This is a genomic window from Hyphobacterium sp. SN044, from assembly GCF_021864465.1.
Taxonomy (GTDB): Bacteria; Pseudomonadota; Alphaproteobacteria; order Caulobacterales; family Maricaulaceae; genus Hyphobacterium.
In genome coordinates this window covers 1-55,017 of the sequence record NZ_JAKKUV010000003.1, presented here as the reverse complement: position 1 = coordinate 55,017, position 55,017 = coordinate 1, and the positions used below count along the sequence as shown (strand labels likewise).

The 55,017-nt window shown below is 65.3% G+C and carries 57 protein-coding genes and 2 tRNA genes (1 of these 59 only partly in view); 17 read left to right on the top strand and 42 right to left on the bottom strand.

The window, feature by feature from the left end:
- The 8 genes from L5876_RS05475 to L5876_RS05440 form a co-directional block, all read right to left on the bottom strand.
- Window positions 1-541: the 5' portion of a hypothetical protein gene (locus L5876_RS05475; RefSeq protein ID WP_236955091.1), read on the bottom strand. It extends 44 nt beyond the left edge of the window; the window shows 541 of its 585 coding nt (coding positions 1-541); the start codon lies at window positions 539-541; its stop codon lies off the left edge, out of view.
- Between the two features lie 94 nt (window positions 542-635).
- The gene (locus L5876_RS05470) at window positions 636-1,856 is read right to left on the bottom strand and encodes a phage major capsid protein (protein ID WP_236955090.1); all 1,221 of its coding nucleotides are present in this window, start codon (window positions 1,854-1,856) and stop codon (window positions 636-638) included.
- A gap of 32 nt (window positions 1,857-1,888) precedes the next feature.
- On the bottom strand, window positions 1,889-2,347 hold the full coding sequence (locus L5876_RS05465; RefSeq protein WP_236955089.1) for an HK97 family phage prohead protease: 459 nt from the start codon (window positions 2,345-2,347) through the stop codon (window positions 1,889-1,891).
- 25 nt (window positions 2,348-2,372) lie between these two features.
- Window positions 2,373-2,615: a hypothetical protein gene (locus tag L5876_RS05460; protein ID WP_236955088.1), complete on the bottom strand. Its 243-nt coding sequence runs from the start codon at window positions 2,613-2,615 to the stop codon at window positions 2,373-2,375.
- Window positions 2,612-3,769 (bottom strand): phage portal protein, encoded by a 1,158-nt coding sequence (locus tag L5876_RS05455; protein ID WP_236955087.1) that lies wholly within the window; start codon window positions 3,767-3,769, stop codon window positions 2,612-2,614. Before L5876_RS05455 ends, L5876_RS05460 begins: the two co-directional genes overlap by 4 nt.
- Before the next feature lie 10 nt (window positions 3,770-3,779).
- Complete coding sequence (locus tag L5876_RS05450; RefSeq protein ID WP_370469062.1) at window positions 3,780-5,042, bottom strand: DNA-packaging protein; 1,263 nt, start codon at window positions 5,040-5,042, stop codon at window positions 3,780-3,782.
- The gene (locus L5876_RS05445) at window positions 5,038-5,487 is read right to left on the bottom strand and encodes a hypothetical protein (protein WP_236955085.1); all 450 of its coding nucleotides are present in this window, start codon (window positions 5,485-5,487) and stop codon (window positions 5,038-5,040) included. The genes L5876_RS05450 and L5876_RS05445 overlap by 5 nt, the downstream gene beginning before the upstream one ends.
- Window positions 5,488-5,596: 109 nt before the next feature.
- The gene (locus L5876_RS05440) at window positions 5,597-6,052 is read right to left on the bottom strand and encodes a YcgN family cysteine cluster protein (protein ID WP_236955084.1); all 456 of its coding nucleotides are present in this window, start codon (window positions 6,050-6,052) and stop codon (window positions 5,597-5,599) included.
- A gap of 54 nt (window positions 6,053-6,106) precedes the next feature.
- Between L5876_RS05440 and L5876_RS05435 the strand changes: the two genes are divergently transcribed.
- Window positions 6,107-8,059 carry a transglycosylase domain-containing protein gene (locus L5876_RS05435; protein WP_236955083.1) on the top strand — a complete coding sequence of 651 codons (1,953 nt, stop codon included), beginning with the start codon at window positions 6,107-6,109 and terminating at the stop codon, window positions 8,057-8,059.
- On the opposite strand, the gene L5876_RS05430 is transcribed toward L5876_RS05435, so the two are convergent.
- Window positions 8,008-8,880, bottom strand: coding sequence for an ion transporter (locus L5876_RS05430; RefSeq protein WP_236955082.1), 873 nt, complete (start codon window positions 8,878-8,880; stop codon window positions 8,008-8,010). The two genes, L5876_RS05435 and L5876_RS05430, sit on opposite strands and share 52 nt — an antisense overlap.
- A gap of 151 nt (window positions 8,881-9,031) precedes the next feature.
- Here L5876_RS05430 and L5876_RS05425 point away from each other — a divergent pair, with 151 nt between their 5' ends.
- Window positions 9,032-10,120, top strand: coding sequence for a DUF2336 domain-containing protein (locus tag L5876_RS05425; protein WP_236955081.1), 1,089 nt, complete (start codon window positions 9,032-9,034; stop codon window positions 10,118-10,120).
- On the opposite strand, the gene L5876_RS05420 is transcribed toward L5876_RS05425, so the two are convergent.
- The 3 genes from L5876_RS05420 to L5876_RS05410 form a co-directional block, all read right to left on the bottom strand.
- A complete protein-coding gene (locus L5876_RS05420) occupies window positions 10,117-11,334 on the bottom strand; it encodes a mechanosensitive ion channel family protein (RefSeq protein ID WP_236955080.1) in 1,218 nt (405 codons plus the stop codon). The genes L5876_RS05425 and L5876_RS05420 overlap by 4 nt on opposite strands.
- Window positions 11,331-12,935: a peptide chain release factor 3 gene (locus L5876_RS05415; protein ID WP_236955079.1), complete on the bottom strand. Its 1,605-nt coding sequence runs from the start codon at window positions 12,933-12,935 to the stop codon at window positions 11,331-11,333. The genes L5876_RS05420 and L5876_RS05415 overlap by 4 nt, the downstream gene beginning before the upstream one ends.
- A gap of 63 nt (window positions 12,936-12,998) precedes the next feature.
- Window positions 12,999-13,343 carry a DUF1491 family protein gene (locus L5876_RS05410; RefSeq protein WP_236955078.1) on the bottom strand — a complete coding sequence of 115 codons (345 nt, stop codon included), beginning with the start codon at window positions 13,341-13,343 and terminating at the stop codon, window positions 12,999-13,001.
- A 57-nt stretch (window positions 13,344-13,400) separates the two neighbouring features.
- Here L5876_RS05410 and L5876_RS05405 point away from each other — a divergent pair, with 57 nt between their 5' ends.
- Together L5876_RS05405 and L5876_RS05400 are read left to right on the top strand one after the other, a co-directional pair.
- Window positions 13,401-14,999 (top strand): hypothetical protein, encoded by a 1,599-nt coding sequence (locus L5876_RS05405; RefSeq protein ID WP_236955077.1) that lies wholly within the window; start codon window positions 13,401-13,403, stop codon window positions 14,997-14,999.
- 35 nt (window positions 15,000-15,034) lie between these two features.
- A complete protein-coding gene (locus tag L5876_RS05400) occupies window positions 15,035-15,907 on the top strand; it encodes a hypothetical protein (RefSeq protein ID WP_236955076.1) in 873 nt (290 codons plus the stop codon).
- Here the strand turns inward: L5876_RS05400 and L5876_RS05395 are convergent.
- Window positions 15,887-17,590: a sensor histidine kinase KdpD gene (locus L5876_RS05395; protein WP_236955075.1), complete on the bottom strand. Its 1,704-nt coding sequence runs from the start codon at window positions 17,588-17,590 to the stop codon at window positions 15,887-15,889. The genes L5876_RS05400 and L5876_RS05395 overlap by 21 nt on opposite strands.
- Window positions 17,591-17,801: 211 nt before the next feature.
- Here L5876_RS05395 and L5876_RS05390 point away from each other — a divergent pair, with 211 nt between their 5' ends.
- From L5876_RS05390 to L5876_RS05380, 3 genes are all read left to right on the top strand, one after another.
- Complete coding sequence (locus tag L5876_RS05390; RefSeq protein ID WP_236955074.1) at window positions 17,802-18,830, top strand: hypothetical protein; 1,029 nt, start codon at window positions 17,802-17,804, stop codon at window positions 18,828-18,830.
- A 208-nt stretch (window positions 18,831-19,038) separates the two neighbouring features.
- Entirely contained in the window at window positions 19,039-19,320 is a 282-nt protein-coding gene (locus L5876_RS05385; RefSeq protein WP_236955073.1) for a hypothetical protein, read from the top strand.
- Window positions 19,321-19,377: 57 nt separating this feature from the next.
- Complete coding sequence (locus tag L5876_RS05380; protein ID WP_236955072.1) at window positions 19,378-19,788, top strand: SufE family protein; 411 nt, start codon at window positions 19,378-19,380, stop codon at window positions 19,786-19,788.
- Here the strand turns inward: L5876_RS05380 and L5876_RS05375 are convergent.
- The 13 genes from L5876_RS05375 to L5876_RS05315 form a co-directional block, all read right to left on the bottom strand.
- Window positions 19,764-20,525, bottom strand: coding sequence for a DUF6456 domain-containing protein (locus L5876_RS05375; RefSeq protein WP_236955071.1), 762 nt, complete (start codon window positions 20,523-20,525; stop codon window positions 19,764-19,766). The two genes, L5876_RS05380 and L5876_RS05375, sit on opposite strands and share 25 nt — an antisense overlap.
- The gene (locus tag L5876_RS05370) at window positions 20,513-20,863 is read right to left on the bottom strand and encodes a helix-turn-helix domain-containing protein (RefSeq protein WP_236955070.1); all 351 of its coding nucleotides are present in this window, start codon (window positions 20,861-20,863) and stop codon (window positions 20,513-20,515) included. The genes L5876_RS05375 and L5876_RS05370 overlap by 13 nt, the downstream gene beginning before the upstream one ends.
- A 155-nt stretch (window positions 20,864-21,018) precedes the next feature.
- Entirely contained in the window at window positions 21,019-22,731 is a 1,713-nt protein-coding gene (locus tag L5876_RS05365) for a Na(+)/H(+) antiporter subunit D (RefSeq protein WP_236955069.1), read from the bottom strand.
- Complete coding sequence (locus tag L5876_RS05360; RefSeq protein WP_236955068.1) at window positions 22,724-23,071, bottom strand: hypothetical protein; 348 nt, start codon at window positions 23,069-23,071, stop codon at window positions 22,724-22,726. The genes L5876_RS05365 and L5876_RS05360 overlap by 8 nt, the downstream gene beginning before the upstream one ends.
- On the bottom strand, window positions 23,068-24,528 hold the full coding sequence (locus L5876_RS05355; protein WP_236955067.1) for a proton-conducting transporter membrane subunit: 1,461 nt from the start codon (window positions 24,526-24,528) through the stop codon (window positions 23,068-23,070). Before L5876_RS05355 ends, L5876_RS05360 begins: the two co-directional genes overlap by 4 nt.
- The gene (locus tag L5876_RS05350; RefSeq protein WP_236955066.1) at window positions 24,525-26,054 is read right to left on the bottom strand and encodes a monovalent cation/H+ antiporter subunit D family protein; all 1,530 of its coding nucleotides are present in this window, start codon (window positions 26,052-26,054) and stop codon (window positions 24,525-24,527) included. Before L5876_RS05350 ends, L5876_RS05355 begins: the two co-directional genes overlap by 4 nt.
- Window positions 26,051-26,617, bottom strand: a complete 567-nt coding sequence (locus L5876_RS05345; protein WP_236955065.1) for a cation:proton antiporter subunit C — start codon at window positions 26,615-26,617, stop codon at window positions 26,051-26,053. Before L5876_RS05345 ends, L5876_RS05350 begins: the two co-directional genes overlap by 4 nt.
- Window positions 26,617-27,060, bottom strand: a complete 444-nt coding sequence (locus L5876_RS05340; RefSeq protein WP_236955064.1) for a Na(+)/H(+) antiporter subunit B — start codon at window positions 27,058-27,060, stop codon at window positions 26,617-26,619. Before L5876_RS05340 ends, L5876_RS05345 begins: the two co-directional genes overlap by 1 nt.
- Window positions 27,057-27,623: a DUF4040 domain-containing protein gene (locus L5876_RS05335; RefSeq protein ID WP_039718659.1), complete on the bottom strand. Its 567-nt coding sequence runs from the start codon at window positions 27,621-27,623 to the stop codon at window positions 27,057-27,059. Before L5876_RS05335 ends, L5876_RS05340 begins: the two co-directional genes overlap by 4 nt.
- Entirely contained in the window at window positions 27,623-27,985 is a 363-nt protein-coding gene (mnhG, locus tag L5876_RS05330) for a monovalent cation/H(+) antiporter subunit G (protein ID WP_236955063.1), read from the bottom strand. The genes L5876_RS05335 and mnhG overlap by 1 nt, the downstream gene beginning before the upstream one ends.
- A complete protein-coding gene (locus L5876_RS05325) occupies window positions 27,982-28,299 on the bottom strand; it encodes a monovalent cation/H+ antiporter complex subunit F (RefSeq protein ID WP_236955062.1) in 318 nt (105 codons plus the stop codon). The genes mnhG and L5876_RS05325 overlap by 4 nt, the downstream gene beginning before the upstream one ends.
- Window positions 28,296-28,784 (bottom strand): Na+/H+ antiporter subunit E, encoded by a 489-nt coding sequence (locus tag L5876_RS05320; protein ID WP_236955061.1) that lies wholly within the window; start codon window positions 28,782-28,784, stop codon window positions 28,296-28,298. The genes L5876_RS05325 and L5876_RS05320 overlap by 4 nt, the downstream gene beginning before the upstream one ends.
- Window positions 28,785-28,907: 123 nt before the next feature.
- Entirely contained in the window at window positions 28,908-30,011 is a 1,104-nt protein-coding gene (locus L5876_RS05315) for a DUF2336 domain-containing protein (RefSeq protein WP_236955060.1), read from the bottom strand.
- Between the two features lie 143 nt (window positions 30,012-30,154).
- On the opposite strand from L5876_RS05315, the gene L5876_RS05310 reads away from it, so the two are divergent.
- The 3 genes from L5876_RS05310 to L5876_RS05300 are packed head-to-tail and all read left to right on the top strand — an operon-like array spanning window position 30,155 to window position 34,176.
- Window positions 30,155-31,396 (top strand): MFS transporter, encoded by a 1,242-nt coding sequence (locus L5876_RS05310; protein ID WP_236955059.1) that lies wholly within the window; start codon window positions 30,155-30,157, stop codon window positions 31,394-31,396.
- A gap of 37 nt (window positions 31,397-31,433) precedes the next feature.
- Window positions 31,434-31,841 carry a peptide-methionine (R)-S-oxide reductase MsrB gene (gene msrB, locus L5876_RS05305; RefSeq protein WP_236955058.1) on the top strand — a complete coding sequence of 136 codons (408 nt, stop codon included), beginning with the start codon at window positions 31,434-31,436 and terminating at the stop codon, window positions 31,839-31,841.
- 31 nt (window positions 31,842-31,872) lie between these two features.
- Window positions 31,873-34,176 carry a S9 family peptidase gene (locus tag L5876_RS05300; protein WP_236955057.1) on the top strand — a complete coding sequence of 768 codons (2,304 nt, stop codon included), beginning with the start codon at window positions 31,873-31,875 and terminating at the stop codon, window positions 34,174-34,176.
- Window positions 34,177-34,234: 58 nt separating this feature from the next.
- Here the strand turns inward: L5876_RS05300 and L5876_RS05295 are convergent, their stop codons facing one another.
- The 9 genes from L5876_RS05295 to L5876_RS05255 all read right to left on the bottom strand — a co-directional run bounded on the left by L5876_RS05295 (window position 34,235) and on the right by L5876_RS05255 (window position 41,448).
- Window positions 34,235-34,837 (bottom strand): energy transducer TonB, encoded by a 603-nt coding sequence (locus L5876_RS05295; protein WP_236955056.1) that lies wholly within the window; start codon window positions 34,835-34,837, stop codon window positions 34,235-34,237.
- Between the two features lie 208 nt (window positions 34,838-35,045).
- A complete protein-coding gene (locus L5876_RS05290) occupies window positions 35,046-36,560 on the bottom strand; it encodes a tetratricopeptide repeat protein (RefSeq protein WP_236955055.1) in 1,515 nt (504 codons plus the stop codon).
- Window positions 36,561-36,650: 90 nt separating this feature from the next.
- On the bottom strand, window positions 36,651-37,265 hold the full coding sequence (locus tag L5876_RS05285) for an energy transducer TonB (protein WP_236955054.1): 615 nt from the start codon (window positions 37,263-37,265) through the stop codon (window positions 36,651-36,653).
- A 9-nt stretch (window positions 37,266-37,274) separates the two neighbouring features.
- Window positions 37,275-37,679, bottom strand: coding sequence for a biopolymer transporter ExbD (locus L5876_RS05280; protein ID WP_039718651.1), 405 nt, complete (start codon window positions 37,677-37,679; stop codon window positions 37,275-37,277).
- Between the two features lie 32 nt (window positions 37,680-37,711).
- Window positions 37,712-38,122 carry a biopolymer transporter ExbD gene (locus L5876_RS05275; RefSeq protein ID WP_039718650.1) on the bottom strand — a complete coding sequence of 137 codons (411 nt, stop codon included), beginning with the start codon at window positions 38,120-38,122 and terminating at the stop codon, window positions 37,712-37,714.
- Window positions 38,123-38,126: 4 nt separating this feature from the next.
- A complete protein-coding gene (locus tag L5876_RS05270) occupies window positions 38,127-38,645 on the bottom strand; it encodes a MotA/TolQ/ExbB proton channel family protein (RefSeq protein WP_039718649.1) in 519 nt (172 codons plus the stop codon).
- A gap of 24 nt (window positions 38,646-38,669) precedes the next feature.
- Window positions 38,670-40,052 (bottom strand): MotA/TolQ/ExbB proton channel family protein, encoded by a 1,383-nt coding sequence (locus L5876_RS05265; protein WP_236955053.1) that lies wholly within the window; start codon window positions 40,050-40,052, stop codon window positions 38,670-38,672.
- 25 nt (window positions 40,053-40,077) lie between these two features.
- Complete coding sequence (locus L5876_RS05260; protein ID WP_272906871.1) at window positions 40,078-40,803, bottom strand: DUF3450 domain-containing protein; 726 nt, start codon at window positions 40,801-40,803, stop codon at window positions 40,078-40,080.
- Between the two features lie 570 nt (window positions 40,804-41,373).
- Window positions 41,374-41,448, bottom strand: a tRNA-Gln gene (locus L5876_RS05255).
- A 123-nt stretch (window positions 41,449-41,571) separates the two neighbouring features.
- Here L5876_RS05255 and L5876_RS05250 point away from each other — a divergent pair.
- Together L5876_RS05250 and sppA are read left to right on the top strand one after the other, a co-directional pair.
- Window positions 41,572-41,648 (top strand) — tRNA-Pro (locus tag L5876_RS05250).
- A gap of 143 nt (window positions 41,649-41,791) precedes the next feature.
- Window positions 41,792-43,570 carry a signal peptide peptidase SppA gene (gene sppA / locus L5876_RS05245; RefSeq protein ID WP_236955052.1) on the top strand — a complete coding sequence of 593 codons (1,779 nt, stop codon included), beginning with the start codon at window positions 41,792-41,794 and terminating at the stop codon, window positions 43,568-43,570.
- A gap of 3 nt (window positions 43,571-43,573) precedes the next feature.
- Here sppA and L5876_RS05240 read toward each other — a convergent pair whose 3' ends face one another.
- Entirely contained in the window at window positions 43,574-44,752 is a 1,179-nt protein-coding gene (locus tag L5876_RS05240; RefSeq protein ID WP_236955051.1) for a DUF3667 domain-containing protein, read from the bottom strand.
- 68 nt (window positions 44,753-44,820) lie between these two features.
- Window positions 44,821-46,479 carry a peptide ABC transporter substrate-binding protein gene (locus tag L5876_RS05235; RefSeq protein ID WP_236955050.1) on the bottom strand — a complete coding sequence of 553 codons (1,659 nt, stop codon included), beginning with the start codon at window positions 46,477-46,479 and terminating at the stop codon, window positions 44,821-44,823.
- Window positions 46,480-46,699: 220 nt separating this feature from the next.
- Between L5876_RS05235 and L5876_RS05230 the strand changes: the two genes are divergently transcribed.
- A complete protein-coding gene (locus L5876_RS05230; RefSeq protein ID WP_236955049.1) occupies window positions 46,700-47,218 on the top strand; it encodes a hypothetical protein in 519 nt (172 codons plus the stop codon).
- Between the two features lie 18 nt (window positions 47,219-47,236).
- Window positions 47,237-47,950, top strand: a complete 714-nt coding sequence (locus L5876_RS05225; RefSeq protein ID WP_236955048.1) for a hypothetical protein — start codon at window positions 47,237-47,239, stop codon at window positions 47,948-47,950.
- A 349-nt stretch (window positions 47,951-48,299) separates the two neighbouring features.
- On the opposite strand, the gene L5876_RS05220 is transcribed toward L5876_RS05225, so the two are convergent.
- From L5876_RS05220 to L5876_RS05210, 3 genes are read right to left on the bottom strand one after another with little or no spacing between them, the layout of a single operon-like run.
- Window positions 48,300-49,202, bottom strand: coding sequence for an ABC transporter permease (locus tag L5876_RS05220; protein WP_236955047.1), 903 nt, complete (start codon window positions 49,200-49,202; stop codon window positions 48,300-48,302).
- Window positions 49,202-50,134 carry an ABC transporter permease gene (locus L5876_RS05215; protein WP_236955046.1) on the bottom strand — a complete coding sequence of 311 codons (933 nt, stop codon included), beginning with the start codon at window positions 50,132-50,134 and terminating at the stop codon, window positions 49,202-49,204. Before L5876_RS05215 ends, L5876_RS05220 begins: the two co-directional genes overlap by 1 nt.
- Window positions 50,135-50,185: 51 nt before the next feature.
- Window positions 50,186-50,368, bottom strand: a complete 183-nt coding sequence (locus tag L5876_RS05210; protein WP_236955045.1) for a hypothetical protein — start codon at window positions 50,366-50,368, stop codon at window positions 50,186-50,188.
- Between the two features lie 114 nt (window positions 50,369-50,482).
- Between L5876_RS05210 and L5876_RS05205 the strand changes: the two genes are divergently transcribed.
- Complete coding sequence (locus tag L5876_RS05205) at window positions 50,483-51,406, top strand: hypothetical protein (protein ID WP_236955044.1); 924 nt, start codon at window positions 50,483-50,485, stop codon at window positions 51,404-51,406.
- On the opposite strand, the gene L5876_RS05200 is transcribed toward L5876_RS05205, so the two are convergent.
- Together L5876_RS05200 and pdxH are read right to left on the bottom strand one after the other, a co-directional pair.
- On the bottom strand, window positions 51,403-52,164 hold the full coding sequence (locus L5876_RS05200; protein WP_236955043.1) for a DUF1499 domain-containing protein: 762 nt from the start codon (window positions 52,162-52,164) through the stop codon (window positions 51,403-51,405). The genes L5876_RS05205 and L5876_RS05200 overlap by 4 nt on opposite strands.
- Before the next feature lie 39 nt (window positions 52,165-52,203).
- Window positions 52,204-52,872: a pyridoxamine 5'-phosphate oxidase gene (pdxH, locus tag L5876_RS05195; protein WP_236955042.1), complete on the bottom strand. Its 669-nt coding sequence runs from the start codon at window positions 52,870-52,872 to the stop codon at window positions 52,204-52,206.
- Between the two features lie 96 nt (window positions 52,873-52,968).
- Between pdxH and L5876_RS05190 the strand changes: the two genes are divergently transcribed.
- On the top strand, window positions 52,969-53,469 hold the full coding sequence (locus L5876_RS05190) for a J domain-containing protein (protein ID WP_236955041.1): 501 nt from the start codon (window positions 52,969-52,971) through the stop codon (window positions 53,467-53,469).
- 69 nt (window positions 53,470-53,538) lie between these two features.
- Window positions 53,539-54,630, top strand: a complete 1,092-nt coding sequence (gene aroC, locus L5876_RS05185; RefSeq protein WP_236955040.1) for a chorismate synthase — start codon at window positions 53,539-53,541, stop codon at window positions 54,628-54,630.
- Window positions 54,631-55,017: the final 387 nt, after the last annotated feature.

Below are 55,017 nucleotides of genomic sequence, written 5' to 3'. Positions count from 1 at the left end.
ACATCGGAAGCGGCGAGCTGCCGATGGCTTCGCGCCGCGCATACCCCTCCGCCGTCAGGCGCAGCACCGCATCGCGCAGGGCCGAGGGCACGTCATCGGGGCCGGTGCCATAGCCGGCATCGAAGGTGATGCGGATCCCCGCGACGGCGCGCGGCGGGCGGGGAAAGGTCGAGCGCCCGCGCACCGCGATCCGGCCCGGATCGGCGTCCGTGTCGACGAAATACTGGTCCGCCGGCCATGCCGTCTCGGCGTCCTCCTCGTCGAGGAAGACGATCCCGCTGACCGCGATCAGCGGCGGCATCGGCAGGCGCAGCTGGCCCGGGGGCGCGAACCGCCCCGGCACCGCCCAGTCGTCCAGCACCTCCCGGTATGTGCGCGTGATCAGCGCCCGGCCGGTTTCCGCCTCGACCCGCTCGCGCGCGGCGCGGACAAGTTGTATGATCAGCTCATCCTCGGCGTCGTAACCGGCGCGCAGATAGGCTTTCGCCTGGGCGAGCGTCACCGGCTCGGCCGCCGGCGGCGTGACGAGTTGGAGGGTCATGTCGATCCTCAATCATAAGAATTCACAGATGGAATGAATGCGGTCACCCGGCCGGGCGGAGGGGCGCACCCGGCCGGGCAACCTCCGGCGCGCTTTACGACACGCCGAACTTGAGGAGCTTGATGGCGTCGAAATTCTGCACCCCGCCGCCGACGCGCTTGGTGGTGTAGAAAAGCACGTAGGGCTTGGCCGAATACGGGTCGCGCAGCACCTGGATGCCCTGCCGGTCGACAATCAGATAGCCCTTCTCGAAATCGCCAAACGCGATCGCGAAGGCGTCCGAGCCGATGTCCGGCATGTCCTCGGCCTCGGTGACGGGATAGCCGAGCAGCGTCGCTTCGCCCCCGGCATTGAACGAGGGCTGCCAGATATAATCGCCGTTGGAGTCCTTGAACTTTCGGACTGCGGACACCGTGCGGCGGTTCATCACGAAGCGGCCATGGGCGCGATACGCCGCCTTGGGCGCATAGATCAGATCGATCAGATCGTCGGCCGGATCGGAGGCGGCGAAATCGCCGTCCACGCCCGTCGCCAGATAGCCGATCGTGTCCCAGGCATGGCTCGCCTCGGCCACCATCGTGTAGCTGAGGAAACCCTTCGGCTTGTTCGTGCCATTGCCGGAAATGAAGGCCGCGCCTTCCTGCGCCGCGAACACGTCGCGCACCTCCTCGGCCAGCCACAGATCGAGATCGGTCAGCGCATCGTCGAGCAGCGCGGTGGTCGCCGCCGGCATGGCGTAGAGCTCGGCCACCGGGAAATCGAGCAGGTCCAGCGTCGGCGTGTCGGTCTCCGGACGGCCGGCGGTTTCCGCGACCCAGCCCGTCGCCGCGCCGCCCAGCGACACCGGCTTCTTGAACACGTTCGCCGTCGTCTGGCGCACGCTGGCAATCGCGCGGATCGGCGAGACATCGGCCATCAGCCGGTCGATCAGCGCCTGGGTTTCCGCCGGGGCGACATAGCCGCCATCGGGGTTCGATCCCGCCGACAGCGCCTTGCCCTCGATGCCGGACTGGAGCTGGCCGGTACGCATATATCCCTCCCACGCCGCCTTGCGTTCGCTGGACGGACGCCCGGCTTCAAGGCCCGGCCGCGCCGCGTCGAGCGACAGGCGGTCGAGCCGCGACTTCGCCTCGGTCAGTGCGGTGTCGATCCGTGCCACCTTCTCGGTCAGCAGCGGATCGGCGGAGGACTTCGCCTCGATCTCGTTCAGGCGCCTGTCATTGGCGTCCTTGAAGGCTTCGAAGGCGCACAGCACTTCGCCCAGCGCCGCGCGCGTTTCCGCCGACGGCGCCGCCATCTTGGTTTCTTTGCTCATGGGTTTTCCTGGTTTGTTGAGACGGGGGCCGGTCACGCCGCGACGGCGGCCGGTTCCGCGACGCGAAGGCGCGCCTGCGGCAGCATCGGGAAGGTCACGACCGACACTTCCCAGAGATCGAGTTCGATGAGTTCGCGCCCGCCGGCCTTCAGCGGCGCGAAGCGGATCGTGCGGAAGCCGATGGACAGGCCGTCAACGGCGCCCTGCGCGATCAGGCTGGCCGTCGCGCGTCCGCGCGGCGCGGCCTTCAGGACCCGGCCGCGGACAAAGAGCCCGGTCGCGTCCTCGCGCATCTCGTCCCACACACCGACGGGCTCGCCCGCCTCGTGCTGGAACAGCATGCGCACACCGCGCGCGCCCTGGCGTTTCAGGCTCCGCGCGAACGCGCCGGGGCGCACCACATCGCCATTCAGGTCCGGGATGTTGAACAGGCTGGCATAACCTTCGATCGGCAAGGCTCCGCCATCGGGCGCGAAAGCGTCCGGCTCCATGCAGGTCTCCAATTCTGTGAAATGACTAGTCTTCGAGCCTGCGCTCGATGCGGGCGAGGCTTTCGCGGGCCTGGCCGATCTGTTCTTCGAGGCGCGCCAGGCGCTCCCCGGCCGTCGTCAGGGCCGCACCCTGTGCCTCCAGCCGGTCGAGCCGTTCGCCCGCCGCCCCGGCCCAGATCAGCGCCCCGCCGGTCTGCAGCGCCAGCGCGACGATGACGCCCAGCGTCACCGAGCGTTCGATCCGCCAGCTGTTCACGGGGTCATTCATGCCTCACCCCCGACGCCCAGCAGGGCGCGCTTCTCGTCGGCGCTCAGGAAGTCCGCCGCACCGATTTGCGCCCAGCGCGCAGCGCGCTCCTCGGCCAGCGCCGGCAGGCGGTCCTCTTCCACACTCACGGACAGGTCGGCACCGAACCAGGGCTGCAGCCAGCCGGTCAGGCTCGCCGCCGTCTTGCGCGCCAGCGGCAGCACGGTGTGGCGCCAGAAAGCCAGATTGGCTTCGCGGTAGTTCGCATACGTATTATCACCCGGCAGGCCCAGCAGCATGGGCGGCACGCCGAAGGCCAGCGCGATTTCCCGCGCCGCCTCGCGCCGCGCGCCGCTGAAATCCATGTCGGCCGGGGTCAGCGCCATCGGCTTCCAGTCGAGCCCGCCTTCCAGCAGCATCGGCCGCCCGGCATTGGCCGGCCCGGCATGCGCATCGGCCAGCTCGGCCTTGAGGCGCTCATACTGGTCGTCGGTCAGCCGCCCCTCGCCCTCCTTCGCCGTCACGACGAGGGCGCCGGACGGGCGCGCCGCATTGTCGAGCAGCGCCTTGGCCCACGCCCCGCCGGCATTGTGCACATCGACCGCCGCGGCGGCGGCCTCCAGCGGCGACAGGCCGTAATGATCGTCGGAGGGGTGAAACAGCCGTGCATGCAGGATCGGGCTCTGCCCGCTCGCCCGGTCGCGGGCGAAACGCACGCTGCGTCCGCCGACGGTGTATTCCCAGCCGTCCGGCCAGCCGCGCGGCCCGGGCAGAACCCGCATCCGGTCAGGGCGCAGCGAAAACAGTTCGCGCGGCTCCCCGTCGAGCGCGGCGAGTTCGAGATAGGCATTCCCGGCGACCTGGAGATAGCCGTAATGGTCCTCCAGAAGCTCCGCCCCCGACTGGTCGGGATTGGGCCGGGCCAGCAGCATCGCCGCCGGATCGTCCTCGCGCACCTGCCCCCCGCGCAGAACCTTCAGCGGCGCGGCGGCGGCGGCCTCGGCGATCAGGCGGACACAGCGATGCGCCACCGGATTGCGCGCGAAACCCTCCCGCGCCAGCGCGGCATAGTCACGCGGCGTCCACGCCGCCCGGCTGCCCAGCGACAGCGCGATCAGCCGTTTCGCGGCACTGGTCTTCGTTTCGCGCCCGAGGACGCGACCCAAAAAGCTCATGGTTTTCTCCTCAAAGCGCTCTCAGGCGCGGCGTGCCGGCGGACTTCAGCAGCAGCGACGATACCGCCCAGACCAGCGCATCGACCCGGTCGGGGCTGGTGCGCGGCCCGTCGGGCGCGCCGAAACTGCACATCTGGTCTTCCAGAGCCGGGAAACGCCCGGCATGGCGCACACGGCCCGCGGCATAGAGCGCGGCGACCGGCTCGGCCCGCGTCCGCTTGCCCCTGGACGCGCGCACCAGCGTGACCGGCAGGTCGGGCGCGGCGGCTTTCAAAACGCTGGCCACCATGTCGCCGCCCTGATTGGCCTCGGCGATCACCGCGTCGGCCTCGAAACTTTCAAACGCGCTCGCCACCACGCCCGCCCAGGCCGAGGGGCTGGCCGGGCCGAAGCTGCGGTCAGCGAGGATGAAGGCGGTTCGCGCCGCCCCCTCGCCCGCTGCTCCGGCGACCACGATCCCGCACTCGTCCGAAGTCGCGTTGGCGCTTGCCGGCGGATCGACCGCGACCACGATGCGGTCGAAGTCTACGGGCCGCGCCGCGAAGGCGGCTTCGACCCCGTCCCGTGTCCACAGCGCGCCCGGCGGATCCTCGATCAGTTCCCCGCCCAATTCCTGCCGCCCCAGGCGCGAGGCGCCATAGGCCGCCTCCATCGCGGCGATGAAGCCGGGCGCGAGGTTGGCAGCGTTTTCCGCGCTCGCCGAATGCGTCACCGCCGTGCCCTCCGCAGCGATCAGGCGCTTCAGCGCCGGGATCGGGCGCGGCGTGGTCGTCACCATCAGGCGCGGATCGTCACCGAGCCGAAGCGCCGGGCGCAGCGTGTCGAGCACGCCCTGCGGGTCGGGCCAGGCCGCGAACTCGTCCGCCCAGGCGGTGTCGAATTGCGGCCCGCGCAGCGAATCCCGGTCCTCGGCGGAAAACACATAAGCCACCGCGCCGCACGGCCAGACCAGCCGACGGCGCGAGGTTTCGTAGGACGGCCTGTCTGCTTCGGGACCGAGCCCGGCCAGACCGGACTCGCCGTCAATCATGACTTCGCGGGCATCGTTCAGCGCCGGTGCGATCAGCGCGATCCGCCGCGCGCCCGCCGCGATGCGCGCGCGCACCCATTCCGCCCCGGCGCGGGTCTTGCCCGCGCCGCGCCCGCCCATGAACAGCCAGACGCGCCAGTCGCCCTCGGGCGGGAGTTGTGCGGGCCGCGCCGAAGCGTCCCATTCGTCCAGAGCTATCCGTTTGGCCTCAGCCCGTCCGACCGCTCGGATGAATGCCTCAATCGCCTTCTCGTTCCCCACCTGATCCGCGAGCGCGACGCTCTTTTGCCATTCGGTCCTTGAGGATGCGCCGGGCTTCTTCAAGCGTGAGCCCTTTCTGTCCGCCAGCCTTGCCGGCCGGTCTCTTCGTTGCTGTCACCATGCCCGTCTCCTTGCGCAGTCTCGATATCGCCGCCGCGGCGCGGATATCCCGCATCGCGTCGTCATGGCGGCCCTCGTCGAGCGCGGTTTCGGCCCGCGCCAATGCCCGGTTGACCGGGTCGATATATCCTTTGGGAGCCGCCTCGCCCGCCGCCCGCTTCATCCGGTTCAGTTTGACGCGAACCCATTGGGCGGTGAGCCCGGTGTCGGCCGCGATCGCTTCGACGCTCTCGCCCGTGATGTGACGCCGGTAGAGCGCATCCCAGATTTCAGGGGTGCGTTTGCCCCGGCCCTTCTTTCCGGCCATGGCACATATTGGTCGCAGAACCGGGTCGGCCGGATAAAGGGCTGCATTTTTTCAGGAAATCACGGCCCCAAGCGCCAATCGGCCTGGCCGCCGCGGGGACAGGCGCGGATCAATCCCCGCTTTCGCCCGGCCACAGGCGGATGTGGTGTTCCAGACGCCAGTCCGGCACGTCGGCTTCCGGCACGACCTGCCCCACCACACTCATGCCGGCCTCGCGCACGCTGTCCGGATCGCCGGAAACCAGCGGATGCCAGTCCGGCAATTCCTTGCCTTCGTTGAGCAGGCGATAGGCACAGGTCATCGGCATGAAATGCAGCTCGCCGATATTGCCCGGCGTCAGCCGCACACAGTCGGGAACCTCCCGCGAGCGATGCGCGTAATTGCGGCACCCGCCTTCGCACACGTCATAGAGACGGCAGGCGACATCGGTGAATTCGCGGTGGCCGTCCTCGTCCTCCAGCTGAACGAGACAGCATTTGCCGCAGTGATCGCACAGCGATTCCCACTCTTTCTGGCTCATCTCTTTCAGAGATTTCAGCTTCCAGAAGGGTTTTTTGTCTGTCATCGCCTGAATCTCGCCGCCTTCCATGCGTGATAAGGCGGACGGGGAAGGAAACCAATGCCGCCATTCCGTGCCGACCTGCTGCAGCGTGACGCTGAACACCGCGACCGCCGCGCCTGGTACATCACGGGCGGCATCGCGGCAGCGCTGATCCTGATCGGCGTTCTGACCGGCGTGTTCTGGCGTTGGGCCTTTCATGACCTGCCTGTCCTGCCCGAAGACCCGGCTGCGCTGTGGTCGGCCCGGCGCGAGGCTTCGATCACCCTCCTCGACCGCAATGGCGAGATCCTCGACATCCGCGGGCCGCGCTACGCCCCGCCCGTGCGGGCCGACGAACTGCCGCCGCACGTCATTCAGGCCTTCCTCGCCATCGAGGACCGCCGCTTCTTCCGCCACCACGGTGTCGATCTGCGCGCCACGGTCCGCGCCGTGCTGGCCAATATGCGTGCCGGTGGCTCGGTCCAGGGCGGCTCGACCATCACCATGCAGCTGGTGAAGAATCTGCTCCTCACGCCGGAACGCTCGATCCGCCGAAAGGTGCAGGAGATGCGCCTCGCCTGGGCGCTGGAGCGTCAGCTGACGAAGACCGAAATCCTCGAGCTTTATCTGAACCGGATCTATCTCGGCGCCGGCGCCTACGGGCTCGAAGCCGCTGCGCGGCGCTATTTCGACAAGTCCGCCGCCGATCTGAACTTGGCCGAGGCCGCGATGATCGCCGGCCTGCCGCAGGCACCCAGCCGGCTCGACCCGCTCGGCAATCTGCCCGCCGCCCGCGACCGCGCCGCAGAAGTCCTGTTCGCGATGGAGGCGGCCGGCTTCATCACCGAAACCCAGCGCCACGCCGCGCTCCTCGAACCCGCTACCCCCGTCCGCACAAGAGACGAGAACGCGCCGAGCCCGGAAATCTTCGGCTATGTCTTCGACTACGCGCTGCAACTGGTACAGGAGGAATTGCCCGGCGCGCCGAACGATCTGGTGATCCAGACGACGATCGACCCGGAGCTCCAGGCGGACGCGCAAAGCGCGGTTCACGCGCTGCTCGAGGCCGAGGGCGAGGCCGAACGCGCCGGACAGGCCGCGCTCGTCTCCTTGACGCCGGACGGCGCGATCCGCGCCATGGTCGGCGGGCGCGACTATGGCGACAGCCAGTTCAATCGTGCCGTCCAGGCCCGCCGCCAGCCCGGGTCCAGCTTCAAGCCCATCGTCTTTGCCGCCGCGATCGAAGCCGGCCTGTCACCCTTCACCGCGTACACGGACGAACCGATCGACCTCGACGGCTGGTCGCCGCGCAATTTCGGCGGCACCTATCGCGGCCGCGTCACGATGCGCGAAGCGCTGCGCCGTTCGATCAACACGGTCGCGGCGCAGATTGCCGACGAGATCGGCATCGACCGCGTGGTCGATATGGGTCGCCGTCTCGGCATCGAAAGCGAATTGCCGGAATTGCCGGCGGTCTCGCTCGGAACGGCGGAGGTCACGCTTCTGGAACTTGCGGGAGCCTACGCCACCTTCGCCAATGACGGTGTCCGGCGCGAACCCTTCCTGATCCTGCGGGTGACGGACACACGCGGGCACACCCTTTACGAACATGAAGACGGTGAGGGCGAACGCGCCATCGAGGCCGAAGTGGCCCAGACGATGACCTCGCTCCTGCAGGACGTCGTGCTCGCAGGCACCGGCACGGCTGCGCGCATGGGCGAACGCCCGGTGGCGGGCAAGACCGGCACCAGCCAGTCCTTCCGCGACGCCTGGTTCGTGGGCTATACGGCCGATTTCGTGACCGGCGTCTGGGTCGGCAATGACGACGACACGCCGACCGCGGACGTCACCGGCGGCAGCCTGCCGGCGCGGATCTGGAACCGCTACATGACCTCGGCCAGCGAAGGCCTGCCGGTCCGGCCGCTCAACGCCCCGCCGCCGCGCGAACGCACCGAGCGCGAAGAACGCCAGATTGCGTACTATTCGTCGCTGTCGCGCGCCTTCGAGGCCGAGGCCGAACGCATCCCCTGAGCGACTTCACTGCGCAGGGCGGCAATATCCGCCCGTAACGCGGCCAGTTCCTCCCGCAGGATGGCCCGGTCGGCGTGCGCCTCGGCGGCTTCCTTTTCCTCGCGCGCTTCCTCGTCGTCGAAATGCTTCGACTGGAGCGAGTCGACGATCACCGCGATGAACAGGTTGAGGATGGCGAAGCTGGTCAGGACGATGAACACCAGGAAGAAGATCCAGGCAAAGCTGACTTCGGCCATCACCGGCCGTGCCACCTCCATCGCCCAGCCTTCCAGCGTCATCACCTGGAACAGGGTAAAGGCAGACCCGCCGAGCGTGCCGAACAGGTCCGGGCTCGACTCGCCGAAAAGCTTGGTCGCCATCACCGCCGAAACGTAGAAGGTCAGACCCAGCACGGCGATAATCGCCCCCATGCCGGGGATGGCGCGCATCAGTGCTTCGACCACCTTGCGCATTTCCGGCATGACCGAGAACAGGCGGAAGACCCGCAGGATCCGGAGCGCCCGCAAGACGGTGAACGCACCCGCAGCCGGGGCAAGCGAAATCCCGACCACGATCACGTCGAACCAGTTCCAGCCCGACTTGAAGAAGCGCGGCCCGTAGGCGACCATCTTCAGCAGCAGTTCGATCACGAAAATGGTGACGATGATCGCGTCGAACACCGGCAGGGCGGCGTCAAACCAGCCTGCGTGGATCGGGTAGGTCTCCAGACCCAGCGTGACGGCGTTGAACAGGATCAGCCCGGTCACGAAATTCAGGAAGACCGGATGCTCGACGAGAGCGACCAGCCGGTCGCGCCAACCCGGTTTTGCGCTGTCCGTCATCTGGCTCTCCTCCCCGCGCGCATCTCGTATCGTTCCGCAGTGAATCGCGCAACGCTCTCAGCATCCCGTTAACCGCGATTGGCCACCGTTTCTTTACGCACGTCAGCTAGTTGGGACGTCAGATATCGGGTCAGGTCGGGACGGCGTTCAAATGGCGGTGATTTCCAAGCTTCACAATCTGGTCGACCTGGCGAAGGAAAAGTCGAGCGACCGGCGCCGCGACCTGCTGCGCGAAGTGACCGACCTTTTCTTCGAATCCACGCCCGACCGCGACACCAGCGAACACGCCGAATTCGACACCGTCCTGTCGCGCCTCGCCGCGCAGACGGCGCAGGAAGCGCGTGAGGAATTGTCCCGCCGCTTTGCCGACGCCCCGCTGGCCCCCAAGGGCCTTGTCATGCAGCTCGCGCGCGACGCGATCGAGGTCGCCGCGCCGATCCTGCGCAAATCGACCTCGCTGAGCGAGGCCGACCTGTCCATCCTCGCCGAGGAAATGGGCCAGTCCCACCTGCGCGAGATTTCCGTCCGCGAAAGCGTCCCGGAAAGCGTGTCCGCCGCCATTGTCCGGCGCGGCGACGACAAGACCGTGGCCCGCCTGATCTCCAACGATGGTGCCCGTCTGTCGCGTCAGACCTATGAGGAAGTGACCGAACGCGCCGAGAAGAGCGCCGAGCTGGCCGCGCCGCTGATCCGGCGAAGCGAGACTCCGGTGGACCTGCTTCAGGACCTCGTCGCCGTGGTCGAGAACCAGTTGCGCGACGAAATCCAGAGGCGCTTCGAGGCCGTCGACCCGGCCGTGCTCGAGGAGGCGATGCAGGCCTCGCACGCGCGTCTGTCGGCGCGCATGGCCGCCGACGCCGACATCGACGCCGCCCAGCGCTACATCGCCTCGATGAAGGTGCGCCGCCAGTTCGACGGCGCGCTGCTCGCCCGCCTGATGCGCGAAAAGGAATTCACCAAGCTCGCCGCCGGCCTCGCCGACATGGCCGCCGTCGACTACCGCTCGGCACGCCAGGCGATCGACCACGACTCGATCGATCCGCTCTGCCTGATCTGCAAGGCCGGCGATCTCGATCGATCGCTCTTCGTGACGCTGGCCGTACTGCGCAATGCCGGCCGCTCGACCTCGCACGACGCACTGCGCGACGCGAAGGAATTCGGCCGCATCTACGACTCGATCACCGACCGCGACGCCCAGCGCGCCCTGCGCTTCATGATGCTGCGCCGTAACGCGGCCTAGGTCGCTTCGCCGCCGTCCTCGCCGCGTGCGCCCGGCAGGGCCGGCTGCTGCGGTCCCTTTCCGGGCTTGGCCTTCAGCGATGGCGGCAGGAAGGCTTCCGCGCCATCGTCGAGATAGATGGTCTGCGACGGGAAGGCGAAACCGGTGCCCGCGCCTTCGACGATTTCCTTGATCCGGTAGGCCAGCTCTTCCTTGATCCGCAGCCATTCGCCCCAGTCTCGGGTAATGGTGAAGCAATACAGCATGATGTCGATCGAGGACGGCCCGAAACTGTCCACGCGCACGAATTGCGGCACGTCGGGCGGGCTGGCGAATTCCTCGTTTTCGGTCAGATAGGCGCGGATCTGCTCGCAGATATGGCGCAGCTGTTCAGCGGTGGTTTTGTACTCGACCCCGATCATCCAGTAGATCCGGCGGTGCGACATGCGCGAGAAATTGGTCACCGCATTGTCCGACAGATCGGCATTCGGCACGTAGACCGGGCCCTTGTCGAAGCGGCGCACAACGGTCGAGCGGAAATTGATCCGCTCCACCGTGCCCTCGACCACACCGTCGACCTTGATCCAGTCGCCCGGCAGGAAGCGGCGCTCGGTCAGGATCAATATGCCCGCGATCAGATTGCGGAACAGGTCCTGTGCGCCGAGGCCGACCGCAACCCCGAACAGGCCGAGACCGGCGATGATCGGGCCGACGGGAATGTCCCAGATCTGCAGAACCGCGGCCGCACCGACGATCACGAAAATCACCCGCAGGGCCTTCTCGATCCAGTCGACCATGACGCTCGACAGCACGCGGCGCAGGCCCGACAGCGATTTCATCACCGGCGTGACGGCGTTGTGCAGCGCCCAGAAGATGATGACGGCGATCAGTGACTGGATGGTCCGCGCACCGGCCATGAACTCGCCGGACACGTCGAGAATCTGGATCGCCACGAACAGGCCAACGACGACCGGGATCAGCTTCAGCGGACCGGACAGTGCATCAAGCACGGCATTGTCGAGATTGGTCTTGGTCTTGTCGGCGAGCTTCTTCAGGGCACCGATGATCCAGCGCGCGATCAGACCGCGAAGCGTCAGGGCGACAATCAGCACCAGGAGTGCGGAAACCCCTTCCCCCACGCTCGCCCCGAGGAAGCTGGTCTGCCAGACCTCGAGCACCTGCCCCCAGAGTTCTCCCGCGCCCTGCTCGACCGTCTGCATCGTATTCGCCGTCACAATCCCTGTCCCCGCTCCTTCGTCCGGTGAAATTTCACCTTGGGCCATTTCTCCTCGGAGTATCCAACCTCCCACTGGCTCTTCGCCAGGAAGACCGGATCGCCGTCGATATCCTCGGCGATAGCACTCTTGTGGCGGTCGCCGAAGGCCTCGATATCGGCCTCGGTCCCGGACAGCCATCGCGCGGTCTCGTACGGCGCCGGCTCGAACGTCACGTCGAGACCGTACTCGGCCGACACCCGCTCCTGCATCACTTCGAACTGAAGCTGACCGACCGCACCGACGATGAAGTCGCCGCCGATGACCGGACGGAAGAGCTGTGTCACGCCTTCCTCGGCCAGCGATTCCAGTGCCTTCTTCAGGTGCTTGGCTTTCAGCGGGTCCTTCAGCCGCGCCCGGCGCAGCATTTCCGGCGCGAAATTCGGGAAGCCGGAGAAACGGATATTTCCGCTTTCCGACAGGCTGTCGCCAACGCGCAGCACGCCGTGGTTCGGCACGCCGATCACGTCACCGGCATAGGCCTCGTCGGCGATCTCGCGGTCCTGCGCGAAGAACATCACCGGAGACGAGATCGTGATCGCCTTGCCCGTTTCCGCCTTCAGCTTCATGCCACGCTTGAACTCGCCCGACGCCAGGCGGAGGAAGGCGATCCGGTCGCGATGGTTCGGGTCCATGTTTGCCTGGACCTTGAAGATGAAGCCGGACACTTCCTTCGACGCCGGGTCGACCGCCGCCTCACTGCCCTTGATCAGAGCCGGCTCGGGCTGCGGACCGGGCGCGAACTCGGCGAGCGCATCGATCAGTTCGCGCACCCCGTAACGGCGCAGGGCCGATCCGAAATAGACCGGCGTCAGATGACCTTCGCGATAGGATTGGTCGTTGAAGGGCGGGCAGACTTCGCGCGCCATCTCCGCCCCCTCCATCAGTTCGGCCATTTCGTCGTCCGGCAGAACAGAGCCGATCTGCTTGTCGTCGAGCGCGATGCGCTTCGCCGCCTTGCCCGGCTCGATGCCTTCCACGCCCGGATAGACCAGGAATTCATTGCTGCGGACGTCCATCACGCCCTTGAACCGACGGCCCGAACCCGACGGCCACTGCATCGGGGACACGTCCAGTGCCAGCTTGTCCTGGATGTCGTCCAGCAGCGCTTCGGGCTCCATCGCCTCCCGGTCCATCTTGTTGATGAAGGTCAGGATCGGAATGTCGCGCAGGCGGCAGACTTCGACGAGCTTCAGCGTCCGCGGCTCCACGCCGCGCGCCGCATCCAGCACCATCACCGCGCTGTCGGCGGCGGTCAGCGTCCGGTAGGTGTCTTCGGAGAAGTCCTCGTGACCCGGCGTATCCAGCAGGTTGAAGCGCAGCCCGCTGTGCTCGAACGTCATCACCGAGGCCGAGACCGAGATGCCGCGGTCGCGTTCGATCTTCATCCAGTCCGACCGCGTACGGCGGTTCTCGCCGCGCGCGCGCACCTGGCCGGCGAGGTGGATCGCGCCCGAGGCCAGCAGGATATTTTCCGTCAGCGTCGTTTTACCGGCGTCCGGATGCGAGATGATCGCGAAAGTGCGGCGGCGGGCCCACTCGCCCGCATTGTCGGTCGTCATGTCGTTTGCCTGATCGATGTTTGCCGCGCGGGGTAGCCGCTCAGGCGCGGGCGTGCAAGCGCCCTACTCCCGCTTGGAGGCATCCTCGACCGGTTCGGTCAGGAAATGCCGGCCCTGCCGGTCCTCGATTTCGACGAGCCAGAGATCAGGATCGCGCTCGATGGCCTTGCGGGCGCGGTCATCGGCATCGGTCTCGCTCGTGATCCCGAGGGGCCGGGTCCAGATGCGTTCGCCCTCGGAATTCCGCACCGGCACGAACAGCTCGCACGTCCCGTCAAGGCGCATCAATTTGACCCAGACCGCCCCGGCATCCCGGTCGCCGCGGCGCAGCACCATGCCCATGGCGCCGCCCGCTTGAGCCCGGCGCAACAGGGCCTGGACCCAGATTTCTGCGCGAATTTCGTTCATTCCCGTTGATGGCAGCCCAATTGCTTAATAAAGTGTAAAGGCGGTGGGGAGCGCATCATGTTTGTACGTGTTTCGAGTGGAGTTCTCGGGGGCATCCTGTTGTTTTTGTGCGGCTTTGCCGCGCATTCACAAGACGCGGCCGCGCCAGCGTCCGAGCTTCGCACACTGTACGATCTTGACCCAACCACGAATTCCCGGCTGATCGAGGCCGGTTCCAGCGCCGATCTCCTGACCTTTGACATCGCCCCGAATGCTTCACCGGCCGCCGCCCGTCTGGCGCTCGCCGTGCGCGGCGCTGCCCAGGGCGAAGGGGAGCTGACCCTTGTCGTCAATGGTCGCCGCGCCGCTCAGCTGACCGTCAACGCCATCGACAATACCCTCTTCGAAATCGACGGCAGCCTGCTGCGGGCCGGTTCCAATACGATTGCCGTCACGGCCCCGTCAGGCGATGGCGACTGGCTGGTCGATGGCCGCCGCTCACGCCTGCAATTGCAATTCGCCGATCTGGGGCAGCCGGAAACGCTCGCCGATCTCGAGCTTGCGCTGGCAGCCGATTTCGGGGGCCTGCGCCGTATCGCCATCGAGGACACGCGCGGCCCGCGCGCCGTTGAGGTCCTGTCGGCCCAGGCCATCGCGCTGCGCGCCGGGCGCGTCCCGCTTTTCACGCACGACCGCGCCAATGCCGATCTGGTCGTCGTGTTCGAGAGCGCACCGAACGCCGAACTCACCGGCCCCGAAGTCAGCCTCGCCGACGACCACGGCCTCCAGATCCGTATCCGCGGACGCAATACCACCGAGACCGAAGCCGCCGCCCGCCTGTTCGCCGCCCGCTCCTTCGAAGGGCTCGGTCCGCGCTTCACCATTGCCGAGGCACTCGCCGCACCGCGTCTGAGCCGCACCGCGCTTGTCAGTGCGGACAGTGACGGCACGGGCCTGTCCCGCTTCGTCCGTGAAAGCCATCCCTTCGGGGCCGACCGCGGCGCCCGCACCGCCGTCGTGCTCGACGAATTCGAAGGCGATACGCGCCTGGCCGCCTTCTCCATCCTGTCCCGCGCCGCCCTCACCACGGGTGAAGCCTGGATCTATGCCGCCTATCGCGAGGACAGCCGGGCCGTACATGACGACCAGCACCTGGTCGTGATCGGTCCGGACATCACCGAAGACCGCGCCTTCATGGACCGCGTGCCGGACGAGATGCGTGCCGCGCTGCGCGCCGCCGACCGCGCGGTCGGCCGCCGCTCGGGCTTCCGCCTGGCCGCCTCGGCTTACGCCGAAGCGGAGACCGACCAGGCCGAGCAAGGCGATCCTTCCGGCGTCGCCGCCGTGTTCGAGGACCCGTCCGAGGCCGGCCGCTGGATCGCGGCTTTCACGGCACCGGACAACACCTCCTTCGCAGACGCCGCCGCCACGCTGGCCCGCTCAGATCTCTGGCTGTCGCTGCAGGGCCGTGCCGCCTTCTGGACCGCCGCCGGGATCACGCCGTTCGACTTCACACCGGCCCCGGCACCATCGCTGCGTGAGCGCGCGGGCGAGTTGAACTTTTACCCGCGCGAATTCGCGATGGCTTTCTTCACCCTCGCCCTGCTCTTCGTGATGCGCGGCATGTGGCTTCGCCGCCGCCGCCGCGTTCACGCGATGTCAAAGGCTTCGCGCTAGTCTCCCCTTCAGATTTCTGGAGGCCGGGACTCTACATGCGTGCTGCCGCGGCTTTGGCCGCCTTCCTTGCGACGACCGCGCCTGCGCTGGCGCAGGACGCCCTGACGGCTTTCGATGGCCGCTCGCTGGCGCGCGCGCTCGACGATCGCTGCAGCCTCTATGACGCGCCCGAGCGCGCCGCCCTCGACGCCGCATGGCTGCAGGCGCGCGGCACGCTGATCCGTGCCGGGGCCGATCCGGATGCATTGACGGCGCGCGCCGCCGGCTTCGCCCGCCGCGCCCAGCCGATGCCATGCGACAGCGCGGATGCGCAATCGATCGCCCTCGACGTGGCCGCGGCGTTTTCGAACTGGCAGCGCGTGCGCGAAATGGACTTTCCGGGCAGCGAGCGCGTCTGGTTCGCCGCCCGCCCCTATCCCGATTATCCGGCCTGGTCGCTGTCGCAATATCCCGTGTCCGGAGATCCGGCCCGCGTGTTCGGCGTCTTTCATCAGGACGGCGAGAGCGCGCTGGCCCTGGGCCTGCCCGCAGCATCCGGCCTGTCGACGGCCCGGATCGTGATGCGCGACGTCGCGCGCGAAACCGGGCTGACCGATCCCAGCCTCGGCGGCCTGTTGCGGGTCAGCGGCCGGCCGGACTGGGTCCGCCACGCACCGCCCGCCCATGCCGAAACGACGATCTGGGCCTCCGGCCGTGTGCTCGATGGCGATCAGATTCGCTTTGTCTTCCCGGACCGCGCCATCGCGGCTCTGGGTGAGCTCGATCCTCGCGAAGCCGTGCGGATAGAAGCGCTCGACTCCCATGGCCGGGTGGTCGAGACGCTCTTTATCGAAGTCGGGGATTTCACGGCCGGTGCAGCCTTCCTGGCAGCCGGCGACGGAATGGGATCAGGCGGTACCGGCGGCTGACACTGGCGGACCGCTGAGCGAGCTGCCCGCTTCCTGAGCGCGCCGGATCCGATCGTGGACTTCCAGCGTCTCCCGCTCGGCTTCCGAAGCCGTCATGTCGATCACCGGCAGGCGCACCGTGACGGTCGTGCCCTCCTTGATCCGGCTCTCGATCTGCATCGTGCCGCCATGCAGTTCCGCCAGAGACCGGACCAGTGACAGGCCGAGCCCCGAGCCACGCTCATTGCTCTCCGACGAATTCGATGCCTGGTGGAAGCGCTGGCCCAGGTCGCGGACTTCCTCCGGCGCGATGCCGACACCGCTGTCGCCCACGGCGATGATGAGGTCCGCGCCTTCGCGCCGCGCCATCGCGACAACCGCCCCGCCCGGAGGCGTGAACTTGATCGCGTTCGACAACAGGTTCAGCAGGATCTGGCGCAGCGCCTTGCGGTCAGCCTCGACCGCGATCGCGCCGTCCGGCACATCGGTTTCCAGCGTGACCCCGGCATCTTCCGCGCGCTGTCGCAGCAGCTTGGTGCAGATGCCGACCACTTCGCCGGCATCGAACCGGTCCATCGTCAGCTCGTAACGTTCCGCCTCGATCTTCGACATGTCGAGCACGTCGCCAATCAGGTCAAGCAGGTGACGGCCGCTTTCATGGATCAGGTCGGCATATTCGGCATAGCGCGCCGGCAGCGGGCCGAAGAGCCGCGCCTTCATCACTTCGGAAAAGCCGATGATCGCATTGAGCGGCGTGCGGATCTCGTGGCTGACCGAGGCGAGGTATTCGGTCTTCGCGGCTGCGTCCGAAAGCGCTTCGTCGCGCTCGCGGCGCAAGAGATCGCTGTCGGCATTCTCGCGCACGAAGCTGGTCACCAGCGTGTTGTCTGCCGTGCTGGCCCCTTCGATGGTGACCGCCGCGGCCCGTCCGCCCGCGCCGCGTACATGGGTCTGCGTCGAGCCATTCCCCAGCCGGCTCATCGCCTTGGCCAGTTCTTCGCGCTCTTCGTCGTCATGCGCCAGCGCCGCGAAGGGCAGGCCTTCGATCGTACGCGGCAGGCCGGGGATCAGGCGGCGCAGGCCCGCCGATCCGGCAATGATCTCGTCACCGTCGACAACAGCCAGCGGCGCCGACGTCGCGTCGAAGGCCGCGCTCTTCACCCGGTAGGTGCGCGCGGCGCGGTCGGCCTTGTCGTGGGCGGCGACCGAGCGCAGCGAGGACAGGGCAAACCCGCCTGCGATAAACGCGGCCGCGACCGGGAAGACCGGCGCGAACACCATGGCGGCGCCCGGTGGGGCCACGAGCAGGCCGCCGAACTGCAAGGCACCGATCGCCAGCGCGCTGAAGCCCGACAGCGCCGCCGCCTCGATCACATGCCCGCGCCGTCCGCCGGCCGCCGCGGCCGCGGGCGGCAGCAGGAAGGCGATGGAGGCCAGCCCCGTCACGCCGCCACAGGCCGCAGCGGTGGATGCGGCCAGCGCCGTCCAGAGAAGGGAAAGTGTAAGCCGCGGCAGGTCCTGGTCGGTGCGCTTGCGCAGGATGATCAGCGCCAGCGCCGGGATCGCGGCGATGGCAATGCACACGCCCGCCACCAGCGGCGTCACCGCGGCGGCATGGATCACGCTCGTCGCGGTCACCGCCAGACCGGCAAGCCAGATCAGGCCTGCGATCAGCGCGCCGGTGCGGCGGGAGAGTATGGGCAACCGTTCGATCAAGGCCTTACCGGTTGATTTTCCGACTCGGGGAGTGAGCCATGGCGACTCTTTGCCCGGTTTCTTAACAAGGTGTGAATCGCAGAGGTTGCGCCTTAACGAATCACGTCGAATTCCTGCCCTCCGCTGTACGCACCCTCTGGTGAAGACTTCGTTCTCACGGCAAGATGGACATTACAAAGCCGTCACCGGGAGTGGTTCCGTGTTCATCGCGACCTTCGCCTTCGCCGCAGCGCTTTTCGTCCAGGACGCCGATCAGACAACGCCCGACGCCGAACAGGCGCCGGCCGCCGCGCCGGTCCTGCGCCTCGACACGGTCGAGCGCCCGGCCGCCTCCGACGACATCGTCCTGCAGTCCGCCGGCCAGTATGTCGGCTACCACCGCGTGATCGGCGACCTGCGCAACTCCCCGATCGAGTCCGGCGACGATCTCGACATGGCGATGGACAGCCTGTCCTCCTACCTCGCCGACGAACGCCTTGCCCGCGCCTGGCTGGCCTATGCCTCGCTGGTGGCGGAGCAGAACCCGCAATATCTCGATGATGTGCGCGAAGTGGCCGACTACTATGGCACCGCGGCCGCCATCTCCGGCCTCCTGAACGACCCGGCCTATGCCACTGCCTTCCGTCACGCCGACGATGCCAGCGAGACCGTGCTCGACGTGATCGACGAGGATTCCGGCGAGATCCGCATTCTCGGCGAACAATACCGCCAGGCCGCCTACGATCTGCAACGCGCCGCCTGGGCCCAGCGCGTGGCCCGCGACCGCGAGGCGCGCCTCGCCTCGCTGAGCCAGTCCGGCGACCGCCCGCTTCCGCTGTCGATGGAAGTGTTCAACACCTCCTTCGTCGGTGGTGAAGACGGCCTCGGCGCCGCATCGTCCGAAATCCAGAGCCTCGCCGCCGTCAGCGGTCCGCCGCGCCTGCCGCAACCGACGACAAACCTCTCGCTGGAAGCCGACCTGCCCTACGAGCCGGACCGCGTCCGCATCGGCCGCATCCTGTCGATCGCCGCGCTGCGCGCCATCGACGACGACAGCGCCTATACCGACCAGGCCGTCGCACAGCTTCTGTCCGACCCGCTCGCGCGCCGCTGCCTGTCCTGGGCCCGGGTCAACATGGCCCAATGCATCGCCGCCGGCCATTTCAAGTACGAGGACAGCTTCTGCATCGCCCAGCACCTGCTGATCGATGTCAGCGACTGTCTCCAGGCCGGACAGGGCGAACGCTGACGCCAAACGTTAACGAAACATGTATCAACGCGGCACATGGTAAACTGCCCCTTAACGGGGCAATCAAAAATTTATTTATTAGATTTTTTCGAGAAGTGTTTTCTCTTCATTTCTTATCAATTGGCGTTTTTCTGGAAATGACTGAGGTGATCGCATAGCGTGAGACTTGCAGGGACGTGACTGACCCGCAAGGAAAGGCCGATCGCCCATGATGTTTCTGTTTCGCGCAGCGTTCTGGATTGCTGTCGTGGCAGCCTTTGCGCCCGCCGCCCTGACGGGTGCGCAAGCGCATGAGGGGGACGACCGTTCGCTCGAACAGGTCATTGCCGCCGGACAGGACGTGATGCAGTTCTGCGCCGACATGCCGGCGGTCTGTGAAGCGGGCCGCGAAGCCGGCGTTCTTCTTGGAGGGCTCACCGACGCGACCGCCGAAGGCGTCAATCGCTGGCTCGAAGCCCAGGCCGAGGCAGGCGCCGATACCGACGCCTGATCCGATCCACCGTTCTCCGCACTTGCCTCCGGCCCTTGCCCTGCCTAGTTGCAGGGCATGAGCGTTCAGCACGATATCGAAATCCTCGTCGACGAGTTCGACCTGTTGGGCGACTGGGAACAGCGCTACCGCTATCTCATCGACATGGGCAAGGCTCTGCCGCCCTTCCCCGAAGATGCCCGCGATGATGCCCACCGCGTGAAGGGCTGCGTCAGCCAGGTCTGGCTGGTCACGCGCCGCGACGGTGACCGCCTTGTCTTCGAAGCCGATTCCGATGCCCACATCGTGCGCGGTCTCGCCGCCCTGCTGATCCGGCTCTATTCCGGCCGCACGGCGGAAGAGATCCGCTCGGTCGACGCACGCGACGTGCTGGCCCGCATCGGCCTCGCCGAGCATCTCTCGCCGCAGCGATCGAACGGTCTCAATTCCATGATTGCGCGGATTCAGGGCGAAGCGGGCGGCGCCTGACGCGGCTTCATGCCGTAATGGATCGCCAGCCGGTTCAGGCCGAGCTTCAGGGCGATCTTGCCCGACCGCCTCGGCCAGCCCTCTCCGCGCTCGACATCACCCAGCCCCGCCTCACGGATACACACGGCGAACACGACCCGGTCGAGCCCCGGGCCGATCGCTTCGAGCGCATCCATCACCCGTGTCCTGGCGTCGAGCGCGGAGACCGGCGCGTCCTCCGGTGAGGTCGGGCCGCGACCGGATTTCGAGCGCGGCGGAGAGGTCCAGTCCGCGGTCAGACGCTGGCTCATCGTCGATCGCGCATGATCGGCGCGCAGGCGTTCCCCGGCCTCGTATTCCGCGCGATCCAGCAGAGGGGCGCTGCCATCCTGGCCCGGCCGGCACCAGCGATCGAGCGGCGACGATTCCCTACGACGCCGGACCCGCTCGATCCCGCCATCCGGCAGGATGATCTCCGCGGACTCCAGCCCGCCATGCTGCGCCAGGAAACCGGCCTCTCCCTGCGCGCTGCGCACCCCGGCCCGGACGAAACCCGCGCTCAGCCGGTATCCGTCTCCTTCGGCCTCAAGCCAGCCCTGGGCCCGCGCCTGGCGGAATTGTTCGGCCGTGGTGCGGGCCACCGGCCGGCGGCGGCGGTCCCCTCTGGGGAAGACCGCATAGCCCTGCTCGCCTTCGCGCAGCAGCACCGCGCCCGGCGCGGCCAGCCGCTTCAGCCAGCGCGCCCCTAATGCCGGCATGGCCCGGCCTCCGTCGGCAGCGGAGCGGATCTCAGAAAGGCTTCCAGCTGGTCCAGTTGCGCATCGAAATCCGGATCGTCGCGCCTGTCCTCGATCACGTGGCAGGCGTGCGACGCCGTGGTCCGGTCGCGGCCGAATGCGGCGGCAACGCGCGACAGGCTCAACTCGAACGAGATATGGGTCAGATACATCGCCACCTGCCGCGCCAATGCGATATGGCTTGCTCCGCGTGTCGGGCCTTCGATCGCGTCAGGTTCGATACCGAAGCTGAAGGCCACGGCCTCCCGTGTCAGCCGCGCGCGGGCCTCGTCCAGCCTTTGGGGATTGATCGCTCTCATCTCTCTGTCTCCGTCCTGCCCCCGACGATAGGAACAAAAGCAGATCAGAGGATAACTTTCCTATTCTCGCGTGTCAGCCCAATTCACACCTTGGAATTGCAACGGAAACGGCCGGGCATAGCCCGGCCGTTGAAACACCTGCGCAAAAGCAGGGATCAGGCGAGATAGGCGATCAGCAGAACAATGCCGAGCAGAACGCTCGTCCAGATCGCCAGAAGCCCGCTCGGGATATCCCGGCTGAACGCCCCCGCAGGGCTGAACACGTTGAACAGCCGGTCACCGAGCCGCGCGCGAATACGGCCGCGGACATGGCCGAGCGCGCCCATCATCCGGTCGAACATCTTCCAGCTCCACCGCACGAAATTGTTCCCCGCCTTCCGGTAGAACCAGTCCGTGTCGAGATTCACGCCGGGCACTTCGGCCGGGTAAAGCTTGAACCGCACCAAGAAGGTGAAGGCGAAGAGCGCGGCCAGCAAAAGCTGCATCTGCCCCACGATGTGGTCGAGCGAATACGGCTGATACGCCTCCATGCTGAACGGCAGGAGGTCATAAAGCGCCCCGTAATTCACGCCGAGATAGATGCACAGGAAGGCGGCCAGACCCATGGCGAGCAGCATGTTTGCCGGGGCTTCCTTGACGCGCTTCTTGGCGTCGTGCGCGAAGAAGGCGAAGTACGGAATCTTGATGCCGGAGTGTTCCAGCACGCCCGCCGAAGCGAACACGAGGATCAGGAAGGGGATCGTCTGCCCCGACTGCGCCACGGCGGAAATCGTCAACGCCTTGGCCACGAAGCCGGACATCAGCGGGAAGGCCGAGATCGCCCCCGCCCCGATCAGGCAGAACAGCGCCGTGAGCGGCATCGATTTGTAGAGGCCGCCGAGATCGGTCGCCTTGGTCGAGCCGGTCCGCATCAGCACGGCACCCATCGTCATGAACAACAGGCCCTTGTAGATGATGTGCACAAAGGCATGCGCCGCCGCGCCGTTGAGTCCGAGCGCCGTACCGACGCCGATACCCGCGACCATGAAACCGAGCTGGTTGTTCAGCGAATAGGCCAGGACCTTGCGCAGGTCGTTCTCGATCACCGCATAGAAGACCGGGAAGGCGGTCATGATCGCGCCGACCCAGATCAGCGGTTCGAGACCGGCAAAGCCGCGCGCCAGCGCATAGATCGCCAGCTTGGTCGTGAAGGCCGAGAGCACCACCGCGCCGACCGCGGTCGATTTGGGATAGGCGTCCTGCAGCCAGTTGTGCAACAGCGGGAAAGCCGCCTTGATGCCGAAGGCGAGCAGGATCAGGAGGCCGCCCGGCGCATTCACGTCGACGGCGTTGAACTGCCAGCTGCCGGAGTGGTTGGCGTAGAGGATCGCACCGCCCAGCAGCAGAACACCCGACAGCACATGGATCGCCAGATAGCGGTGTCCGGCGCGGAAGGCCGACGGATTGCGGCCCGCCCACACCAGGAAGACCGAAGTAATCGCGGTCAGCTCCCAGAAGAAGAACAGCGTCAGGAAGTCGCCGGCGAACACCGCGCCGATACCGGCCCCGGTGTAGAGCAGCGCCGCCGTGTCCGACATCCGGTCGCGTTCGTGCAGCGCATAAAGCCCGTTGAGGAAGGCGGCGAGGATGAAGACAAGGCCCCAGATCCGCGACAGCGGGTCGAAGCGATAGGTCTCGAAGGTGAAACCCGCGGCCTCGAACACGCCGAACACGCCGGTCTGCGGCGTCAGAAACCAGAACAGGCCGGCGGCCAGCGGGGCGAGGATCATCAGCGCCTTGCGCGCATAATGCCACGGCATCACCGCGCAGAGCACGCCCGCGATCAGAACCGGCCAGGCCGGCGACAGGCCGGACAAGAGGTCAATCATCGCTGCCCTCGCGGTCGTAATAGTCTTCGCTGCGCCACAAGAGCTTTCTCAGCGGCCAGCCCGCCAGCACGGCCAGGCAGAAGCCGAAGAAGCCTTCGATTTCGTAGAAGCCGAAAATCTCTTCCCACTTCGAATAGCCGTGACGGGGATGGAAGAATTCCCACGCCAGCAGCCCAAGGGCGGCGCTGAGGAAAATCCAGAACGGCGCGCGGCGCGCCCATTTGGAATCGAGCCACAGGAAGGGACGGGCCAGCGGATGGATGCCGTGATCGGTCTCCGGCTTGGCCGTTTCCGTCTTCTTCTTCGGCGGCGTCTTGGGCTTCGGCGTTTCGTTGGTCATGGCAGGTCCGCTCCCGTTTCGAACACGGGCGACAGGAAGTCGGTCAGGGGGCCGATCAGGAAGAACAGCACCAGCGTGCCCGCCGCGGTGATTACCGGCGGCAGCACGGCTAACATCGGTGTTTTCTTCTTCAACGGCGCATCCGGCTCATAGCCGAAGAAGCCGCGCCCCGGGATCGGCATCAGATAGGCGATATTCAGGATGGACGAGGCGATCAGCGCGGCGATCAGGGCGATATGCCCGGATTGCAGCGAGCCCTCCATCAGGAAGAATTTCGGCCAGGTGCCGCCGAAGGGCGGCAGGCCGATGATCGAGAACGACCCGACGGCAAAGGCGCCGAACGTCCACGGCATCAGCTTGCCGAGGCCGCGCATCTGGGAAATCTCGGTCTTCTTCGTCGCGGTGTAGATCGCCCCGGCACACATGAAGAGGGTGATCTTGCCCCAGGCGTGCATGACGATCTGCAGCGCTGCGCCCATCAGGGCGAGCGGCGAGGCCAGCATCGCGCCCAGCGTCACATAGGACAGCTGCGACACGGTCGAGAACGCCAGCCGGGCCTTCAGATTGTCCTTGGTCAGCGCGATCACCGAGGCCAGCACGATGGAACCGGCCGCAATCCAGGCCAGCGGGCCGGAGGTCGGGGCCGCCGCAATCGTCGCCGGTCCGAAGACATAGGTCGCGACCTTCAGGATCGCGAACACGCCCGCCTTCACGACGGCCACCGCGTGCAGAAGCGCGGAAACCGGCGTCGGAGCCACCATTGCGTTCGGCAGCCAGGGGTGGACCGGCATCAACGCTGCCTTCCCGATCCCGAAAGCATACATCACCAGCAGCACGCCGGAGATCATCGGCGCGACATCACCCAGGATGCCGCCGCGCGTGAATTCGGTCGTGCCCGCAAAATACTGCGTCGCGATGATCGCCGGCAGCAGGAGGCCGATCGAGGTGCCGAGCAGAATGCCGAGATAGATCGCCGCGCCCTTGCGCGCCTTCTCGTCGCCCTTGTGCGCGACCAGCGGATAGGTCGACAGCGTCAGCGCTTCGTAGAACAGGAACATGGTGACGAGGTTCGCCGACAGGGCGACGCCCATCGCACTGGCCAGCGCGATCGCGAAACAGACGTAGAAGCGCGTCTGGTTCTTCTCCTCATTCCCCCGCATATAGCCGATGGAATAAAGCGAGTTGACGATCCACAGCCCGCTCGCCACGGCGGCGAAGAGCGCACCCAGCGGCTCCAGCCGGAAGCTGAGCGACAGCCCGTCATCGATGCCGAGCAGCGTCAGTTCCGCGCCCTCATGCGCGATCGAGAAGAGATAGGCGACGTTCAGCGCCAGGACGATGGCGGTCACCAGCGTGGCGCCTTCGCGTACATTCGGCCACCGGCCCAGCAGGCCGATCATCACCGCGCCCAGCGCCGGCAGGGCGATGGCGAGCGCGAGCGCGAGTTCCGGGGTCATCGGATGCCTCCCGCAAAGGCAGCTTCAGCCGCCGCACGCGCCAGTTCGAGCACCGGCGACAGGTCAAAGAAGAAGACGATATTCGCCGCCGCGAGAATCCACAGCGGCACCGCCATGGTCAGCGGCGCGCGGCTGCGGACTTCCTCGCCGCGATGGACCGGAACCTTGCCGACCCAGATCGCCGCCAGCAGGCGCGCGACATAGGCGAGCGCCAGAAGCGAGGAGATGATCACCGCCGCGGCGGCCCACCACCAGCCGGCATCGAGTGCCGCGCCGACGAGATACCATTTCGACCAGAAACCGACCGTCATCGGTACGCCGACAAGGCTCAGCGCGCCGGCGGTGAAGGCCACGGACGTGGCCGGCATCGACCGGGCAAGGCCCGAAAGATCGCTGATCTGGCGCACGCCGAAACGCAGCGCGAAAATGCCGAGCGCCATGAACAGCGCGCCCTTCATCATCGCGTGATTGATCAGGTGGAGCATACCGGCGGAAATGCCCGCCATCGTGCCGATCCCGAGGCCGAGCATCATGTAGCCGACCTGCGCCACCGACGAATAGGCCAGCAGGCGCCGGGCGTCGTTCTGGAAGATCGCCTGGATCGACCCGGCGATCATGCCGATCACGCCGAGGACCGCGAACACCCAAAGGAAGGAAACCTGCACAAAGGGCGCATCCGAGGGGAAGATGTCGAAAACGAAGCGGATCAGCGTGTAGAAGGCCACCTTCGTCGCCGTCGAGGCGAGGAAGACCGTCACGAAATTCGGCGCGAAGGCATAGGCATTCGGCAGCCAGAGATGCAGCGGGAACATCGCCGCTTTCAGGCCGAGGCCGACGATGATGAAGGCAAAGGCCGCCTGCACCACCCGGCTGTCCTGTATCGCGGGAAGCCGGTCGGCGATATCGGCCATGTTGAGCGTGCCGGTCGCCATGTAGAGGAAGCCCACACCGATCACGAAGAAGGTCGCGCCGATCGTGCCGAGGATCAGATAGTTGTACGCCGCGGTCAGCGCCCGGCGGTCATTGCCCGCTCCCATGCCGACCAGCGTGTAGGTCGAGATCGAGGAGATCTCGAGGAAGACGAACATGTTGAAGGCATCGCCCGTGCTCGCCACGCCCATCAGGCCGGCAAAGCAGACGAGGAAGGCCGAGTAGAACAGCGATTGCTTGTCCCGCGCGATCTCGTCGGCCACGCTCGGCAGGGCGTAAACGACGCCAAGCAGGCCCAGCACGGACACCAGGATGAGGACGGCCGCGTTCAGCGCGTCGACCCGGAACTCGATACCGTGCGGCGGCGCCCAGTCGCCCAGCGCGTAGCTGATGATGCCGTTCTGCGCGACGTCGCCGGCAATCACCAGCGTCAGGACGGCGGCCGTCACCATGCCCAGAAGCGCCACGAGCCAGCCGAGACGGCCATTCGGCATGATCGCCGCAACCGGCGCCAGCGTCAGCGGAATGACCACCGCCAGGATTACCGCGTGCTCGGTCAGAAGCGGCGGCAGGAAAGAGGTCAGCGTTTCAATCACCGTCCGGCCTCCCCGCGGTCGACGGCATAGTCGGCGCTGTTGATCGCCTCGTCCTCGATCGTGCCGTAGCTCTCGCGGATACGCACGACGAGCGCCAGACCGACCGACAAGGTCGCCACGCCCACCACGATGGCCGTGAGAATCAGGACATGCGGCAGCGGATTGGAATAGATCGCCTGCCCGACCCCGTCCGCGCCATCCAGCACGGCATGGGCCTGGGTGCTGGCCACCGGATCGGTCAGCGCATCGGCGGCCTGCTGCAGCACGCCTTCAGCGGCGTGCGCGGCATCGCCAGCGGCGGCATGCGCCGCGTCGCCCGTTCCATGCGCGCCCTCATCGCCATATCCCTCACCGTGCCCGCCGCCATATTCCGGCAGGATCGGCGGCTGGCCGCCGAACACCTTGCCCATGGTGATGTAGAGCAGGAAGACCGAGGTCTGGAACAGCGACAGGCCGACCAGACGCTTGACCAGATTCCCGGTCGCGATGACGGCATAAAGCCCGGTCATCATCAGGATGATGACGATTATGAAGTTGAAGCGTTCTGCGAGGAGCTCGATCATCACCACTCCTCCTCCGGAATATCCGGGGCGCGGCTGGCAAAGGTGTAGAAGATCACGACCATGACGGAAAACACCGTGGTCAGAACCCCGAGTTCGACCAGGATGATGCCAAGATGCTGGCCGGCATGGTGCGTCGATTCCGGGTCCAGCATGTCATAGCTGAGGAAGTTGCCGCCCAGGAGCCAGGTCACGAAACCCGTGCCGCCATAGATCAGTACGCCGACCGCGCTGCCGGCGCGCACGAACCAGGCGGGAACCGCCTCCCGCGCCGCGCCCATACCGAAAATCAGCGCATAGAGGATCACCGCAGAGGCGATGATCACACCGGCCTGGAAGCCGCCGCCCGGGCTGTAGTCGCCGTGAAAATGGACGTAAAATCCGAAGATTACGATGATCGGGATCAGAAGCTTCGAAACGACGCGGAGGACCAGATGCGGGTTCATTCACCGCCCTCCTTCTTCGGCTTCTTGCCGCCGAAACCCAGCAGCAACATGACGCCGAGACCGGCGGCGAAAATCACCACCGTCTCGCCGAACGTGTCGAAACCCCGGTAGCTGGCCAGGACCGCCGTCACGACGTTCGGCACCGCGATTTCCTGCGGTGTACGGATAATGTAGTCGAGCCCGACATAGGCATTCGCGGGTGCATTCGGGTCGCCATAGGCCGGCATGTCGCCGATCGCGAAGAACAGCGCCGCCCCGGTCGCCAGAACGACCGCCAGCGCCGCCCAGTGCCGCCCGGCCTTCACCGGTTCGGCCTCGCGCGCCGTCAGCAGCATCGCGCCGAGCATCAGAACCGTGGAAATGCCTGCGCCCACGGCGGCTTCGGTAAAGGCCACATCAACCGCGTCGAGCGACACGAACCAGGCGGCCGACAGAAGGCTGTAGACGCCCATCAGCATCACGGCGGCGAACAGGTTGCGCAGGCGCACGATCGCCACGCCGACGGCAAGCAGCATCGCCATCAGCGCGTAATCGAGCAGCTGGGTCCAGTCGAAGCTTTCCATCAGGCGTCTCCCTCACGGTCGCGGGGATGCTTGGGGTGGAAGCGCGAGAGCAACGGCTTTTCACCGGCCCGGTGCGCGGCGTTCGCGACGGCATGGGTCGCCGTCGGGCTGGTCAGGAACAGGATGAACCCGACGAGCAGAAGCTTGGCCGCCAGAAGCGTGAATCCGGCCTGCAGGATCAGGCTGAACACGATCAGTTCCGCACCCAGCGTATCGGTCACGCCGGCCGCATGCATGCGCGTGAAGAAGTCCGGCAGGCGCAGCACGCCCAGCGCACCAGCCAGCACGAAGACGAGACCCGTCGCCATCAGCGCAATGCTGGCGATGTCGCGGATCAGGAGGATGATCTCTGTCACGGTCATTCGTCGTCTCCCCCGATGGCGCGGCGCAGGGACATCTGCGCCAGCGCGATTTCGAGCGAGCGGTAGCGGAAGAATTTCAGGATCGCGATCGTGGCGATGAAGTTGATCAGCGCATAGAGCAGGGCGATGTCGACGCCGTCGCTGCGCCCGACCATCAGGCTGAAAATCAACAGGAGCAGCACCGTCTTGGTGCCGAAACTGTTGGCCGCGAGCACGCGGTCATAGAGCGTCGGCCCGATGAACAGGCGCGACAGCATCAGCGCCATCGCCCCGGCCATGCACAGGGCGGCGATCAGATTGACCCAGACCATCATGAGGATTTTCTCCGCCCGTCGGTCGCCCGGTCGGCGCGCGCATTCATTTCCGCAAAGCCGTCCGCGCCGGTGAAGTCAGGCGTCAGCGCATGCACGAGAAAGGCGTCCTCCTCGACCTCGACCGTCACCGTTCCCGGCGTCAGCGTGATCGAATTGGCGAAGATGCAGCGGCTGAGGTCCGATTGCGCATCGACGGGCACACGCACAAGGCGCGGCGTCACGTCGATTTCGGGCTTCAGAGCCGCTTTCAGCACGGCGACATTCGACTTGGCGATCTCGCCGCCGAGCCACGTGTAAAAGGGGATCAACGTCGCCAATCGGAAAAAGGGTACGGTTTCGCGATCGATGATTCGCATCCGGATCGCGAGCAGCATCGTCACGACAACGCTTGCCGCCCCCAAAGAGAGCAGCAGCGTCTTGTCGTATCCAGACAGCACCCACCAGATGACGGCGAGCACGACGGCCAGACCGGTGCCGTAGATCATGCGGCCTCCCCTTCGGATCCCGGTCGGCGTTCCGACCGATTGGGGCGGTATTTAACGGGGGGTGGCGGCCTTGACCAGCGATACCGGTACAAAAGGCGTGGACAGGTGCAGTTGCACGGAAACTCAGCCCCGGCGCATACCTTTGCCGAGATTGGCCCAGTCCCAATAGCGCAGGATCGTCTGCGCCCGTTCGACCGACAGCGAGTCGTGAACGATCATGGCCTCGTTGAAGGAGGGAAGCGTCTCCGAACGCCCGAGCGCGCGCCAGAGTTGGGAGAGATAGACCCGATCCGCGCCGGTCGCCTTGACCAGGACAGAGAGTGCCTCGCCGCCCGGATCGTCGAACATCCGCGCCAGCAGCGGCCGGCTGATGCTGGCGATCTGGCTGGCCGCGTCGAGCAGTTCGGGCGTCGCGCCTTCGCGCGCCATCTTGTCGAACACATTCTCCAGCGTGCCATAGGGGCTGCGCGCCATCGCCTCGCGGTCACGCTGGCGGCGGTCGACGAAGACCAGGGCCCGGACGACCAGCGGATCGGGATCGGTCTCCCTCGCCGCCATGGCAAACACGTCGTCCACCGCCTCGATCATCAGGGTCCGGTCGACGCCGAACCGTTCGAGAATCTGCAGGCGCTCGGCATGCCGCGCCGACCAGAAGAGCCGCATGGCCGCGCGCGGACGCAATTCCGGCCGCTTCAGCAGCAAGGGCACGTAGGCCGCCTCTTCCGAGGCTGCAGCGACAAGATGATCGATGGTCGGAGGCGCCAGATGTGCCCCGTGGTTTTTCAGGAGTGTCGTCAGGACATTGTACTCGCCGCCCGAAACCAGGGTGGCTGTGACGACTTCCGAAACCCGGTCGCGTTTCGCGATCGCGATACGGTGTTCGAGATTTCCGGCCTTGATGATCTCGAGCAGATCGAAATCGGTCAGCGTTTCGGAATTTTGCAGCAGCGGCTCGGCAACTTCGAATGTGTCGATGGCAAGCGACCGCACCAGTCCGGAGGGCGCATCGGCAATCTCGGCAAGGCGAACGGCCACGCGGCGGCGCAACGTGGTGTCGCTGTACTTCAGAATCTCGTGCAGCAGATCGCCGACAATCCAGCGCTCCTGCGGGCCGATCCGGCTCGAGGGCAGGCAGACGATGTCCGCCAGCCGCCGCGCGATGACGGTCCGTGTGCGTCCAGAGAGTGCCTGTTGCGGCTGAAGATCGATGGTTTCCGGATAGGCCATGGCGATTCTGCGTCTGTCTCGGCGCACCTTGCCCGCGCGCCCGTTAAGGAAGCGTGGCTGCAACCGTGCGGATTCGCCGCCTTGCCCTTCCCGGCTGCACAACGCAGTTTGCAAGTCCTGCCTGTCGTCATTGCCGGGGCGCGATGATCACCTCGTCCAGTTCTCGTCCGTTTGCGGCCTATCTCGCCATTGTGGCGGGGTGGTTCTTCAGCTTCGGCCTTCAAACGACGCTCTATCCGGGCGTGGTCTATTTCACGCTCGGCGAAAGTCCGGAACGGTTGGGCCTGGCGCAAATGGCACTGACGCTGCCCATGCTTCTGCTTCTGCCCGCGGCGGGTGTGCTCGCGGAACGCCGGGGGCGGCGGAAATTGCTCATCATCTTCTACGGCTTGGCCGCCGCCGCAGCGGTCACACTTGCTGCGCTGCTTGCAACCGGCTCGCTCTCCTATCCGCTGTTGATCCTTTACGCGCTTGGGGTCGGGTCCTGCGGCGCCTTCGTGCTGCCGGCGCGCGATTCCGCGATCAATCCCGTGGTCGAACTGGCAAACCGGACCGGTCACCCGATCACGCTGCAAAAGGCAGTCATCCTGACGACCATCGCCCAGTTCGGCGCCCAGATCGCCGGCATGGCCGCGGGCTATGCCACGCGCTGGACCGGGCCGGCCATCATGTTCGCGGTGCAATCGGGCGGTTTCGCACTCGGCATGGCCGCCGCCTTCCAACTGCCCCGCCTGCGCACGCGGCGGCGCGACAAGCCGCACGTGCTTCGCGACCTGGTCGATGGCGTGAAGGCGGTCTTCACCTCGCCCGTTCTCGGCCCCATGACCTGGCTGATGATCGCCGTGGGATTCTTCGTCGTCGGCGGCGGATTTTTCGTCATCATCCCGGTCCTCGTCCGCGACATCTATGGCGGCGGATATTCCGAGCTTTCCAGCCTGCTGGTCGTGTTCTGGATCGGCGCCCTGCTGGCCAATCTCGTCCTCGCCCGCTTCGGTGCGATCGAACGGCCCGGCCTCGTCATCGTCGTCGCCCAGATGGTCACCGTCGCCAGTCTCGGCCTGATGGCGCTGCACCTGCCTTTCTGGGGGCTTTACGTGCTCGATCTCGGCTGGGGGCTTGGCGCGGGCGTCGCGATCTCGCTCAGCCGCGCCGTGGTGCAGGAGAACGCCCCCTCCGGCATGGTCGCGCGGGTCATGTCGGTGTATCAGCTCGGCCTGTTCGGCGGCATGCCGATCGGGGCCGCGCTGATGGGCTTCATTGTCGCCGGGCTCGGTCCGCACACCTCGGCGCTGATCCCGATGGCCGGGCTGGGACTTTTCCTCGTCTGGCTCGCAACGGCCACGCCGCTCCTGAAGGTCGGCCGGGCTGCAAATCGCCTCACCTGACCCTATCTCTTCCTCTGCCCCCGCAAAGGAGACGGACATGCCCCGACTGACCCAGGACGAGATCAAGACCCTGCGCGAAAAGTTGTCGCCCGAGGAACAGGCGATCGCTTTCGGCGAAGGCACCGAACCGCCGCACTCTCATCCGCTGAACGTGGAGAAGCGCGATGGCGAATTCCGCTGCAAGGTTTGCGGGAACGGCCTGTTCAAATCGGACGCGAAATACGATTCCGGCTCGGGCTGGCCGTCCTTCTACGAAGCACTCGATCCCGACGCGATCGAAACGAAGTGGGACTTCAAGCTGATCGCGCCGCGAAAGGAAATTCACTGCGCCATTTGCGGCGCGCATCTGGGCCATGTCTTCGACGATGGCCCGCAGCCCACCGGCAAGCGCTTTTGCGTCAACGGCACCGTGCTGGACTTCCGGCCCGGTGACGGCGAAAAGTGACGCCGAATCCACCATGGGGAGAGATCATTCGATGACAGACAACCGCGTTGCGTTCCGCCGGCTGGGCCTTCTGGTCTCGGCGGTCGCCGCCGCCCTGACTGTTGCCGCATGCGGCGAGGAGACGACGATGAGCCAACAGGCCGCCACCACAGAAGACACCGGCACCGAGACCACTGCCAACGCGCAATCGCTGATCGACCGCGCGCGCGCCATCGAAGCTCCCGTCACCGAGCAGCGCCCGGTCGAGATCGAACAGCTGGGCCGCACCCGCACCGACGAATACGCCTGGATCCGCGACGACAACTGGCAGGAAGTGATGCGCGATCCGTCCGTCCTGCGTCAGGACATCCGCGATCACCTCGAGGCAGAGAACACCTATTACAACGCGGTGATGCAGCCGACCGAAGCTCTTCAGGAACGCCTGTACCAGGAGATGCGCGGCCGCATCCGCGAGGACGATTCCTCCGTGCCGGATACCGATGGCGACTTCGAATACTACACCCGCTTCCGCGAAGGCGGTCAGTATCCGGTCTTTGCCCGCCGGCCGATCGACCCCGAAACCCGCGAGCCTGTCGGCGAGGAGGAAATCCTGCTCGACGGCGATGCACTGGCCGAGGGTGTCGAATATCTCGACTTCGGCGATGTCGAGCATTCGCCCGACCACCGCTGGCTGGCCTATGGCGTCGATACGCGCGGCTCGGAATACTATGAGGTCCGCATCATCGACCTTGCCACGGGCGACATCGTGGCCACGCTGACCGACGAGAGCACCGGCGATTTCGTCTGGGCCAATGATTCGACCACCCTCTTCTGGGTGTGGCGCGACGACAATGGCCGCTCCAAGCGCGTCTACCGCCAGGTGCGCGGCGAGGTTGCCTCGACCCTCGTCTACGAAGAGGCCGACGACGGCTTCTTCGTGAATGTCGGCAAGACCGATGGCGACAGCTACATCGTGATCAATGCCTCGGGCCACACCACGTCGGAAGTGCGCCTGATCGACGCCAACAACCCGACCGCCGATGCCATCCTGGTGTCCGAGCGGGAAACCGATGTCGAGTATTCGCTGACCGAGGTCGGCGGCCAGTTCTACATCCTGACCAATCTCGGCGGCGCGGTGGACTTCAAGGTCATGTCGGCCCCGCTCGATGCGCCGCAGCGCGCCAATTGGGAAGACGTCCTCGAACACCGGCCGGGCGTCCTCGTGACGGGCCTGATGGGCTTCCGCAACTGGCTGGTTCGTCTGGAACGCGAGAACGCCCTGCCCCGCATCGTCGTGCGCAATCTGGAAGACGGCGCGGAGCACGAGATCGCCTTCGAGGAAGAGGCCTACGCCCTCGGCATCGACAGCGGCTACGAATACTTCACCGACACGATGCGCTTCTCCTACGAGTCCCCGACGACGCCGCAGGAGACCTACGACTACGACATGGCGAGCCGCGAGCGCACGCTGATGAAGCGACAGGAAATCCCGTCCGGTCACGATCCGGAGGATTATGTCGTCCGCCGCATCATGGCTCCGGGGCATGACGGGGTGCAGATCCCGGTCACCGTCCTTTATCACCGCGACACACCGCTCGACGGATCCGCGCCGCTGATGCTCTACGGCTACGGCAGCTACGGCATCACCATCCCGGCCGGCTTCCGGGTGACGCCGCTCTCGCTGGTCGACCGCGGCATGATCTACGCCATCGCCCACATCCGCGGCGGCATGGCCAACGGCTACCAGTGGTATCTCGACGGCAAGCTGGCGCTGAAGGAGAACACCTTCCGCGACTTCGTCTCGGCCGGGAATGCCCTCGTCGAGGACGGCTTCACCACGCGCGGCAACCTTGTCGCCTATGGCGGTTCGGCCGGCGGCCTGCTGGTCGGTGCGGCGATCAACATGGAGCCGGACCTGTTCGCCGGTGCCATCGCGGCCGTGCCCTTCGTCGACGTGCTCAACACGATGAGCGACGAGACCCTGCCGCTGACCCCGCCGGAATGGCCGGAATGGGGCAACCCGCTGACCAGCGAAGCGGATTACGACACCATCCTCGCCTACTCGCCCTACGACCAGGTGACGGCGCAGGACTATCCGCATGTTCTGGCCACCGCCGGTCTGACCGACCCGCGCGTGACCTATTGGGAACCGGCGAAATGGACAGCGCGTCTGCGCGCCACGCGGACCGATGACGGCCTGACCCTGATGCGCACCAATATGGGTGCCGGTCATGGCGGCGCGTCGGGCCGTTTCGACAGCTTGCGCGAGACGGCGGAGAACTGGGCCTTTGCCCTGATGGTGACCGGCCTCGCCGACACCGAAGTCCACCAGTTGGAACTCGAAGCGCAGGAATAGGCGCGGAGGCAATCCGGAATGAAGAAGGGCGGCACCAGATGGTGCCGCCCTTTTTCGTTCAGTCCGCGATGCGGAAGTCGAGATTGGTTTGACGTGAGCGGCGGATCACATCCTGACCGTCTTCCCGCCGTGGATTGAAGCGCCATCGCTGAACGGCCCGTTCGGCATTCCGGACAAAGCCCGAGTTGGAGCAATTCGCCGAAATGTTGAACGGCGTGCCATCGGCAGCGATGTCGTAAACAACGAGGCAGCTGCCTTCGATCCTGCGTGAGAGCAGACTGTCCGGATAAACGGGATCAAAGCGGACAAGAGGCGTTTCTTCGCGGTTCGCCGCGACATAGATACCCTGCTGCTGGACCGTCGGCGGTTCGATTGTCGGCAAGGTTCCGATATCGACCGCCTCTGGCGCGGCATCAACCGCTGCGCGGGTCACCTCAAGACGGATCGGCGGCGGTGGTGGATCGATCTGAGTCGTCGGCAGTTCGGGCCGGACTTCCGGGGGCGGAAGCGGCTCGACCGTCGGGAAGATGTCGATGTCATAATCGGGAATAGGTGCTTCCTGGCGATACTCGACCGTGATGAGTGTCATCATGCCGAGAAACAGGAAGAAGGTGACAGTCGCGGCGGCGGGCATACCGGCCGCAAGGCGTGCAATGCGCATGTGAAGCCTCCCCTGGCTTGTTTGCCGGGCACGGCTCCTCTGCCCCTGCTTCGGATAGATGCCGTTACCCGATAACAGTTACAAGATAACATTGCGATTGTGTCATGATCGGGGCAAGCGGGCCGGATTTCGACGCACTGCGGCCGAAACGGCAAAGAAAAAGGCCCCGGCGAACCGGGGCCTTGATCATTTCGGGATTGGAAAGCGTTTAGCCTTCCTGCGTTTCCGCATTGGCATTCGCCGCACCTGACGGGTCCTGCTCGGCCTGGTCGCCGATCGGATCACCGAACTGGTTGTAGTAGCGCTCGCACTCTTCCGGCAGGTCGAGCAGAAGGCGGCCGGTTTCCGGATCGACGCGGCCCAGCAGCACCGAGGTGTCGCGCTGGTCTTCGACCGAGAAGCGGCAGGAGTCGCGCTGAAGCTGTTCCAGGATCCGGGGGCGTTCCTGTTCGAAGCGGATTTCCTCGCGCACGAACCGGGCCCAGCCTTCCGCAGTCCGGCGGGATTCGCCGAATTGCGCACCGCGGTCGAACGCCTCGATGGCGCCCTGGCGGTTGTTCAGCTCGTAGCGGATATTGCCGAGGAGAACCCAGGCGTTGCCCGTCTGGCGGAGACCGCCGCGGTTCAGCGCCTGCTCGATTGCCTCGGTCGCAGCCGCCAGTTCGCCCTGCTGGTAGAGGGCTTCACCGAGCTTCAGATAGTTCTCGCCGGTATTGGTCATCTGGGCGAGCTGACGCAGCACCGGGATGGCTCGGTCCCACTCGCGCGCCTGACGCCACATATTGGCGAGCAGTTCGACGTTATCGGTATTCCGCTCGACGCGGCCGGCATTCATCTCGCGCTCGAGGATGGACGCGCCGCGATAGGGAACATCGTAGAAGCTGTAATACTGGGCGACGCGAACGATTTCGCGACCCTCGGTCAGCATCCCGTTGATATACATGATCTTGTTGACTTCGAACGCCTCTTCCTCTCGGCCATTCTGCGCCAGAAGCGATGCGTAGGACGTCCAGATATTCTTCTCGGTCGGCCAGCGGGCGGCCATCTCGCCGATGATCCGCATCTGGTCGGCGGTGCGGTCCAGCGACTGGTAGTAGTACAGCACCAGGTTGAAGTGCCGGCGCTCGCGCGGATTCGCCCCCTCGAACGCCTGCTCCGCATAGCGCAGGCCTTCCTGGAAGCGGTCCGCCTGGGCATAGGCCTGGGCCAGCATCATGGCGAGGCGTTCGTTGATCTCGCCGCCGGCACGCGCCGCGGCCAGGATTTCATCGATGCCTTCATTATACCGTTCGGACGCGATCAGCAGCTGACCGATATTGATCCGCAGTCCGACCGTTTCTTCCGTCGTCATGATCCCGGTCGCGATCGCCGCGCGCCAGTCCGTGATGGCCTGGTTCAGGCGTTCGGTCTCGTAATAGGCCCGGCCGCGAAGCTGCAGCGAAATCATCCGCTCATAGGGCGTGATCCCCGAACGGGCGAGTGCGCGATCCAGCTGGGTGATCGATTCCTGCCACTGGTCGTTGGACTGAAGCTCCTGCGCCCGCAGAACGATTTCACCGATTTCCGCCGAGAAGGAGCGGTTCTGCGCTTCTTCCTCTTCCTGCACGACCATGCGCAGGGCCGAGGCGTCCGGCGCGGCGAAACCGATCGCGCCCGCCACGAAGACCGCCGACAGCATCAGCCGGAAGCGGGACAGGTTCTGGGCTTTCGTAGACAGCATCATTCACGCTCTCCTGCGCGCCGGTAACCGGCGCCAACTTCAGGCCCTGGGCCTATTCTCGCCGCCAGAGGCGGCCGTCAGATCTGTCCGGCTCTAGTCGTTGAGCTGGAAGACGAACTGGGTTTCCACACCGGAACGCGACACCGGAACGCCATCAACGATCTTCGGATTGTAGCGCCAGCGTTCGACCGCGCGGCGGGCCGCACTTTCGAACAACGAGCTGGAGCACTGATAGACGTTGATATTCGTCGGCGTACCGTCCGGCGTCACGTCGAAGCGGACATTGCAGGTCCCCTCCACGCCCCGCTCGGCGGCGCGCGGCGGATACTGCGGTTCGATCCGCACCAGAGGCTGGGCGTCACGGTCGGAGACCGAGAAGTTGACGCTGTTCGAGTTCAGCTGCGGCGCTTCGAACCGCGGGATTTCACCCACGATGGTCGACAGGCCTTCGGTCGGCTGCTGCGCCCGCTGACGCTCGATTTGCGGCGGCGGGGGCGGCGGCTGGACCTGATCCACGTCGCGGATGTCGACGTTTCGCTGGCGCGCCAGTTCCTCGACTTCCGGGCGGATGTCGATCTGGATTTCCTCGCGCGCCTCTTCCTCGATCTGGCTGTCGGTGAAGATCAGGGCCCGCATCAGCATGAACAGCGCGAAGGTAACAATCGCCGCGATCGGAATGCCGATGATCAGTCTCAGAAGTCCTGGCATGACGGCCTCCTAGTTGTTCCGCGTCGAAATGTTCACGGGCACGCCCATGTCCCCGAGGATATCCTGGACCTCGAAGACAAGACCGCTGCTGGCCCCCGCATCGCCCTGGATCATCGCCTCGGCACGCGGGTTTTCCTCGATCAGCTGCTCGATCGCGCCCCGAACGCCGTTGATGTCGTAGACGCGGCGGTTGATCCACACCTCGTCTGCCGCGGTGACGGCGATCAGGATCGACGGGCGCTGGCGCTCGGTCGTGGCCGCGTCGGGACGGGTCACGTCCACGCCGGGCTCCTTCACGAACACCGAGGTCACGATGAAGAAGATCAGCAGGATGAACACGACGTCCAGCATCGGCGTCATGTTCAGCTCGATCTCTTCCTCTTCGGTATTCACACGGCTAGCTCTGCGAGCCATGACTTACTCCATTTCTTTCGCGCGGCCGCCCATCACTGCTGCGTACGCTGAGCAGGTTGGACCGAAACCGGGATACCGTTCGCCTGCATGTCGTCCCAGATCAGCACCACGATGCCGTGATCGGCCTCGTATTGCGGTGCGATCAGAACGGCGCTGCGCGGGTTCTCGGCGCGGAAACGCGAGACCGCGGCCAGCACGCGTTCCGGATCGGTCTGCTGCTGGTTCACGAACACCCGGCCCTGGTCGTTCACGTCGACCAGGATGACCGGTGCCGGATCCGTCGGCGTGTCTTCCGACTGCGGCGGCGGCTGCATGTTCAGGCCCTCTTCCTGCAGGAAGGTTGCCGTCACGATGAAGAAGATCAGCAGGATGAAAACGATATCCAGCATCGGGGTCATGTTGACCTCGGCCTGGTCGTTCGCCCTGTTTTTTCTGCGTCTCATCTGATTACAGCCCCAGTTCGAGATCGTCGGCCAGCGCAGCGGTACGATGCTGCGCCATGCGTTCGATCTGGTTGGAGAACAGAAGTCCCGAGAGCGCAGCAACCATGCCGGCCATGGTCGGGATCGTCGCACGCGACACACCGGCCGACATGGCGCGGGCATCGGACGATCCCAGGATGGCCATCGTGTCGAACACCGAGACCATGCCCGTCACCGTGCCCAGCAGCCCGAGCAGCGGGGCGATGGCGACGAGAGTCTTGATCAGTTCGACATTCTGGTAATTGCGTTGTTTCACCTCGGAGATCAGCTGGTCGCGGATCGCGTGAGCATGCCAGGACTTGTGATCCTCGCGTGCCGACCATTCGCGGACGGCGCGCTTGGAATGTCCCTTCTCGGCGAGACCGAAATACACCAGCCGTTCGAGGATGAAGGCCCACATGACAAACGTAGCGATCATGATCACCACGAGCACGGGGCCTCCCCGCTCGAGAAACTCCTGAAGGCCTGTGATAGCCGCATCCATGTGCGTGCCTCCTTCAGTAGCCCCTTAGGACGGACGACGTTCTTCGGCGGAACGCGCAACCATGCCGGCAGCCTGTTCTTCAAGCACCTGCTGGACACCGCGAGCGAAGCTGGCAGCGAAGCTGTGGATGAAGAGGAGCGGGATGGCCGACACGAGACCGAGCACCGTGGTCACGAGGGCTTCCGAGATACCGCCGGCCATGATCTTCGGATCGCCGGTACCGAACAGGGTGATCTGGGTGAAGGTACGGATCATGCCCGTAACGGTACCCAGCAGGCCGAGCAGCGGCGCGATACCAGCCGCCAGCTTGAGGAAGTTCAGACCGAATTCGAGCTTCGGCGTCTCCCGCAGGATGGCTTCGTCGAGCTTCAGCTCGATCGTTTCGATGTCGCGGTCCTTGTACTCCTCGTACACGCCCATGACACGGCCCAGCGAATTACCGCGGGACGGGGTCGAACGGCGCTTTTGCGCAGCGACCGCCGCCGATTCCAGCATCAGCTGGACCAGGCGCAGCAGGCCGAAGGCGACCGAGATCGCGAGCAGGCCGAGGATGATGTAACCGACGGTCCGGCCCTGGGCGATACGCTCCTGCAGGTTCGGCACGTCGCGGTAGATGGCCAGCAGGCCGCCGCGGGACGGGTCAACCGGACCCATCACGATTTCATCGGACGTCGCATTCGTGACGCGGCTTGCCGCGTTGACGATGTCGGCCGGGGGCTGACGCTCCAGCGGCGACAGGTCGTAATTGCCGTTCTCGCCTTCGTTCCACTGGACGAAGGTCACGCCGCCGTCATTCGCCCAGGCGATGAACGGACCGACGCGGGTCACGGAAACCGGCTGACCGCTGCCCAGACCATTGACCACGCGATCGAAGGTGACGACCTGACCTTGCAGGATCATCTCTTCGGTCATGCGGCGGTGGATCTGGCTCAGCTGCTCGGTGCCCGGAAGCGCACGGCTTTCGGACAGTTCGACCAGCGTTGCGGTACGGTTCGGCACCTGCGCGGAAATGATCGAGGCGTCGATGATCGATGCGAATTCGCCGGCCGTCTGGCGGGCCGCACCGAACAGTTCGCCGAATTCACCCTGCGCTTCACGAAGCTGGCCACCCAGTTCGTCGATGCGGGCTTCGTTTTCGTCGTACTGCGCACGGATGCCGGCAGCCTGGCCTTCCAGCGCGCTCAGCTGCGAGCGGGCCTGGGCAAGGAGAGCCGACTGCTGGCCGCGGGCTTCGCGGAATTCCTGCAGGCGGCGCTGGTTTTCTGCGCTCATTTCCCGCGAGTCCGAACGGACGCGGTTGAGCAGTTCGCTGATGGAGGAAGCCGGCTCGGTCTGAGCCATGGCGCTTCCGGCGAGCGCTGCACCCATCGAGAGGGCGGCAGCGAAAATCTTGAAGGACTTGTTCATCGCGTGAATCTCCGTCTCTCGAGGCCTACTGAGCGTCTTCCGAGCCCGGAATCGGCGCGGTGAAGAGGTCAGGCGTGGTGACTTCCTGCGCGATACGGAATGCGCTGGTCACAGCGGCGTCGCTCGCGCCCGTCACGCGCTCCCAGTCACTATTGTACTGGGTTCTCGCCATCAGGTCGCCGTTCGGCATGTCGCGGATCAGGGCGACACGGCCGATGCGGAGCGTGGTGACGTTCGTCGGGACGCCGTCGATGTCGATCGTCTCTTCATAAGAGTCGATCTGGCGGCCATAGGACGCCTCGATGTCGTAGGCGTTCAGGATCAGACGATAGCGCTCGGCCGCGGAAATTTCCGGGTTGTCGAGGTCTTCGTACAGGTTCGCGATGCGCTCCTGACGGTTCTCGACGTTGAACGGCAGGTCCAGGTTCACGAAGTTTTCGAGGTTCTGAACCATGTCGCGCATCATCGGCAGGATTTCGACGCCGACATTGTCGACGCGGCCGATCTGCTGCTCGAGCGACGCGATTTCGTTTTGTTGCGCCTGCAGGAAGACCCGCTGCTGCTCGATATAGAGCCGCTGCGATTCGATCTGCTGCTGGAGCGCGCGGAACTGCAGCTCGTCATCGGTTGCCGCATCGTCCAGGTCGTCGATCTGCCGCTGAGCCGCCGCCGCGTCTTGCGTCGCCTGCTGAGCGGTACGGATCACATCGTTGATCTGGGCCTGAGCTGCGCCGCCGGCCACTCCGGTCAAGAGAGCCGCCGCAACGGACGCGCTGAGCCAATACCTCATCTTCGCCATGTCTCGCCTCACAATGATCCGGACGGGGCATGCAGCCTCCGCCCTGGAATTTCCCCTCGGTTGTCAAACCGGCGCCAACCGCCGGAAAAAGCCCCAGTTAGATGACCACTGAAACAGCGGTCCTGAATCCGGAAAACACTTCCGGTTACGCGAATCCCTAAACGACGTTGGAGACAGTGCTGTGAACCCCTTCCCCTGCGGCGGTTGATCCGCCGACGTATCGTCCAAGACGCTTCGCGCCATTCACCGCCGGTCACGCTAGCGTCCTGTTGCGCGCCGATCAATACACCCTTCCCATATCCTGCTGCGATGGACATCGATTCCGGGACGACTTTCTCCTTTGGCGGGCGAGACACGCGATGATGCTCGCCCCGTGGGCGAAACGCTGCAGCCAATCCGCAAGTTCCGTTATGATATTACATTTCTATGAAGAATGCGAGATCAAATTTGCGTGTGGTCGTGCAAACGCTGTTCCGGGCGGTAGAAATCGCCCGGATGAACGCATCGGATTTTCAGGAAGGGTGGCTGGGGCGCCAGGATTCGAACCTGGGAATGGCGGTACCAAAAACCGCTGCCTTACCGCTTGGCGACGCCCCAATCCGTGGTCCGTCCGGACCGCGTGAGCGGGGTAGATAGCGGCAAGCTGCGATGGATGCAACGGGGCTGCGCGGTATGCGTTGCACACCCCTGAATCTGCCGCTATAAGCCGCGGCCTCGGTTCGGAGTATAGCTCAGCCTGGTAGAGCACCGTCTTCGGGAGGCGGGGGTCGCAAGTTCGAATCTTGCTACTCCGACCATTCTTTCCCGCCCCCTCAGAAAACGTCCGCTGTCGCGCGAATCCGGCTCGCCCGGGACTCCTGACATGCGCGTCCCCTCGACCGTGCCATGCACCACCTCTATAGATTCCAGTTCAAACGGAAACGGCGAGTGGTAGCGGGTCATGAAACAGTTCTGGGTCACCTTCTTCGGATCGATCTTCGGCGTCATCGTCGGATCCGTGATCACGATGGTGTTGGGCGTCTTCCTCATCGTGGGGCTGATCGCCTCCGCGGCACAGTCGTCCGACCCCGCCCCGGTGATCCCGTCGGCCAACGTGGTCCTGTCCCTCGACTTGCGCGAGGCGCGCAGCGACCAGCCAAGCCGTTCGCCCTTCGCCTTCGCCGACCCGCTGTCGACCGTCGATCTCGTCCGGGCGCTTGAACGCGCCGAGGGCGATTCGCGCGTGTCCGGCCTGTTCATCCGCGCAAACGAATACGGCCTGCCCCCGGCTCAGGCCGAGGAGATCCACCGCGCCATCGCCGCCTTCCGCGCGTCGGGCCGTTTCGTGATCGTCCATGCACAGGGTTTCGAAGGGACGTCGGCGACCAACTACTTCGCTGTTTCCGGTGCCGACGAGATCTGGCTGCAGGATACCGCGACTTTCTCCGCCTCCGGCCTTTACGGCGAAGTGCCCTTCTTCGGCGGCCTCCTCGAACGGTTCGAGGGCCGCGCCGAATTCATCCAGTTCGAGGACTACAAGAACGCGCCGAACAGCTACACCGAATCCGGCTTCACCGATGAACACCGGGAAGCCACGCTCGGCTATTTCAACGGCATCTTCGACACCATCATCGAGACCGCCGCGGCCGATCGCGGCCAGACGCCCGAAGCGATGCGCACCCTGATCGAGGATGCTCCCTATTCCGCCGAACAGGCGCTGGAGGCGGGCCTCGTCGACCAGCTCGGCCAGGTCGTTGATGCGCGCCAGGCGGCACTCGACCGCGCCGGTGCCCGCCAGCTGACCGACATTTACGACTACGCCGACTCGGCCCTGATGCATCAGAGCGGACCGGTCATCGCACTGATCGAGGGTCAGGGCGCGATCGTCACGGGCAACGCCCTGCCGGGCCTGTTTGGCGGTGACGAGATGATCGGCAGCGATCTGATGTCGGAATCCATCCTCAACGCCGCGCGAGACCCGAATGTCCGGGCCATCGTCCTGCGTATCGACTCACCCGGCGGCTCGTCGATTGCCTCCGACCAGGTGTGGGACGCTGTGCGCCGCGCCCGCGAAGCGGGCAAGCCGGTCGTCGTATCGATGGGCGGGGCGGCCGCGTCCGGCGGCTACTACATCGCTGCGCCGGCCGACTACATCGTCTCCAACGCCACCACGATCACCGGCTCGATCGGTGTCTATGGCGGCAAGATCAATCTGCACGACACGCTCGGCCTGGTCGGTGTCAACATCGAACCGATCTCGGTCGGTGGTGAATTCACCGACGCCTATTCCGGCCAGACCGACTGGACCGACGCCCAGCGCGCCGAACTCGAATCCATGCTCGGCGATATCTATGCCGACTTCACCGAGCGGGTGTCCGAAGGCCGTGTCATCCCGATCGAACGCGTGCTCGAGATCGCTCGCGGCCGCGTCTGGACCGGCGCGCAGGCGCTCGAACTGGGCCTGGTCGACGAGATCGGCGGCATGCGCGAAGCTGTTGCGGCTGCCCGCTCGCTGGCCGACATCGAGGCTGGCGCTCGGGTCAATCTGCGACGCTACCCGGCCCGCCCGACACCGTTCGAAGCCTTCCAGGCGATGTTCGGCGTCACGGCAGAGTCCGCCGAAACGCTGGCCCAACTCAACGCCCTCATGGAGTTGCCGGAAGTGCGTGCTGCCCTCGAGGCCCGCGGCATGTCCGGCCGGGGCAATGAGCTGCGCACGCCGGCCCAGCAGCCGAACTAGCCGTCAGGCAAGGAACAGTCCCACGGCCAAGAGCAGCAGAAATGCGACAGTCAGCACGATCAGGTAGATCAGATCGAGCAGGACCACGCGGACGAGCGACTTGAAACGGCCGTTCAGATAAACGCGCCTGTGGAGCCGGTAGAGGTAGAAATTGCTCCACAGCATGAAGACCAGCACGCCCCATCCCCCGATCAGCGGGCTGGCGAGGATGAGTGCGGTCATCAGGAAAAACAGGAAGGAATGGAAGTGAAGGGAAACGACCAGATGGTCGTACAGGAAAATACCCCGCCTCCAGAAATGCATGAGCGCCAGCAACAGGGCATAGATCGGCAACAGCACGAAGATCAGCCTGGGCGTCCATTCCTGAACGGCCCGCCACCAGCTGTCAGGGTCCTGGATCGCATGGCCCAGACGGTCGGCCAGGTAAGAACGCGCTGAATAAGGCAGCCAGTCTGCCCCATCAGCCTCGACGGTCAATGTCGTCCCGTCCGCCAGTTCGCGAGAGACGGGCACGCCCGTGTCGTCTTGCACGGCATCGGGATAGTCCTCAGGCAGAAGCGCTTCGCGTATCGCCCGTTCCATCTCGTCGCGGCGCTGCTGTTCCTGCGCGCGCTGAACAAGCGGATCCGCCTCGATATCGCGCTGAGCCTCCTCGGCTTCGCCCACCTGTTCGCGGAGTTGCGCAAGTTGCGCAGCGATCTCGGGATTGTCTTCTTCGGCCTGCGCCAGTGCGCGTTCGGCTTCGGCCAGCTGCTCGCCATCGGAATTCGAACCGTCGAACATGGTGCTGTCGATCGAGAACACCAGGAAGAAGGCCAGGCTCGCCACGATGAAGAGGCGGAAGGGCTGGACGTAACGCGCGCGCACGCCGCTCAGATAATGGCGCGTGATCCGGCCCGGCCGGAACATCAGGGCCGGGATGGTGCGCCAGAACCGGCCGTCGAACGAGAAGAAGCCGTCGAGGACTTCCAGCACGAGCGACCACACCGGCCGGTGAAAGGTATCGGCGTCCTGCCCGCAACTGTGACAGATCGGACCCTTGAGGGCCGTACCGCAATTCGAGCAATGCCCCTCATCGCCGGCGGACGGAAAGGCCGACTTGCGGCGTTCATTTCCGGAAAAGATGGCGTCGGCGGCAACCGCGTCGGTGACCGCGTTATCGATAAGATCCGAACCTGACATGAAACTTCCCCCCGGCCGCGGAATCTACCGCCGGTCGGGGGGAAGGAACAAGGGAAGCGTGCGGCGGATTATTCCGCGGCGTCTTCGGTGCCGGCCGGCTCGACGTCGGAATTGACGTCGGCGAAGCACAGCCAGCGCGTCCGGTTGATACGCAGGATATTGTCCGTCCAGCCGGTCACGTTCGGGTTCACCAGCGCCTTGTTGACGTAGAACACGATCGGGATCAGCGGCATGTCGTCGAGCAGCATCTGCTCGGCTTCCGCCAGGATTCCGGCGCGGACTTCCATATCCTGTTCGCGGTTGCCGCGCGCGACCAATTCGTCATAGGCCGGGTTGCGGTAGCGCGAATAATTCATCGGGATCGAGTTGGTCTCGCCCAGATAAAGGAAGCTGTACGCGTCGTTGAAGTCCGCGATCCAGCCGCCGTCACCGACCTGGAAGTCAGCGGCGCGGAGATTTTCGTAGTGGATCTGCAGTTCGATCTGCGTGATCGAGACATTCACCCAGTCCGCGATGCTCTCCCAGTCCTGTTGCACGACCGGCGCGATGCGCGGGTTATCGGCGGAGGAACGGTAAGTGTATTCGAACTCCAGCGGATTGTCGGGGCCGAAGCCGGCCTCCATCAGCAATTCGCGGGCGCGTTCGCGGCGCGCCTCGATCGGCTCGTCGGCCCAGCTCACGCGGGCATCGTTCGTGTAGTTCGCGACCCCCGGCGGAACCAGCGAATAGGCCGGCTGCTGACCGGCGCGGTAGATTTCCTCGGCGAGGAAATCGCGGTCGATCGACATGCCGAGCGCGTTACGCACGCGGGCATCCTGGAAAGTCGGGTCTTCGAGGTTCAGCGCGTAATAGACGGTGCCCATATACGGGGCGACGCGAACAAATTCCGGCGCTTCCTGGCGCAGGCGGTCGATGTGCTGACCCGGGAATTCGTTGTTCAGGTCGAGCTCGTTGTTCAGGACGCGGCGCACGGCGGCCGAGCTGTCGATCGTCGGATAGTAGAAGACTTCGTCGATGCAGACGTCGTCATTGCCGTAGAAGGTCTCGTTGCGCTCGAGGTGCACGAAGTTGTTCGTTGCCCACTCGACGAGGCGGTACGGCCCGTTGACCACGATATTGCGCGGCTGGATCCACTGATCGCCATACTCCTCGACCACGTGCCGCGGCACGGGGAAGGTCGTATAGTGGGTCAGGAGACCCGGAAGATACGGGGCCGGATAGTTCAGGCGGATTTCCAGAGTGCGGTCGTCTATCGCGCGCACGCCAACTTCCGACGGCGGCAGCGCGCCCGTGTTCACTTCCTGGGCGTTCACGATCGGGTAGAGCAGCGACGCGTATTGCGACAGCGTTTCCGGGTTCAGGATCCGCTGGAAGGCGAATTCGAAATCGCCTGCCGTCACCGGCTCGCCGTCCGACCATTGCGCGTCGCGCAGATGGAAAGTCCAGGTCAGACCGTCTTCGCTGATGTCCCAGCTTTCCGCCATGCCCGGAATGGGTTCCGCGTTGATGTCCTCGGTCGTCAGGCCGATGAACATGTCGCCGATGATGTTGTTCTCCCACGTACCACTCGCCTTGTGCGGATCGAGCGTCAGCGGTTCGCCGGAATTGCCCCGGTGAATGACAACAGTATCGGAATCGACTTCACCACCGCCGCCACCGCAGGCAGCAAGAGCGAATGCGGAGGCCCCGAGGGCCAGAGCGGCAAGCACCGAACGATTGCGAATCATGGTCGCGGATCTCCCCTGTATTTCCCGAACGCCTGGCATCCAGACGCCGAACGGCGTGAAGCGGTCGACAGCCTCTCGCCGCTCACGCATAGTCCTTGATCGAAGCGATCATGAACGAGTGTCTATGAACGTGCGATTACCATTAGCTGCAATCACCCTGCTCACGCCAGCCTTGGTACTGTCAACGGCAGCACAAGCGCAAGATGCCGAGCAATCGCCCTTGCGTCCGCTGTTCGCCTGTCAGGACATCGCGGGCGATGCCGAACGCCTTGCCTGCCTTGACCGGGAGGTTGCCGCCTTGCGCGCCTCGGAAGACGAAGGCCAACTGGTCGCGGTGTCCCGCCGCGAGATCGAGGAAGCCGAAGAAGCTTCTTACGGCCTGTCGATCCCGAATTTTTCGCTTCCCTCCTTGCCCCGACTGGGCTTTGGCCGCGGCGAAGGCGAGGGCGAAGCCACCGTCACCGAAACCGATACCGGGGCACGCATTTTCAGGGATTCCGACGGTCGCATCGATCAGGTTATCGGACAGCCGATCGTCGCGGTCCGCACGGGTGCCCAAGGGCGCTATGTCTTCGAACTCGCCAACGGCCAGATCTGGCAGCAGGAAGACTCGACCCGCGTTTACGTGCCCCGCAATATCGAGGGCCACACCGCGGATATTCGGAGCGGCGCGCTCGGCTCGCACCTGATGCGCATCGACGAGCAGAACCGCTGGTTCCGTGCGGTCCGCATCCGCTAATCCGGTCAGGAGCAAATCATGTCCCGCCTTACGTCACTTCGCGTGCTTCTTGTCGCCGGTACGGCATTCACCGGCTTCGCAGCACCCGCATTCGCGCAGGAAACCGACCCGGTCGACGCCGTTATCGCCTGCCGGTCGATCGCCGACCCGGCCGCGCGCCTGGCCTGTTTCGACAACTCGTCCGGCGATCTCGCTGACGCGCGGGTCTCCGGCGAACTCGTGACAGTCAGCCGCTCCGACATCGTCGCGGTCGAACGCGACGGTTTCGGCTTCGATCTGCCGTCCCTGCCCCGCATTTCCATGTCGCTGTTCGGCCGCGGCGAAACCAATGCCCTCGATCCGGAGGCCATTGCCGCGGAAGCCGAAGAGCGCATTGCTGCCCTGCCCGCGGCCGAGCCCGGCTCGCCGGCCGCTACACGTCCGCCCGCGCCGCGCCCGGCTGAACCGGCCGCCGCCCCGGCGGAAGACGAAGGCGTAACGATTGTGCGCCGCGACGATGACGGCTCCATCGAGGAGATCTCGATGGTGATCGAGCGGGCCCGCGAATACAATTACAACCAGTACCGCTTCTATATGGAGAACGGTCAGGTCTGGCGTCAGGTCGATACCGAACGCGTCCGCCTCAACCGCAACAGCGAGAACACCGCAGTAATCCGCCGCGCGGCCATGGGCAGCTATCTCATGCTGATCAACGATCGCGGCACCGCGATCCGCGTGATCCGCGAGGAGTAGTCCGCACACACCGCCAAAGAAAAAGCCGCTGGGCGTCCGGCGGCTTTTTTAGTTTCAGCTGAATTTGTACGACGAAATCAATTTTTGTAGGGCAAGTCACTCGCAAGCCGAAGCGATACCACTGCAGCGATCACCGAGACGAAACCCGCCCAAAACGCGATCGACAAAACAGGGATTTGGAACGCCATCGCAATTCGGACGAACTGACCAAGGCATTCGACAAACGACCCGCGCGTCGAACCCGCGACACTACCGGATAGTGTGATCACGCTGCCGACGACTGCGAACCCAAGTAGCAAAACCGAGCACGCGAACAGTCCTGCAATCAGAACCGGCCGCATCGCCTCCCCTACCGGTCCTTCGGGTCGATCGCGTCCCTGAGGCCGTCGCCGATGAAGTTGAAGCAGAACAGCGTCAGCATCATCGTCGCACCGGGCCAGATGAGCGTCCACCACGCCACTTCCATGTCCTGCGCGCCATAGGCGATCAGGCGGCCGAGCGAAGTCAGCGGTTCCTGAACACCGAGGCCGAGGAAGCTGAGGAAGCTTTCCGCCAGGATCACGACCGGAATGGTCAGCGTGGCATAGACCACGACCGGGCCGAGCACGTTCGGCACGATATGCCGCTGGATGATCGACAGGCGCGACACGCCCGCCGCTTCCGCCGCCTCGACGAACTCCATCCCCCGGAGCGCGATGGTCTGGCCGCGCACGATGCGCGCCATGGTCAGCCATTCGACCGCGCCGATGGCGACGAAGATGAGGATGATGTTCCGCCCGAACACCACCATCAGGATGATCACAAAGAAGATGAAGGGCAGCGAATACAGGATGTCCACGATCCGCATCATGAACTGGTCGAGCCGGCCGCCGACGAAGCCCGCCGTCGCCCCCCAGAGAACGCCGATGGCCAGCGACACGCTGGTCGCGACCACGCCCACCGCCAGCGACATGCGAAGCCCGATCAGCACCCGCGCGAACAGGTCCCGGCCCTGCGCATCGGTGCCGAAGATGTGGAGGTTCTCGAAGGTCGGCGGCAGCCACACCGCATCCCGGTAGATGGTCGCGTGATTGTGCGGCCAGACATAGGGGCCGACGATTGCCAGGAGGACCAGCAGGCCGAGAATAACCATCGAGGTCACAGCAGCACGGTTGCGCATCAGGCGCGCGCGCGCGTCGTCCCACAGCGAGCGGCCCTTGATCGCGCTCTGCTCGAGCAGCTCCGCGTTCGGATGTGCGTTCTGGGGGGCCATTACTCGTACCTCACCTTCGGATTGAGGACGCCGTAGAGCAGGTCCGCGAGAAGGTTCAGCGTGATGATCAGCGTTGCATAGAGGATCACGACACCCATCACGACGGTGTAGTCACGCTGCAGCGCCGCGGTCACGAACTGACGTCCGATCCCGGGCAGCTGGAAGACCTGTTCGATCACGATCGAGCCCGTCACCAGCGCGGCCGAGGCCGGGCCGAGATAGCTGACCAGCGGCAGGACGGCGGCGCGCAGGGCGTGCCGCGTGATGACCACGCGCGACGGCAGGCCCTTGGCGTGCGCGGTGCGGATATAATTGGAACGCAGCACTTCGATCATGCTCGCCCGCATCAGGCGGGAGATAATCGCAATCTGCGGCAACGCCAGCGTCACGACCGGCAGGATCAATCGGTCGGGCGTCATGCCGAGCCGCGGATCGAGTCCGCCTGTCGGCAGCCAGCCGAGATAGAGGCCGAGCGTCAACGCCAGCACGGGCCCCATCACAAAGGGCGGGATGGTTATCCCCACCATGGCGAGGCCCATTACCCCGAAGTCGGCGGGCCTGTTCTGTCTCAAGGCGGCGAGAGACCCCAGTATCGACCCCATGAAAATCGCGAGCGCGATCGACAGCGCGCCGATCGTCGCGCTGACGGGGAAGCCCTCGGCGATGATTTCCGACACCGTCTTGTCGCGGAATTTCAGAGACGGTCCGAAGTCGAACTGCGCGAGATCGCGCATGTAGTTGAAATATTGTTCGTGCAGCGGCCGGTCGATGCCGAAATGCGCCTCGACATTGCGGCGCACCTCTTCCGGCATGGGCCGTTCGGTGTCGAACGGACTGCCCGGCGCGGCCCTCATCATAAAGAAGGCCACGGTAATAATGATCAGGATGGTCGGTATGGCGACGAGAAGCCGCCGAAGGATGTAGCCGAACATGCCGGGAGTCCTGCCCTGTTTTGCTACAGTTTCATGCTGGCGCGGGACTCGTCAATCAAGGGCGGGTTGCAGCGCGGTTGCATTCGCAGCGACCGGCAAGGGCGCGCGCACAACAGGGTTTGTCGTTTCAGAATAAGCGGTTACCGCCTGAAGTGCGGCAACAGCGAGGACCAGCCAGACGGCCCTTCGAATACGGGCCGAGACAAAATTCACGATACGAATCCAGGCTGGCATGACACGCTCCCGAAGTGTTCGGGGCTTCCCTAGCAAGGCCCGGACCGGTAAAGGGGCATGGGTCCGTGACGTGGGGGCGTCGCGGATGTGGACAGGCGAGGACGGAAGCCTTCGATGAATTCGAACACGCTGTGGTGGACCGACTGGGACTATCAGGACGGCATCGTCTCTGTGCGCAGCACCGGACAGAAGCTGCCCGTCAAAGGCCGGTTTCTCTGGGTCTGCTTCAACTGGTTCATCTACTACCTCTGCATGGAAGCCTGGCGCGCCGGCTCCATCGCACGCCGCGGGCCCCGCGTCGCCTTCATGCCGGGCCGCCCCAGGCCCTGGTATTTCATCTGGCCGGCCCTGCATGCCGCCGGTGGCCGCATCGTTTCCGATCCCGGACAGGCCGACATCGTCATTTATTTCGAGGACGCGACTGCCGCGAAGGCGCATGATCGCCCCGAAGCCCGGCTGACCCTGAATTTTGCCTGCACCGACGTGACCAAGTCGCGCGTGAACACGGTGTTCGAACAGGTGTTTGGCTATCCGCTCCGGATCGACCCGCTCACGGCGTCGGAACTGGTTGTCGAGAAGTCCGAAACCAATGGCGCTCACGATGGCCGGGTGCGGCAGGCCCCGTGCGAACCCCTGCCCGGTTGCGTCTATCAGCGCCTGATCGATAACCGCATAGATGCCGACCGGGTCGAGGATTTCCGCTGCCTGGTCGTCGGCGGGAGAATCCCGTTCGGCTTCCTGAAGCGCCGGCCGGTCGACCGCCGCTTCATGAACTTCAATTGCGAAGTCCGGCTGGCCGAGAACCAGGACTGGTTGCTGCCGGGCGAACTGGAAAAACTCGAAGCCTTTGCCAGCGCCATGAGTCTCGACTGGGGCGCGCTCGACGTGCTGCGCGATCGCAATGACGGCCGCATTTATGTGGTCGACGTGAACAAGACGAATATCGATCCCCCGATCGCCCTGCCGCTCCGCGACAAGCTGAACGCCACCAAGCGCGTCGCGCTGATGTTGCGCCAGATGGCCGGCAAGCCGGACTAGTCCAGCCGGTCGCGTATTTCCCGCTCGATGACAGTCAGCCGGCGCGCATTCCGCCCGCCGTCCCGGCTGCCGGTCCGCGCCGCCGCGCGATAATCCAGCAGTGCTTCGCCAGCTTCAGTTGTCGATAGCCGGATCACGATGTCATCGGTTTGCGCATACCAGAAGCTTTCAATGGTCAGTTCGACCATGCCGCGCCGGCGCGAAACCGAACCCACGCGCCAGCGCCGGTCGCGCGCCGTTTCAAGCAGGGCGTCGAAGACGGCATCAGGCGGCGCGGTGAAGCGCACAGGCTCGATCACCGCTTCGGGGCGATAGCCATCGGCGAAGTCCAGCGTATTCGCCTTGACGCCCCGGCGAAGCGTGAGGGCCTCTGTGAAGGCCGGCGGATCCTGCCCGTCAGTGGTGACTTCGGTCACGGCGGGCTGAGCGTTGTAGATAAAAGCTGCGGTCAAACTCACGGTGAACGCGATCGCCGCGACCGTTTGCCCGCAGACCGGGACCCAGCTACCTGGAGGCAGTTCGCGGCTCGACCGGCGGTACACAATAAGAAGCGTCAGCGCGGCCAAACCAGTGACGAGAAAGAACCCGGCCAGAATGACGCCCCAGAACAGGGTCAGCCGCTCGAGCGCATAATTGCCCTCGGCAAGGCCCAGTTTCGGGCCCAGCGCGCACACCGCGAACCAGATCGGCAGGCCGATCAGCCCGACGAAACAGACCATCGATGCGGTGTCGTAAAGGCGGTGCTGTCCTGGTCCCATATTCGGCAATCCCCCCGGTTTGCCGCGACGGATACTCCGTTAAGGATACAGTCTTGTGCGCCTCCAGAGCGAATCTTCGTTTTCGCGGGTCAGCTGAAGCCGGTCATGCAGCCGGAATGGACGGTCGCGCCAAAACTCCATCTGCGTCGGCACCACACGGTATCCGCTCCAGTGCGGCGGACGCGGCACTTCGCCGAGACCGAAGCGCGCTGCCTCTTTCGCGACCGCCTTTTCCAGCGCGAACCGGCTTTCCAGCGGTCGCGACTGTTTCGAAGCCCAGGCCCCGATTCGGCTGTCGCGGGCGCGGCTCGCGAAATAGGCATCGGCCTCGTCAGGACTCACGGTTTCCACGGCACCACGAATGCGCACCTGGCGGCGTAGCGACTTCCAGTGAAAGCAGATCGCGGCCTGCGCATTGACGCCCAGCTGCGTGCCCTTCGCGCTTTCCGTGTTGGTGTAGAAAACGAAGCCGCGCGCATCGACGCCTTTCAGCAGGACCATGCGCACATCCGGCAGACCACTTGCGTCGGCGGTGGCGAGCGCCATCGCGTTCGCGTCGTTCACCTCTTTCGCCTTGGCGTCCTCCAGCCATTCGGCGAACAGGGCGAAGGGCTCGTCGCGGTCGAAGATCTCGGCCGCATTGGCCGCGCTCGCGGTTTCATAGTCCTCGGCAGACGGGCTGGGCGGGATCAGGTCTTTTTTCGCCACGGCATTCTTTCCTTCCAGGACGTTTCCGGGCGGGAATCTAGCACGCGCCGGATTTCGTCAACCATTCCGGAAGGGTCAGCGCACTAGCGTGCCGGCATGAGAGCGGATCCGAACCAACTGGCAGACGCATTCCGCACGCTTGGCCTCGCGCCGGGCGCGACGCTTGCCGATGCCAAAAAGGCGTTCCGGGACCGGGTGAAGACGCTTCACCCTGACCGCAGCGCACCGACCGAAGCCTCGCTCGCCGCACTTTCGAATGCCATTGCCGCAATGCGTCTCATCGAGTCGGCCGGACTGTTTGAGGCCGAAGTCTGGATTTCACCGGAGCAGGGCTGGACCGGCGTCACGCGCTTGGTATCCGTGGGGTTCCGCCGCGAATTCGTTCGCATTCCCCCGGGGACCACAGACGGCACCGTCATTCCGGCAATCGGCGATCCTTCGGCGCGCATCACGATCCGTTACCGGGAAGAGGCTGGAGACTGGACCGCCGATCTGCCCGATACGGATGCCATTCAACGCTTCATCGCCGACTTCGCCGCCCCCTCGCCCGCCGCCCGGTTTGCGCGTTGGGCCCGCACGCCGCGCAGCGCCGCGTGACGCCCGGCCCTCATCGCACTATCGTCCGCCCCGATTGATCGCCCGGAAGCCCGCACGGGGCAGAAACCCATGTCGCACAACACGTTTGGACACCTCTTCCGCATCACCACCTGGGGCGAAAGTCACGGCCCGGCACTCGGCGTCGTCGTCGATGGCTGTCCGGCCGGCATACCCCTGACGGAGGATGACATCCAGCCTTGGCTCGACCGCCGCAGGCCGGGCACCAGCCGCCACGTCACCCCGCGCCAGGAAGCCGACCGTGTACGCATCCTGTCCGGCACGTTCGAGGACGACCGCACCGGCGGTCCGGTCACGACCGGCGCGCCGATTTCCCTGATGATCGAGAACACGGATGTGCGCTCGAAGGACTATGACGCGATCCGCGATCTCTGGCGGCCGGGCCATGCCGACTACACCTACGACGCCAAATATGGCGTGCGCGACTATCGCGGTGGCGGCCGGTCCTCAGCCCGTGAAACCGCCGCGCGGGTCGCCGCCGGTGCGATCGCCCGGAAAATCATCGGCGACGGCGTGTCCGTCCGCGGCGCGCTGGTCGAAATGGGCGGAAAGCCCGTCGACCGTGCACGGTGGAGCTGGGACGCGACACTTGAGAACCCGTTTTTCTCGCCGGATCCGGCAGTCGTCCCCGAATGGGAAGCGCTTCTCGATTCTCTGCGCACGGACGGCTCTTCGACCGGCGCAATTGTCGAGATCGTCGCCAGCGGCGTGCCGGCCGGCCTGGGGGCACCGGTCTATGGCAAGCTCGACGCCGACCTGGCCGGTGCGATGATGTCGATCCCGGCGGTCAAGGGCGTGGAAATCGGTTCGGGTTTCGAAACCGCGCGGATGCGCGGGGAAGACGCGGCCGACGAAATGCGCATGAGCGAAGCCGGTCCGGTCTTCACCTCCAACCACAATGGCGGAGTGCTGGGCGGCATCTCCACCGCTCAGGACCTCGTCGTGCGCTTCGCCATCAAGCCGACTTCCTCGATCCGGATCGAGCGCAAGACGCTGAACCGGGATTTCGAGGAGACAACCATTTCCACACGCGGGCGCCATGACCCGTGCGTCGGAATTCGCGCCGTCCCTGTCGGCGAAGCCATGATGGCGATTGTGTTGGCCGATCATTGGCTTAGACATGCCGGTCAGTCCGCGTTGTGAACAAACCTGACTGAACCGTTCATCCTGCGCTCATGGCGGACGCGTTAACCCTTCCGCAAGCTCGTCGATTACTGCGGCGAGATAACGAAGGAGACCTTGCCATGAAGCTGTCCTCCCGGACATTGCTGGCCGCTCTCTCGTCCGCTGTTCTCTCTGCAGGATTCGGAGCCTTTACGGCTCCGTCGGCACTCGCTGCGCCGATTTTGGACGAAGAGATTTCAACCATCGTTGCGCTGCAGGAAGAACCTGGAGGCCGAGGCCGCCACGGCGAACGTGGAGCGACACCGCGCACCCCGAACGAAGGTCCGGGTGTGGAATATCGGGACGGCCGAGGCCGCGGCGATGGCCGGGGCGGCGGTGGTGCCCGCGGCGGCGGCGGGAATGATG

Coding starts and splice junctions, on each gene's coding strand:
- L5876_RS05190 (WP_236955041.1), top strand. CDS start 52,969: ATGAGAGCGGATCCGAACCAACTGGCAGACGCATTCCGCACGCTTGGC.
- L5876_RS05385 (WP_236955073.1), top strand. CDS start 19,039: ATGATGTTTCTGTTTCGCGCAGCGTTCTGGATTGCTGTCGTGGCAGCC.
- L5876_RS05210 (WP_236955045.1), bottom strand. CDS start 50,368: ATGCCAGCCTGGATTCGTATCGTGAATTTTGTCTCGGCCCGTATTCGA.
- L5876_RS05360 (WP_236955068.1), bottom strand. CDS start 23,071: ATGACCAACGAAACGCCGAAGCCCAAGACGCCGCCGAAGAAGAAGACG.
- L5876_RS05345 (WP_236955065.1), bottom strand. CDS start 26,617: ATGATCGAGCTCCTCGCAGAACGCTTCAACTTCATAATCGTCATCATC.
- L5876_RS05340 (WP_236955064.1), bottom strand. CDS start 27,060: ATGAACCCGCATCTGGTCCTCCGCGTCGTTTCGAAGCTTCTGATCCCG.
- L5876_RS05235 (WP_236955050.1), bottom strand. CDS start 46,479: ATGATTCGCAATCGTTCGGTGCTTGCCGCTCTGGCCCTCGGGGCCTCC.
- L5876_RS05380 (WP_236955072.1), top strand. CDS start 19,378: ATGAGCGTTCAGCACGATATCGAAATCCTCGTCGACGAGTTCGACCTG.
- L5876_RS05280 (WP_039718651.1), bottom strand. CDS start 37,679: ATGGCTCGCAGAGCTAGCCGTGTGAATACCGAAGAGGAAGAGATCGAG.
- L5876_RS05470 (WP_236955090.1), bottom strand. CDS start 1,856: ATGAGCAAAGAAACCAAGATGGCGGCGCCGTCGGCGGAAACGCGCGCG.
- L5876_RS05225 (WP_236955048.1), top strand. CDS start 47,237: ATGTCCCGCCTTACGTCACTTCGCGTGCTTCTTGTCGCCGGTACGGCA.
- L5876_RS05370 (WP_236955070.1), bottom strand. CDS start 20,863: ATGAGAGCGATCAATCCCCAAAGGCTGGACGAGGCCCGCGCGCGGCTG.
- mnhG (WP_236955063.1), bottom strand. CDS start 27,985: ATGACCGTGACAGAGATCATCCTCCTGATCCGCGACATCGCCAGCATT.
- L5876_RS05400 (WP_236955076.1), top strand. CDS start 15,035: ATGCGTGCTGCCGCGGCTTTGGCCGCCTTCCTTGCGACGACCGCGCCT.
- L5876_RS05365 (WP_236955069.1), bottom strand. CDS start 22,731: ATGATTGACCTCTTGTCCGGCCTGTCGCCGGCCTGGCCGGTTCTGATC.
- L5876_RS05290 (WP_236955055.1), bottom strand. CDS start 36,560: ATGATGCTGTCTACGAAAGCCCAGAACCTGTCCCGCTTCCGGCTGATG.
- L5876_RS05215 (WP_236955046.1), bottom strand. CDS start 50,134: ATGTTCGGCTACATCCTTCGGCGGCTTCTCGTCGCCATACCGACCATC.
- L5876_RS05375 (WP_236955071.1), bottom strand. CDS start 20,525: ATGCCGGCATTAGGGGCGCGCTGGCTGAAGCGGCTGGCCGCGCCGGGC.
- L5876_RS05440 (WP_236955084.1), bottom strand. CDS start 6,052: ATGACAGACAAAAAACCCTTCTGGAAGCTGAAATCTCTGAAAGAGATG.
- sppA (WP_236955052.1), top strand. CDS start 41,792: ATGAAACAGTTCTGGGTCACCTTCTTCGGATCGATCTTCGGCGTCATC.
- L5876_RS05335 (WP_039718659.1), bottom strand. CDS start 27,623: ATGGAAAGCTTCGACTGGACCCAGCTGCTCGATTACGCGCTGATGGCG.
- L5876_RS05205 (WP_236955044.1), top strand. CDS start 50,483: ATGAATTCGAACACGCTGTGGTGGACCGACTGGGACTATCAGGACGGC.
- L5876_RS05415 (WP_236955079.1), bottom strand. CDS start 12,935: ATGACGACCGACAATGCGGGCGAGTGGGCCCGCCGCCGCACTTTCGCG.
- L5876_RS05240 (WP_236955051.1), bottom strand. CDS start 44,752: ATGTCAGGTTCGGATCTTATCGATAACGCGGTCACCGACGCGGTTGCC.
- L5876_RS05285 (WP_236955054.1), bottom strand. CDS start 37,265: ATGCCAGGACTTCTGAGACTGATCATCGGCATTCCGATCGCGGCGATT.
- L5876_RS05270 (WP_039718649.1), bottom strand. CDS start 38,645: ATGGATGCGGCTATCACAGGCCTTCAGGAGTTTCTCGAGCGGGGAGGC.
- L5876_RS05310 (WP_236955059.1), top strand. CDS start 30,155: ATGATCACCTCGTCCAGTTCTCGTCCGTTTGCGGCCTATCTCGCCATT.
- L5876_RS05445 (WP_236955085.1), bottom strand. CDS start 5,487: ATGGCCGGAAAGAAGGGCCGGGGCAAACGCACCCCTGAAATCTGGGAT.
- aroC (WP_236955040.1), top strand. CDS start 53,539: ATGTCGCACAACACGTTTGGACACCTCTTCCGCATCACCACCTGGGGC.
- L5876_RS05435 (WP_236955083.1), top strand. CDS start 6,107: ATGCCGCCATTCCGTGCCGACCTGCTGCAGCGTGACGCTGAACACCGC.
- L5876_RS05220 (WP_236955047.1), bottom strand. CDS start 49,202: ATGGCCCCCCAGAACGCACATCCGAACGCGGAGCTGCTCGAGCAGAGC.
- msrB (WP_236955058.1), top strand. CDS start 31,434: ATGCCCCGACTGACCCAGGACGAGATCAAGACCCTGCGCGAAAAGTTG.
- L5876_RS05455 (WP_236955087.1), bottom strand. CDS start 3,769: ATGAGCTTTTTGGGTCGCGTCCTCGGGCGCGAAACGAAGACCAGTGCC.
- L5876_RS05425 (WP_236955081.1), top strand. CDS start 9,032: ATGGCGGTGATTTCCAAGCTTCACAATCTGGTCGACCTGGCGAAGGAA.
- L5876_RS05315 (WP_236955060.1), bottom strand. CDS start 30,011: ATGGCCTATCCGGAAACCATCGATCTTCAGCCGCAACAGGCACTCTCT.
- L5876_RS05465 (WP_236955089.1), bottom strand. CDS start 2,347: ATGGAGCCGGACGCTTTCGCGCCCGATGGCGGAGCCTTGCCGATCGAA.
- L5876_RS05200 (WP_236955043.1), bottom strand. CDS start 52,164: ATGGGACCAGGACAGCACCGCCTTTACGACACCGCATCGATGGTCTGT.
- L5876_RS05325 (WP_236955062.1), bottom strand. CDS start 28,299: ATGATGGTCTGGGTCAATCTGATCGCCGCCCTGTGCATGGCCGGGGCG.
- L5876_RS05300 (WP_236955057.1), top strand. CDS start 31,873: ATGACAGACAACCGCGTTGCGTTCCGCCGGCTGGGCCTTCTGGTCTCG.
- L5876_RS05410 (WP_236955078.1), bottom strand. CDS start 13,343: ATGAACGAAATTCGCGCAGAAATCTGGGTCCAGGCCCTGTTGCGCCGG.
- L5876_RS05430 (WP_236955082.1), bottom strand. CDS start 8,880: ATGACGGACAGCGCAAAACCGGGTTGGCGCGACCGGCTGGTCGCTCTC.
- L5876_RS05295 (WP_236955056.1), bottom strand. CDS start 34,837: ATGCGCATTGCACGCCTTGCGGCCGGTATGCCCGCCGCCGCGACTGTC.
- L5876_RS05405 (WP_236955077.1), top strand. CDS start 13,401: ATGTTTGTACGTGTTTCGAGTGGAGTTCTCGGGGGCATCCTGTTGTTT.
- L5876_RS05320 (WP_236955061.1), bottom strand. CDS start 28,784: ATGATCTACGGCACCGGTCTGGCCGTCGTGCTCGCCGTCATCTGGTGG.
- L5876_RS05265 (WP_236955053.1), bottom strand. CDS start 40,052: ATGAACAAGTCCTTCAAGATTTTCGCTGCCGCCCTCTCGATGGGTGCA.
- L5876_RS05275 (WP_039718650.1), bottom strand. CDS start 38,122: ATGAGACGCAGAAAAAACAGGGCGAACGACCAGGCCGAGGTCAACATG.
- L5876_RS05460 (WP_236955088.1), bottom strand. CDS start 2,615: ATGAATGACCCCGTGAACAGCTGGCGGATCGAACGCTCGGTGACGCTG.
- L5876_RS05355 (WP_236955067.1), bottom strand. CDS start 24,528: ATGACCCCGGAACTCGCGCTCGCGCTCGCCATCGCCCTGCCGGCGCTG.